The sequence below is a fragment of the Microvirga zambiensis WSM3693 genome (genome assembly GCF_016735695.1).
Lineage (GTDB): Bacteria > Pseudomonadota > Alphaproteobacteria > Rhizobiales > Beijerinckiaceae > Microvirga > Microvirga zambiensis.
This window is the reverse complement of record NZ_JAERQD010000052.1, coordinates 1-41,442: the sequence shown is the minus strand read 5'-3', so window position 1 is coordinate 41,442 and position 41,442 is coordinate 1. Positions and strand designations below refer to the sequence as shown.

41 protein-coding genes and 5 pseudogenes are annotated in these 41,442 nt (G+C 61.5%); 15 read left to right on the top strand and 31 right to left on the bottom strand.

The features are described 5' to 3' along the window. The 13 genes and pseudogenes from JKL46_RS35805 to JKL46_RS27000 all read right to left on the bottom strand — a co-directional run. Positions 1 to 110, bottom strand: a pseudogene (locus tag JKL46_RS35805) (BAX inhibitor (BI)-1/YccA family protein); the annotation flags it as partial. A gap of 758 nt (positions 111 to 868) precedes the next feature. Continuing rightward, on the bottom strand, positions 869 to 1,858 hold the full coding sequence (gene dhaK / locus JKL46_RS27055; RefSeq protein WP_201839033.1) for a dihydroxyacetone kinase subunit DhaK: 990 nt from the start codon (positions 1,856 to 1,858) through the stop codon (positions 869 to 871). Next, complete coding sequence (locus JKL46_RS27050) at positions 1,855 to 2,292, bottom strand: hypothetical protein (RefSeq protein WP_201839032.1); 438 nt, start codon at positions 2,290 to 2,292, stop codon at positions 1,855 to 1,857. Before JKL46_RS27050 ends, dhaK begins: the two co-directional genes overlap by 4 nt. Beyond that, positions 2,289 to 3,896: a phosphoenolpyruvate--protein phosphotransferase gene (gene ptsP / locus JKL46_RS27045; protein ID WP_201839030.1), complete on the bottom strand. Its 1,608-nt coding sequence runs from the start codon at positions 3,894 to 3,896 to the stop codon at positions 2,289 to 2,291. Before ptsP ends, JKL46_RS27050 begins: the two co-directional genes overlap by 4 nt. A 5-nt stretch (positions 3,897 to 3,901) precedes the next feature. Further along, complete coding sequence (locus JKL46_RS27040) at positions 3,902 to 4,180, bottom strand: HPr family phosphocarrier protein (protein ID WP_201839028.1); 279 nt, start codon at positions 4,178 to 4,180, stop codon at positions 3,902 to 3,904. A gap of 16 nt (positions 4,181 to 4,196) precedes the next feature. After that, positions 4,197 to 4,583 carry a dihydroxyacetone kinase phosphoryl donor subunit DhaM gene (dhaM, locus tag JKL46_RS27035; protein WP_201839026.1) on the bottom strand — a complete coding sequence of 129 codons (387 nt, stop codon included), beginning with the start codon at positions 4,581 to 4,583 and terminating at the stop codon, positions 4,197 to 4,199. Positions 4,584 to 4,586: 3 nt separating this feature from the next. Beyond that, a complete protein-coding gene (gene dhaL / locus JKL46_RS27030; RefSeq protein ID WP_201839024.1) occupies positions 4,587 to 5,213 on the bottom strand; it encodes a dihydroxyacetone kinase subunit DhaL in 627 nt (208 codons plus the stop codon). An 8-nt stretch (positions 5,214 to 5,221) separates the two neighbouring features. Next, positions 5,222 to 6,250 (bottom strand): ABC transporter ATP-binding protein, encoded by a 1,029-nt coding sequence (locus tag JKL46_RS27025; protein ID WP_201839022.1) that lies wholly within the window; start codon positions 6,248 to 6,250, stop codon positions 5,222 to 5,224. Beyond that, the gene (locus tag JKL46_RS27020) at positions 6,243 to 7,343 is read right to left on the bottom strand and encodes an ABC transporter ATP-binding protein (protein WP_201839020.1); all 1,101 of its coding nucleotides are present in this window, start codon (positions 7,341 to 7,343) and stop codon (positions 6,243 to 6,245) included. The genes JKL46_RS27025 and JKL46_RS27020 overlap by 8 nt, the downstream gene beginning before the upstream one ends. A gap of 4 nt (positions 7,344 to 7,347) precedes the next feature. After that, positions 7,348 to 7,548: a hypothetical protein gene (locus JKL46_RS27015; protein WP_201839036.1), complete on the bottom strand. Its 201-nt coding sequence runs from the start codon at positions 7,546 to 7,548 to the stop codon at positions 7,348 to 7,350. After that, complete coding sequence (locus JKL46_RS27010) at positions 7,545 to 8,498, bottom strand: carbohydrate ABC transporter permease (RefSeq protein WP_201839019.1); 954 nt, start codon at positions 8,496 to 8,498, stop codon at positions 7,545 to 7,547. The genes JKL46_RS27015 and JKL46_RS27010 overlap by 4 nt, the downstream gene beginning before the upstream one ends. Beyond that, positions 8,495 to 9,457 carry a carbohydrate ABC transporter permease gene (locus tag JKL46_RS27005; protein ID WP_201839017.1) on the bottom strand — a complete coding sequence of 321 codons (963 nt, stop codon included), beginning with the start codon at positions 9,455 to 9,457 and terminating at the stop codon, positions 8,495 to 8,497. Before JKL46_RS27005 ends, JKL46_RS27010 begins: the two co-directional genes overlap by 4 nt. 81 nt (positions 9,458 to 9,538) lie before the next feature. Continuing rightward, positions 9,539 to 10,861, bottom strand: a complete 1,323-nt coding sequence (locus tag JKL46_RS27000) for an ABC transporter substrate-binding protein (RefSeq protein WP_201839015.1) — start codon at positions 10,859 to 10,861, stop codon at positions 9,539 to 9,541. 832 nt (positions 10,862 to 11,693) lie between these two features. On the opposite strand from JKL46_RS27000, the gene JKL46_RS26995 reads away from it, so the two are divergent. Then, positions 11,694 to 12,995, top strand: coding sequence for a glycosyl hydrolase (locus JKL46_RS26995; protein WP_201839014.1), 1,302 nt, complete (start codon positions 11,694 to 11,696; stop codon positions 12,993 to 12,995). A 51-nt stretch (positions 12,996 to 13,046) separates the two neighbouring features. Here JKL46_RS26995 and JKL46_RS26990 read toward each other — a convergent pair whose 3' ends face one another. The 8 genes from JKL46_RS26990 to JKL46_RS26955 form a co-directional block, all read right to left on the bottom strand. Beyond that, positions 13,047 to 14,123: an acyltransferase family protein gene (locus JKL46_RS26990; RefSeq protein ID WP_201839013.1), complete on the bottom strand. Its 1,077-nt coding sequence runs from the start codon at positions 14,121 to 14,123 to the stop codon at positions 13,047 to 13,049. Beyond that, positions 14,120 to 15,130, bottom strand: a complete 1,011-nt coding sequence (locus JKL46_RS26985) for a glycoside hydrolase family 26 protein (protein WP_201839012.1) — start codon at positions 15,128 to 15,130, stop codon at positions 14,120 to 14,122. Before JKL46_RS26985 ends, JKL46_RS26990 begins: the two co-directional genes overlap by 4 nt. Next, complete coding sequence (locus tag JKL46_RS26980; protein ID WP_201839011.1) at positions 15,127 to 16,557, bottom strand: UDP-glucose dehydrogenase family protein; 1,431 nt, start codon at positions 16,555 to 16,557, stop codon at positions 15,127 to 15,129. Before JKL46_RS26980 ends, JKL46_RS26985 begins: the two co-directional genes overlap by 4 nt. A gap of 53 nt (positions 16,558 to 16,610) precedes the next feature. Continuing rightward, on the bottom strand, positions 16,611 to 17,135 hold the full coding sequence (locus JKL46_RS26975) for a DUF995 domain-containing protein (RefSeq protein WP_201839010.1): 525 nt from the start codon (positions 17,133 to 17,135) through the stop codon (positions 16,611 to 16,613). A 43-nt stretch (positions 17,136 to 17,178) separates the two neighbouring features. After that, positions 17,179 to 18,024 carry a DUF995 domain-containing protein gene (locus JKL46_RS36965; RefSeq protein ID WP_201839008.1) on the bottom strand — a complete coding sequence of 282 codons (846 nt, stop codon included), beginning with the start codon at positions 18,022 to 18,024 and terminating at the stop codon, positions 17,179 to 17,181. Continuing rightward, the gene (locus JKL46_RS26965; RefSeq protein WP_246529557.1) at positions 18,021 to 19,769 is read right to left on the bottom strand and encodes a glycosyltransferase family 2 protein; all 1,749 of its coding nucleotides are present in this window, start codon (positions 19,767 to 19,769) and stop codon (positions 18,021 to 18,023) included. The genes JKL46_RS36965 and JKL46_RS26965 overlap by 4 nt, the downstream gene beginning before the upstream one ends. A gap of 122 nt (positions 19,770 to 19,891) precedes the next feature. Further along, the gene (gene galE, locus JKL46_RS26960) at positions 19,892 to 20,878 is read right to left on the bottom strand and encodes a UDP-glucose 4-epimerase GalE (RefSeq protein WP_201839006.1); all 987 of its coding nucleotides are present in this window, start codon (positions 20,876 to 20,878) and stop codon (positions 19,892 to 19,894) included. Beyond that, positions 20,875 to 21,933 (bottom strand): UDP-glucuronic acid decarboxylase family protein, encoded by a 1,059-nt coding sequence (locus JKL46_RS26955; protein WP_246529554.1) that lies wholly within the window; start codon positions 21,931 to 21,933, stop codon positions 20,875 to 20,877. Before JKL46_RS26955 ends, galE begins: the two co-directional genes overlap by 4 nt. A gap of 945 nt (positions 21,934 to 22,878) precedes the next feature. Between JKL46_RS26955 and JKL46_RS26950 the strand changes: the two genes are divergently transcribed. Continuing rightward, entirely contained in the window at positions 22,879 to 23,634 is a 756-nt protein-coding gene (locus tag JKL46_RS26950; RefSeq protein ID WP_201839005.1) for a GDSL-type esterase/lipase family protein, read from the top strand. 135 nt (positions 23,635 to 23,769) lie between these two features. Here JKL46_RS26950 and JKL46_RS36960 read toward each other — a convergent pair. Beyond that, positions 23,770 to 23,874, bottom strand: a pseudogene (locus JKL46_RS36960) (IS6 family transposase); the annotation flags it as partial. Between the two features lie 17 nt (positions 23,875 to 23,891). Between JKL46_RS36960 and JKL46_RS26945 the strand changes: the two are divergent. The 4 genes from JKL46_RS26945 (at position 23,892) to JKL46_RS26930 (ending at position 27,946) form a co-directional block, all read left to right on the top strand. After that, positions 23,892 to 24,161: a putative quinol monooxygenase gene (locus tag JKL46_RS26945; protein ID WP_201839004.1), complete on the top strand. Its 270-nt coding sequence runs from the start codon at positions 23,892 to 23,894 to the stop codon at positions 24,159 to 24,161. Positions 24,162 to 24,222: 61 nt separating this feature from the next. Beyond that, entirely contained in the window at positions 24,223 to 24,495 is a 273-nt protein-coding gene (locus JKL46_RS35800; protein ID WP_425493311.1) for a transcriptional repressor, read from the top strand. 370 nt (positions 24,496 to 24,865) lie between these two features. Continuing rightward, complete coding sequence (locus JKL46_RS26935; RefSeq protein WP_201839003.1) at positions 24,866 to 27,214, top strand: DNA/RNA non-specific endonuclease; 2,349 nt, start codon at positions 24,866 to 24,868, stop codon at positions 27,212 to 27,214. A 381-nt stretch (positions 27,215 to 27,595) separates the two neighbouring features. After that, positions 27,596 to 27,946, top strand: a complete 351-nt coding sequence (locus JKL46_RS26930) for a hypothetical protein (protein ID WP_201839002.1) — start codon at positions 27,596 to 27,598, stop codon at positions 27,944 to 27,946. 291 nt (positions 27,947 to 28,237) lie between these two features. Here JKL46_RS26930 and JKL46_RS26925 read toward each other — a convergent pair whose 3' ends face one another. Then, the gene (locus JKL46_RS26925; RefSeq protein ID WP_201839000.1) at positions 28,238 to 28,807 is read right to left on the bottom strand and encodes a TetR/AcrR family transcriptional regulator; all 570 of its coding nucleotides are present in this window, start codon (positions 28,805 to 28,807) and stop codon (positions 28,238 to 28,240) included. Positions 28,808 to 28,930: 123 nt separating this feature from the next. On the opposite strand from JKL46_RS26925, the gene JKL46_RS26920 reads away from it, so the two are divergent. The 6 genes from JKL46_RS26920 (at position 28,931) to ugpC (ending at position 34,885) form a co-directional block, all read left to right on the top strand. Next, on the top strand, positions 28,931 to 29,689 hold the full coding sequence (locus tag JKL46_RS26920) for a metallophosphoesterase (protein ID WP_246529553.1): 759 nt from the start codon (positions 28,931 to 28,933) through the stop codon (positions 29,687 to 29,689). A gap of 151 nt (positions 29,690 to 29,840) precedes the next feature. Then, entirely contained in the window at positions 29,841 to 31,145 is a 1,305-nt protein-coding gene (locus tag JKL46_RS26915) for an ABC transporter substrate-binding protein (RefSeq protein WP_201838999.1), read from the top strand. 79 nt (positions 31,146 to 31,224) lie between these two features. Continuing rightward, positions 31,225 to 32,169, top strand: a complete 945-nt coding sequence (locus JKL46_RS26910) for a carbohydrate ABC transporter permease (RefSeq protein ID WP_201838998.1) — start codon at positions 31,225 to 31,227, stop codon at positions 32,167 to 32,169. Beyond that, positions 32,159 to 33,040 carry a carbohydrate ABC transporter permease gene (locus JKL46_RS26905; RefSeq protein ID WP_201838997.1) on the top strand — a complete coding sequence of 294 codons (882 nt, stop codon included), beginning with the start codon at positions 32,159 to 32,161 and terminating at the stop codon, positions 33,038 to 33,040. The genes JKL46_RS26910 and JKL46_RS26905 overlap by 11 nt, the downstream gene beginning before the upstream one ends. Continuing rightward, positions 33,040 to 33,777 carry a tyrosine-protein phosphatase gene (locus tag JKL46_RS26900; protein WP_201838996.1) on the top strand — a complete coding sequence of 246 codons (738 nt, stop codon included), beginning with the start codon at positions 33,040 to 33,042 and terminating at the stop codon, positions 33,775 to 33,777. Before JKL46_RS26905 ends, JKL46_RS26900 begins: the two co-directional genes overlap by 1 nt. Before the next feature lies 1 nt (position 33,778). Further along, positions 33,779 to 34,885 (top strand): sn-glycerol-3-phosphate ABC transporter ATP-binding protein UgpC, encoded by a 1,107-nt coding sequence (gene ugpC / locus JKL46_RS26895; RefSeq protein ID WP_201838995.1) that lies wholly within the window; start codon positions 33,779 to 33,781, stop codon positions 34,883 to 34,885. A 25-nt stretch (positions 34,886 to 34,910) separates the two neighbouring features. On the opposite strand, the pseudogene JKL46_RS26890 reads toward ugpC, so the two are convergent. After that, positions 34,911 to 35,159: pseudogene (locus JKL46_RS26890) on the bottom strand (tyrosine-type recombinase/integrase); the annotation flags it as partial. 318 nt (positions 35,160 to 35,477) lie between these two features. Between JKL46_RS26890 and JKL46_RS26885 the strand changes: the two are divergent. Beyond that, a complete protein-coding gene (locus JKL46_RS26885; protein ID WP_201838994.1) occupies positions 35,478 to 37,043 on the top strand; it encodes a peptidoglycan-binding protein in 1,566 nt (521 codons plus the stop codon). A gap of 462 nt (positions 37,044 to 37,505) precedes the next feature. Here JKL46_RS26885 and JKL46_RS35795 read toward each other — a convergent pair. The 3 genes and pseudogenes from JKL46_RS35795 to JKL46_RS26870 all read right to left on the bottom strand — a co-directional run. Next, positions 37,506 to 37,652: pseudogene (locus JKL46_RS35795) on the bottom strand (IS5/IS1182 family transposase); the annotation flags it as partial. A gap of 161 nt (positions 37,653 to 37,813) precedes the next feature. Next, positions 37,814 to 38,625: pseudogene (locus tag JKL46_RS26875) on the bottom strand (transglutaminase-like domain-containing protein). A 44-nt stretch (positions 38,626 to 38,669) separates the two neighbouring features. Next, complete coding sequence (locus JKL46_RS26870; protein ID WP_343074128.1) at positions 38,670 to 38,906, bottom strand: hypothetical protein; 237 nt, start codon at positions 38,904 to 38,906, stop codon at positions 38,670 to 38,672. Positions 38,907 to 38,955: 49 nt separating this feature from the next. Between JKL46_RS26870 and JKL46_RS26865 the strand changes: the two genes are divergently transcribed. After that, positions 38,956 to 39,288: a hypothetical protein gene (locus JKL46_RS26865; protein ID WP_201838990.1), complete on the top strand. Its 333-nt coding sequence runs from the start codon at positions 38,956 to 38,958 to the stop codon at positions 39,286 to 39,288. Positions 39,289 to 39,402: 114 nt separating this feature from the next. Here the strand turns inward: JKL46_RS26865 and JKL46_RS26860 are convergent, their stop codons facing one another. The 4 genes from JKL46_RS26860 to JKL46_RS26845 form a co-directional block, all read right to left on the bottom strand. Continuing rightward, a complete protein-coding gene (locus JKL46_RS26860; protein ID WP_201839034.1) occupies positions 39,403 to 39,612 on the bottom strand; it encodes a cold-shock protein in 210 nt (69 codons plus the stop codon). Positions 39,613 to 39,730: 118 nt separating this feature from the next. After that, the gene (locus tag JKL46_RS26855) at positions 39,731 to 39,925 is read right to left on the bottom strand and encodes a hypothetical protein (RefSeq protein WP_201838989.1); all 195 of its coding nucleotides are present in this window, start codon (positions 39,923 to 39,925) and stop codon (positions 39,731 to 39,733) included. A gap of 108 nt (positions 39,926 to 40,033) precedes the next feature. Then, positions 40,034 to 40,300 (bottom strand): hypothetical protein, encoded by a 267-nt coding sequence (locus tag JKL46_RS26850; protein ID WP_201838988.1) that lies wholly within the window; start codon positions 40,298 to 40,300, stop codon positions 40,034 to 40,036. 66 nt (positions 40,301 to 40,366) lie between these two features. After that, positions 40,367 to 40,861 (bottom strand): c-type cytochrome, encoded by a 495-nt coding sequence (locus tag JKL46_RS26845; protein ID WP_201838987.1) that lies wholly within the window; start codon positions 40,859 to 40,861, stop codon positions 40,367 to 40,369. A 333-nt stretch (positions 40,862 to 41,194) separates the two neighbouring features. On the opposite strand from JKL46_RS26845, the gene JKL46_RS35225 reads away from it, so the two are divergent. Then, on the top strand, positions 41,195 to 41,442 hold a 248-nt coding region (locus JKL46_RS35225), incomplete at its 3' end, for a hypothetical protein (protein ID WP_210381481.1).

Here is a 41,442-nt window from a genome sequence, read left to right as displayed (position 1 = left end):
AAGGCGAAGAAGGTGCCGCGGGCCGCAGCCGCCGACATCCGGTCCATCCGGAACGAGAAGAAGAAGATGAAAGCCAGCGGCGCCAAGGCCACGACCCACATCCGAGGTGTCACGTCAACCGACCCGATGGTGTGAGCATCAAATGAGGCGGTTCACGTCAGCCGGGCATGTGCAATAGTTCCTCTCCACCCACACCGCGATCCACAATCATTTCCGACTCCGCCGACACTGCCTTTCCGCCAGTGAGTACCGCATTGCCCGCGATTGCGCCTTCGCCACGTGGCGCGATGCGACAGGAGCGACCCTTTTGGGTTGACCTGACGGCCTTGCCAGCGTCAGCTTTGTCATTCGGAATCAACTTGATGGAGTGGACGCTCCCTGCTCACCGGCATCAAAGTGCCAAAGGGTGGTCGTCATGAAGAGGGCCACAAGGAGAGGGAGCGTCCGCCGGGATCAGGCAAACCCGGGCTCCTGTCAGAGCTTCGAGCTCGCCAAGTTGTAAGGGAGCTGATCTGCGGACTTACATCAGGGCCCGCGGCCACACGAGCCGCACTCACAGGCCGTAGATATGACTGCCGCGACCACTTGCACCCACGTTCAACAAAGCCCTTGCCGGCAGGGAGCGTCCAGATATGACAGTACCGTGTGGCGGATGGTCATGGATCTCAATTTGCCGGTGCAGATCATTGCTGGGCCAATCGTGCGGGCGCCCTCAAAGTCGGGCAGAGCGACATGGAACTCTCCAGGTCTGGACACAAGCCCCCCACAGCCTGAACGCTGACCCCGCCTCAACCGCTCCAACCCACTCTCCAGCAGTATCTAATCCGAAGCAAGTCCAGACGATGCACTCGGCACCGATGCGGCGTGGTCACGCGCCCCATCGCAGCGCGGCCGTGTGCACTGGCTGATCCCAAAGCCGAATCAATGTATCATCCAGCACTGTCACGGTGAGGGAACAACCGGCCATGTCGAGCGAGGTCACATAGGGGCCGACGAGCGAGCGAGCGAGGATTGCGCCGGCGTCGTCGAGGAGGCGCTTCGCGCTGTTGAACATCAGGTAAAGCTCCATCGCGGGCGTGCCGCCGAAGCCGTTCACGAAGAGGAGGATCGGGGTGCCCGGTCTGATCGTAAGATCCGCCAGGATCGGCGCCATCAAGTCCTCAGCGATCTGATCCGCCTTTTCGAGGCGAATACGGCGCCGACCCGGCTCACCGTGGATCCCGACGCCAAATTCCATCTCGTCGTCTGAAATCTCGAAAGTCGGCTTTCCGGCCGCCGGTACAGTGCAGGATGTCAGTGCAACGCCCATCGAGCGGGTTTGGCTATTGACCTGCTGTCCAAGATTCTGGAGCTCCGCGAGACCTGCCTTCGACTCGGCGGCTGCGCCGATCATTTTCTCGACGACGAGGGTGCCGGCGACGCCGCGCCGGCCAGTCGTGTAGAGGGAGTTCTCGACCGCGACGTCATCATCTGTGACGACGGTCAGAACCTCGCGGCCCGCCATCTCGACGGCCATCTCGAAGTTCATCACGTCGCCTTCGTAGTTTTTGACGATGAAGAGGCATCCAGCGCCGGCGTCGACAGCCTCGGCGGCTTCCAGCATCTGGTCCGGCGTCGGCGAGGTGAATACCTGGCCGGGGCACGCCGCGTCGAGCATACCAAGTCCGACGAAGCCAGAATGAAGCGGTTCGTGGCCCGACCCGCCGCCCGAGATCAGCGCAACCTTGCCGGGCGTGAGGGAGCGGCGCCTGACGAACTTCCGCTCAGGCCCGAGGACAACGATGTCCGCATGAGCGGCAGCGAACCCATCGAGGCTTTCGGACAGGACCGTATGGACATCGTTGACGAACTTCTTCATGACTCCCTCCGCTCTGAGGTGTGAATGATGTGGGCGATGCGCCGGGCCATCTCTTCCATCAGGTCTTCGAGGGCGCGATTGCGTTTCGCATTGCCGAGGTCCGGAACATCGATAGCGATACGCCGGGTGGCCGGCCCGTGCCCGACCGTCACCAGGCGGCGCGGATGGGCGGCGTGATAGGCGTCCAGGAAGGCCTGCCGCTCCGCGGGCGAGAAGTGGCAGACCTCGAAGATAACCGAGAGGTGCTGCACCGGCACCGGCACCGGATAGACCGGGTTCGTGATTTGCGAGACGAAGCTGCGGTTCTTATTGAGCGCGATGGCAAGGCGTTGCCGCGTCCCGGACGGTCGGCGATCGAGCAGGTCCGCCAGAATTTGCTTGTAGACGCCGACTGCATCGGTCTTCGTCGCCTTGTCGGCCGAGCGAGACGTCATCGCTCGCCTTCCCGGAGGTCGATGGCAGCGATCGCGGCCTTCGTCGTCGCCAAGAGGGTCGGCGCGACGGAGACGGTACGCAGCCCGCACCGCAGGAACAGCGGCAGCATGCGGGGATCGGCCCCGGCATCCCCGCAGAGGGACACCTTGCGGCCGCTCCTCGCCCCGTGAGCGGCGACCTCTTCAATGAGGCGCAGCACCGCCGGATGGGCGGGATCGGCGAGGGACACAACTGAGGCGAGGTCGCGGCTCGCAGCCGTGACATATTGGGTCAGATCGTTCGAGCCGATGGAAAAGAAATCGGCGTCGAAGAGATCAATCGCGATGGCGGCCGCGGGCACCTCAACCATCATGCCGAGCGGCGGCCGTCGATGGGGCAGGCCTTCTGCAGACAACGAGGCCACCGCCTCGTCGAGAAGCGCGCGGGACGCGGACAGTTCCTCCCTGACTGTCACCATCGGTACCATGATCTCGATGCCTCCATAGGCGGCCGCGCGGGCGAGCGCTCGAAGTTGTGTTCTGAACAGATCCCGGTGTTTGAGAGTGAGGCGAACGCCGCGAAGGCCGAGGAACGGGTTCGTTTCGCCGTTCTCGGTCAGACCCGGGATCGGCTTGTCGCCGCCCGCGTCCAGTGTGCGGATGATGACGGGCTTGCCGGACGCCCATTCGGCGATGCGCCGGTAGATTGCGACCTGACTTTCCTCGTCGGGCAGCCCGCGGCCGCCGAACAGGAGTTCCGTCCGCACCAGCCCGATGCCGTCGCAGGATGCGAGGTCAAGCGCGTCGAGTTCCGCCAGATCGGCGATATTGACCTGTACGGCGATCGGCGTGCCGTCTGCAGTCACGGCGGGCTTCAGACGGTACACAGCATGACGGGCCACGGTGTCGGCCGTCGCCATCTCAAGCGATCGGAACGCGTCTAGGTCTGCCGCATCGGGGCCAACCAAAACAAGCCCCGTCGCGCCGTCCACGATCGCCTCGGATGGGGTTGATCCGAGCGTATCGGCGGAGATCCTCACGCCGACCACCATCGGCACGCCGCGCCCTCGCGCCAGGGTGGCCACATGGCTCATCGGACTCCCGCCGGCGAGGACGATGGCGCCTCCAGTCCAGTCGGTGGCGAGGAAGCGGGAGGGCGTTACGTTGTCGGCGAAGACAACGGACCCGGGCGGGATCGTGCAGGCACCAGCCCCCGTCAGCGCGTCAAGGACCCGATCCCGCATATCCTCGAGATCGGTCGCCCGGGCGCGGAAATACTCGTCGTCGGCGGCCGCGTAGCCCGCGATCTCTCGGTCGAGGGCGCTGCGCCAGGCGTGATCCGCCGGGATGCCGGCCGCAATCTCCGCGAAGGCATCGGCCGAGAGAGCGTCATCCTCCAGCATGGCGATCTGGAAACCCAGGATCTCGGCGCCCGCGTCGCCGGCCTCTGCGGCGAGAAGGTTCAGCGCCTCGATCGCGGTCCGGATCGCCGTGCGCAAGGCACCGGCCTCGAATGCCGGGTCGCCGGTGACCCGAGGTTCGCCGCCGGCCCGATCAAGGAGCGCGACTGGCCCGCGCGCCAGTCCCGGCGCGGCGGGGCGACCGACGAGGCGGGTGGCAGGCATGGTCGTCACTCCTCGTCGAACTTGCGCTCGACGAGATTGACGACGGCCGCGACCGCGGCCTGCGCATCCTCGCCCTCGGCGCGTACATGGACGACCGAGCCCTTCCCGGCCTTGACCCGCATCACCTGAACAGGGCTCTTCGCATCGGACCACGGACCATCCGGAGCGAGCGCGAGCTCGACATTCGCCCGGAAGCTCTTGGCGACCTGGGTGAGCTTCACCGATGGGCGCGCATGGAGCCCGACAGCGTTCGTGAGCATCATATTGGCCGAGGCCCTGTTCATCTCGTCACTCCGACCCTCACGGGCTCAACTCCTCGGCGGTGCGCTTGACGGTCTCGAGAGATGAGCCTCCCGACGATTCCGCGGCGGCGATCACAGCCCCTTCCACGATGGGCGCGTTGCAGACCACAACTTTGCCGCGCCGATTCTCCGGCAGCATCTCGACCGCCATTTCGCTGTTCGTCTCGGCGCCACCAAGATCAACCAGAATGGCGACGCCCGCCGGCGACCAGGCGCGTTCGATTGCAGCCATAATCCCCTCGACCGAGGTGCCCAGGCCTCCATCGAGATTGCCGCCCGTATGGGCGACCGGAACGGTATCGCCCACCATCTGGCGGACCATCTCGGACGCGCCCTCCGCCACCTTCGGCGAATGGGAGACGATCACGATGCCCACATTCGCCATGCCTCACCCCTCCAGCGTGTCGCAGATCGCCGCGACGAAGAGAGCCGCCGAACGCGCGCCCGGATCCACATGGCCGATCGAGCGCTCGCCGAGGAACGAGGCGCGGCCGCGGAGCGCCTGTATCGGCCTTGTCGCTTCGGCGGCGCGCAGCGCCTCGGCTTTGATGGCGCACAGGTCCGCGCCCTCGGCGAGCTTCGCCTGAACGGGCGCGAGAACGTCAAGCATGGTCTTCTGGGCCAGATCGGACTTGCCTCGCGCCTTGACGGCCTCAATGGCGGCAGCGAACGCTGCCGCCAAGTCGCCGCGCGAGGGAGACGCAGGCATGTGCTTCCCGAGTTCGAGCGCCAGCGTGCCGTAGAGCGGGCCAGAGGCCCCGCCGACCTTCATGACCAGTTTCATGCCGATAGCCTTCAGCATCTCGCCGAGAGGCTTGCCTCGCAGTTGCGGGAGATCGGCTAGCACAGCCTCAAGGCCGCGCTTCATGTTGATCCCGTGATCGCCGTCGCCGATCGCCTGGTCGAGGGCGGTCAATTCGTCAGTATGCCCGATCACCGCCTCAGCGGCTGCGCGGACGATCCGAAGGGTGAGGTCGGACTCGGCTCGTTCGCTCGTGTGCAAGGCGGGTTCCATGGTGTGCCTCATACCGTGATTCGCTGGCCAGCATCATCGAAGAACAGAGGGCGTGCGAGTGCCACGGAGACGCGGTCCCCGACGCTCAGCCCGCTCTCCGGGTCGGCGAGGGTCACGAGCTCCATGTCCCCGACCTTCAGGTGCAGATGGTTCTGGTCGCCCAGATGCTCGATCCACGACAGCGAGCCGACAAGGTTTGATGCCTGCGCGGACCCGCCCGCCTTGCTGAGGCGCAGATGCTCGGTCCGCGCGCCGATCAGCACAGCTCGAGGCGGCGCGGGCAGGTCCGGAATGAGACCGCGCGGGATGAGGTTCACGACCGGATGACCGAGCCGTGTCGCCACATGGATCGTCGACGGGTTCTCGTAGATGTCGCGGGGCGTCCCGACCTGGACGAGCCGTCCCGCCTCCATCACGCCGATGCGGTCGGCCATGGTCATGGCCTCGATCTGATCGTGAGTGACATAGAGGATCGTCGCGCCCAGCTCCTGCTGGATCCGGACGAGTTCGAGGCGCAGATCGGCCCGGAGCTTCGCGTCAAGGGATGAGAGAGGCTCGTCCATGAGGTAGGCCGATGGCCGGCGCACGAGCGCGCGACCGATGGCGACGCGCTGCATCTGGCCACCCGAGAGACGTGTCGCCGGGCTCTGCAGTTTGTCATCGATATGCAGAAGGCGGGCGATCTCCGTCACGCGCGCCCGGATCGCATCCTCAGCCATGCGACATAAGGGCGAGCGCAGCGGGAAAGCGAGATTGTCGTAAACGGACAGGTGCGGATAGAGCGAGTATTGCTGGAACACGAAGGCGACATCACGCAGCGCCGGATCGGCGCTCGTTCGATCCACTCCGCCAATCCGGATCGATCCGACATCGGCCCGTTCAAGGCCGGCAGCGAGGCGCAGGGTTGTCGTTTTGCCGGCGCCGGTCGGACCGAGGAGGACGACGAACTCTCCGTCCGCAATGGTGAGCGACAGGTCGGCGACGGCCTCCACGTCCTTGAAGCGCTTCGAGATCCGGACGAATTCGACGCTAGCCATGAAGCAGCCCTCCCTCGTGCAGGGCCGTGCGGATCGCCCGGCCCGTGGCCCCGTCGAAGATCGAGAGCTTGTCGGGCTTCAGCGTGAGGCCGACCTGCCGGCCCCGCGGCACGACCGAGTCCGCGGGCAACCTGGCGCGGATCCGTCCGCGGGCCGTCCGGATGGTCACGATCTGCGTCGTGCCGAGATATTCCGACCCGTAGACCTCACCGCGCAGCCATCCTTCGTCCGAGATGCGGACATGCTCCGGCCGGACGCCGAGGACATGCTCGCCGTCGGCCCGGTCTTCCAGAAGTTTCGGCACCGGCTGGCTGCGGTCGCCGACGCGGATCTCCCGTTGGCCGCGGGCCAGCGCTCCCACGAAGTTGATGAAGTTCATCGGCGGAGAGCCGATGAAGCCAGCGACGAACAGCGTCGCCGGCCGGTCATAGATCTCCTGCGGTGATCCGAACTGCTCGATCACACCCTGGTTCATCACCACGATGCGATCCGCCATCGACATGGCCTCGAGCTGGTCGTGGGTGACATAGACCGTCGTCGCCTTGAGCCGGTCATGGAGTGTGCGAAGCTCGCCGCACATGAGATGCCGGAACTCCGCGTCGAGCGCGCCGAGCGGCTCGTCCATCATGAACGCCGCGGGCTCTCGCACAATCGCGCGGCCGAGCGCCACCCGCTGGCGGTCGCCCGAGGAAAGGCCGGATACGGAGCGATCCAGCAGGTGGCCGATGCGCAGGATCCGGGCCGCTTCGGCGACCCGCTTGGCGATGTCGGCCTTCGGCATTCCGATGTTGCGCAAGGGATACTCGATGTTCCGGCGCACGTTCATGTGCGGATAGAGCGCGAAGAGCTGGAATACGAAGGCGATGTCGCGCTCCGAGGCTCGTTTGTACGTCACATCCTCACCGGCAAGGTTGATCGAGCCCGAAGTCGGGAGTTCGAGTCCAGCGATCATCCGCAGGGTCGTCGTCTTGCCGCAACCTGACGGCCCGAGAAGGCAGACGAATTGACCATCATCCACAGTGAACGAAGAGTCTCGAACCGCGATGAACTCGCCGAAGGTCTTGTTGAGGTCCCGGACGTCGATCGTGGCCATCACCTTACTCCGGAAGCTTCGAACCGATGAGAAACATCACCGTGCCGACGAGCGTCGTTGGGAAGGACCAGCCGTATAGAGTGAGCGAGAGGGGCTGCATCAGCATGACGACCCCGAGTGCGATGACGACGGTCGCGGCAGCCTCGGCGATGCCGCGCGGGGAGAGGCGCTTGCGCCGCGAGGTCCTGGCGGGTTCCCGCATCATTTGCGCACCGCTCCGAAGGTGATGCCACGCAGGAGATGCTTGCGGAGCAGCACGGTGAAGATCACGATCGGCACGAGAAAGAGCGTGGTTCCGGCCGCCACCGCTGGCCAGTCCTGCCCGCCTTCGCCGATGATGATCGGGATGAAGGGCGGCGCGGTCTGCGCCTCGCCCGAGGTGAGCAGCACCGCGAACGCATACTCGTTCCACGCGAAGATCAGGCAAAAGATCGCGGTCGCGGCAATCCCGGTCACAGCCTGCGGCAGGACCACCTTGCGGAAGGCCTGCAGACGCGAGTAGCCGTCGATCATCGCGGCCTCCTCGTACTCGCGCGGGATCTCGTCGATGAAGCCTTTAAGCAGCCAGACGGCCAACGATACATTGACAGCCGTATAGAGCAGGATCATGCCGAGCTTCGTATCCTGCAGGCCGAGTTCCCGGTACATGAGATAGATCGGGATCGCGACCGCGATCGGCGGCATCATACGGGTCGAGAGGATGAAGAACAGCAGGTCGTCCTTGAGCGGCACCCGGAAGCGCGAGAACCCGTAGGCCGAGAGGGTGCCGAGGAACACTGCGAGGGCGGTCGACCCGAAGGCAATGACGACGGAGTTCCAGAAGCGCGGGACGAACTTTGATTCGGACACCACCACCAAATTCCGGGCGCGCGCGATCGACTCGCATGTCCCCGACGGCGGCGGGAGGCTTGCCAGATACTCGGCGGTCTGGCGCGAGCGGGTGGTGAAGAGATTGCAATAGCCCTCGAGGGTGGGATCGAACACGATCTTCGGCGGGTACGAAATCGAGTCCGGGGGCGACTTGAAGCCCGTCAGCACGATCCAGCCGAGCGGCACCATGGTGATGATCGCGTACAGGACGACCAGGATGCCCGCGATGCGCTTCGTCAGCGACGACGGCTCGACGACTGAATGGGCTGTGACGTTGTCGCTCATCTCTGCTTCAACCGGTTGAGCGCTTTCACGTAGATGTTGGCAAGGCCGAAGACCGTGACGAACAGAATGATCGCGAAGGCGGAGGAGTAGCCGGTGCGCCATTTCTCAAACGCCTCGCGCTTCAGCGTAATCGAGGCGACCTCCGTCGTCGAGCCCGGCCCGCCGCCGGTGAGAAGGTTGACCATGTCGAACATCTTGAAGTTCTCGATGGCGCGAAACAGCACCGCCAGCATGATGAAGGGCGCCGCCATCGGCAACGTGATCGTCCAGAACTGGCGCCATTTCGACGCTCGGTCGACCTCGGCGGCCTCATAGATATAATCTGGGATGGAGCGCAGCCCCGCGAGGCAGATGAGCATCACGTACGGCGTCCACATCCAGGTGTCGACGAGCACGATGGCCCACGGCGAAAGCGTCAGGTCGCCCAGCATCTGGAATGAGGAGGGCGGGATGCCGGTGAAGAACGACACGACGTAATTGAACAGGCCGATCTGCGGCTGATACAGGAAGGTCCAGAAATTCCCGACAACCGCCGGCGAAAGCATCATTGGCAGGAGGATGACCGTCGTCCATAGCCCGTGGCCGCGGAACTTCTTGTCGACGAGCCAGGCAAGGGCGAAGCCGAGTACTGTCTGAATCAGGATCGTGGCGATTACGAACCGTGCGGTGACCTGCATGGCCGCCCACACATCCGGGCTCGTCAGAATGTCGTTGTAATGCTGCAGCCCGACATCGCGCAGCGGCACGTTCATCCGGTTGGCGCGGTAGTTCGTGAATGAGAGGCGGACCGTCCAGATCAACGGGAAGACGTTGATGGCCAGAAGCAGGACGATCGTCGGCGCGATGAAGAGCCAAGCGATCGTCCGGTCCGAGAGACTGCGCACGCGCCGGGCGGGTGCCGCCGGCGTGACGGTGGCGACCTTCTCGGCAAATCGCATCGGGGACGCCTCGACGTTCATGGCAGTGCCAATCCGGTTGCGGTCGAAACTCTTGGCGACACGAGGCGGGCGGGCCCTCTCGTGTCGCCTGATCGAGTGGCGTTAGATCTTGCCTTCCTCAGTGAAGGTCTTTTGCCAGTCCTTCACGAGGAGATCGAGCGCCTCCTTCGCGGTGCCCTTGTCGGCGACCACATAGTCATGCACGCGCTTCTGCATGTCGAGGAGGAGCTGCGCGTAGGCTGGCTCCTGCCAGAAGTCTTTGACGCCGCCCATGGCCTTCAGGAAGTCGGCCGCGAAGGGGGCGGACTTGGTGAAGTTCGGATCCTCGACGACGGCCTTGTGGACCGCATAGCCGCCGAGCGACCACCACTTCTTCTGAACGTCGGGTTGCGCGAACCACTTGATGTAAGCAAGCGCCTCCGCCTGGTTCGGCGAGTAGGAGACGACGGAGATGCCCTGACCCCCGAGCGTCGAGGCCTCGACCTTCTGGGCCGGATTGACGAAGAAGCCGATCTTGTCGCCGCCCACCTTTTCGTCTTTCGAAAGCCCGGGGAAGAAGGCGAACCAGTTCATCTGCATCGCCACCTGTCCCGACTTGAAGGCGTCGAGGCCCTCCTGCATGTAGGCGTTGGTGTAGCCTGGCGGCGTGCAGCATTTGTAGAGCGACTTGTAGAACTCGAGGGCCTCGACCGCGTCCTTGGAGTTGGTGAACCCGGCCATGGCGTAGGGCTTCTTCGGATCGTCGTACTGCAGACCCCAGGCATACAGTGCCGCCGTAGCGCCCATGGTGATGCCCTCCGAGCCGCGCTCGGTGAAGATCGCGGCCCCATACACGGTCTTGCCGTCGATCTGGCGGTTCTGGAAGAACTCGGCGACTTGCTTTAGTTCAGTCCAGGTCTTCGGCGGGGCGAGGTCGCGATTGTATTTCTGCTTGAACTCGGCCTGCAGCTCGGGGCGGGAGAACCAGTCCTTCCGGTAGGTCCAGCCGAGGGCGTCGCCCATCGCGGGCAGCGCATAATAGTTCGGCGAGCCCTTCGGCCACGTCGAGTAGGCGTAGACCGTCGCCGGGAGGAAGTCATCCATCTTGATGCCTTCCTTGGCGAAGAAGTCGTTGAGCTTCACGTAGTGCTTGTTCTCGGCCGAGCCGCCGATCCACTGCGAATCGCCGATGATGAGATCACACAGCTTGCCCTTGGAGTTCAGCTCGTTGAGCATGCGGTCGGCGAAGTTCGGCCAAGGCACGAACTCGAATTTCATGTTCACGCCAGCCTTCGCCGTAAAGTCCTTCGAGAGCTCGACGAGGGCGTTCGCCGGGTCCCAGGCGGCCCAGCACAGGGTGATGGTCTTCCCCTGTGCGTGCGCAGCGCCGGCCCCGCAAACGAGCGAGGTCGCCAACGCACCCGCAGCAATGGTGAGCGTCTTCATACGTCCCTCCGTGATCGGTTCAGAGAAACCGCTCCGGCCGATGGGCCGATAACGGCATCGGGCCGCCGCAGAAAGACCGGCGGGGGGGAAGTCTCGATCGTGCGATTCCTCACCGACCCCGAGGGGCCTCGCCGGTGGACCGGCTTGTTTAGTGATTTGTTCAGTAACGCATATTTTTACTAAACTTACAAGTGGGTATCACTGCTGTCCAGTCGAGGCCGGAAGATGTTTGCGCAAGACGGCATCCGGGAGGCTCGAGCAAGATTTGCTCCCAAACATACGGTAACGCAGTACGTAGCAAGAACGTGGGTTGGTGAGCTGACCGAATGGCCTTCGCAAGTGTGGAATTTAGCTTGGATCTTGATGATCAACGACAACGACAGGGGTCGCAGACAGGCTGCCGATTAACTGCCCCACACTTCCTCCTGCTCTCCTTCCTTCGCGAGGGGTCAGTCGTCAGTGCTGCTTCACAGTCTGCCCAAATAATCTCATGCCCTCCTTCACGGCAGAGGGGCAGGGAGTGAAGTGCAGACCTTCTCACGGCCGCGCTTAAAGCCTGAGGTTGACTTGCCATATACCTTTGGGGTTGGCGCGGGCATGAACTGTGCGATCTTGCGTTGCCTGCCCATGCTGCGTCTGACTTCGGGCGGTCACGCAAAGCAGTTGTCATGGGCACTCTCTATGGCCCTTCTGAGGCCACATGACAAAGCGTCTTGGTGTTTGACGAAGTAAACTCCAAAGCGTATCACAATGCGGCTGCGATTCAGGTAAGTACATTTTCATAATTGCTCGAACTGCAGCGGACTGACGAATTGATAAAGTAGGTATTGCGGTGGCAGATAACAAAATAGACAATCCTGATAAAATCGGCATTGGAACTTGGGACAAGGACAACCTTGGGACGGCCCTGAACAACGTTGATCAACTCAGCTTCAACTGGTACTATACTTGGCGGGGTGCGCCGCTCTGGGACAATGATTCGACACCAGAAAACGCAATGTTCGTGCCGATGATCTGGGACGAGACCCACATGGCGGCCCTGAAATCCCTTCCAATCGGAGCGGGCCCTTTGCTGGGCTTCAATGAGCCGGACCATCCGGATCAGGCCAATATGACCGTCGAGCAGGCGCTTGCGCTCTGGCCGGAGCTCATCGCCACGGGCAAGCGGCTTGGATCGCCCGCGCCGACCACGACGGGCGCGCTCGGCGAGAACTCCTGGCTCGGCCGCTTCATGAGCCAGGCGGAGGCCAAGAACTACAAGGTCGACTTCATTACGATCCACTACTACTCCGACACCAAGGACGTTGGGGCCTTCCAGACCTACCTTGAGGCGGTCTACAAACAATACGGCAAGCCGATCTGGGTGACGGAATGGGCCTTGGCCGACTGGAATAACCCAGGGCGGTTCACGGCACAGGAGCAGGCCGACTTCGCCAAAGCCGCCACGCTGATGCTGGACGACCTGCCTTTTGTGGAGCGGCACTCTTGGTTCGCATCCTATGCCGGCGGCGACGGCTGGTATCTCAACAATGAAGTCTGGGGCCGGGATGGAATGCTCACCCCGGTTGGCCAGATGTTCGCGGAACTGACATCACCGGATGCACCTTCAGCCTCCGAGCCGCCCCAAACTGGCTCGGCCGGCGCTCTGACCGGGACGAGCGGGAGCGACGTCCTGACGGGAACCGCGGGCAACGACACAATCAATGGCCTGGACGGCAACGACTGGATCCATGGCAGGGCGGGAGACGATGCCATCAGCGGCGGGTCGGGGCAGGACACCCTGATCGGCGCCGAGGGCCGCGATGTGCTGACGGGCGGACTTGGAAAGGACGCCTTCTTGTTCGGATCTCCCCTTGGAGATGCGAACGTCGATCGCATAACCGACTTCAACGTGGCCGATGACACGATCCATATGGACAACATCGTTTTCACGGCTCTGAAGGACGGGCGCCTCGCCAAAGGGGTGCTCTGGATGGGATCGGTGGCTCACGATGCCGATGATCGCGTGATCTATGATCGCGCAACAGGCAATCTCTGGTACGACACGGACGGCACGGGCATGGCGGTAGCCGTCAAGTTCGCTATCCTGTCACCGGGTCTAAAGCTGACAGCCTCTGATTTCCTCGTCGTCTGATGCCAAGGCCTGGTGCGGTTCCAATCCTCTCAGGATAGCATCAGGACTGGGTCACACCGGCGAACCATCCGGAACGGAAAGCCGCTCGTCCATCGACGCATGAGGGACGAGCGGTTTCCTCCCGGATCTCGGCGCGAACAGCCTCAGCGCGGGCTTCTCGACAAGATGCCACGACACGAATCCGAGTGCGAGTGCCGCGGGGAGTGAGACGGCGAAGATCTCCCACCACTGCGCCCCCTCGCCGAGCCACGCCCGCACCAGTTGCTGGACAGGCCAGCCATACAGGTAGGTTCCATATGAGAGGTCGCCGAACCGGGCCGCGTTGCCGAGATTGATCGGCGCGGTGGTGCCGAGGTAGGCGATCAGATAGGCGGCCAGAAGCGGAAATGCGTAGTCCAGGATGCAGAGGTACGTGGCCCCGGCCAGCAGCACGAGGCAGATGAGCGCCAAACTGCCGGCCGGACGGTGGTACCGCAATACGAAGTACATTATCATGCCAGCGAAGAAGCATGGCGCCACCAGGATGAAGTTCCCCATGAACTTGTTGAAGCCCCAGAAGCCGAAGTACTGCATGCACAGGACCGCGTAGAACAGAAGGGCGGCCATGGTGAGGTTCAATCCGCCGATGCAGAACAGGAGCGCAATGAGACCGTAGGAGAGTACCTCCTGTTGGATTGTCCAGAGAGATCCATTGAGAATGGTCCCGAGATAGATCGGTGAGGGATACAGCTCGAGTCCGTTGAAGTAAGGGCCATCACTGATGAGACTGAGGGAGGCGAGCACCATCCGGCCATGCTCCGCCAGGAACTGCAGCCACGTGCCCTCGTAGAACCACTCAACGGCAACCAGAATGGTGAGCACGTTGCACACGAGAAGGCCCGGGACGATGCGGCCGAGACGCTTCAGAGAAAAGGCCGAAAGCGACCGAGCGTCCATCATGCTCTGTGTGACGAGGAGGCCACTGAGAATGAAGAAGATGAAGACGCCGTAGATGGCCAAGATGTGCCCAAAGGGTCCGGCAAAGGGTTCGTTGCGCTCATGGCCCTCGGCAATGAAGAACGAGTGGGAGAAGATGACGCTGGAGGCCGCGATCAGCCTCAGGGTGTCGAAGTTCCGGTAGCGGGTCATGAGGGATTTCCGTTCAGGTCGCGGGGGGAGATGCGCCAGTCGGGGGAGCCGAAGGGCGGAGGCCAGTGGTGTGGTTCGGGTGCGTTGAAGTAGACGACAGCATCCACGTCCGGAAACCTGGCATCCCTCCTGGTGAGGCTATCGAGCCATTGACGACGGTAGGTAGTGTTGCCGGAGACGCCAACCTCCGCCACGATGATCGGCTTGCCAAAGCGCTCAATCCGCCCATGGAGCGTCTCCAACGCTTGCTGATAAGTCTGGGCGGCACCGTATTGATGGATGTCCCACGCACGGTAGCCGTAAAGGCCAAGCCCGACGTAGTCGACAAAGGAATCTCCGGGATAGTATCGGGCGAGATGTGGCATGCCCTTCGGCGACCAGATGAAACGCGCGGTTGGTGCCGAGGCACGACATCGATCAACGAAGTAGCGATATGCTGAGATATACTCCTCGGGCCGCCGGTTGGCCCAGGGATACCGCCCGCTCTGGTCGTCCATCTCATGGCCCCAACGGACCAGCACGGGCGCCTCTGCGTCCACGAACTCCTGACAGATCGTCGTGATCTCGTGGTCGAACTTGCCGGCGATGATCTCGTAGGCAAGGGCGTTGCCACCGTCCGTCCAGTTCTCCGCCCTCGTCCACGGCTCGACCGTTACCATCAGCTGCCGGCGCTGCTCACGAGCATAGCGTGCGAGGGAGCGGAACTCGTCCGGCTTGAAGACCTGCCAGTGCACGAAGACGTGCTCGATAGAGATGTTGCCCGCGTTCGCGAACGCCCGACCCGGGTCATAAACACCGAACCGGATTGGCGCTGGTGCGTGCAGCAGCCAGGCTCCGCCGACCCCGACCAATCCCACTCCAGCAACCGCCAGTACAGGGCCGCGGATAGGACTGCGGCGGTCGCTGACCTGCCCGAGCATCCGCCAGACCCATTGCCGCACCGCATCGAAAATGCGGCGCGGCCGCCCCATGGGGGCAGGGTTGCGAATGCCGACCAGCTTGCTCATGCGACGATCGGGGACGGATAGAGTTCGCCTTGCCCACGTGGGACAGGGCTATGGAAGACTGGAAGCATCGAGGGCTCCTCCACTGCCGTAGGCAGGGCATGACCATCCAGCGTGACCTGCTCCGCTCCAAGCCCAATGCCCGTGAAGCGGAAGCCGAACCTCTCCACCGTGTCCGATCGGTAAGCGTTGCGCAGGTCGACGAAGACTGGCTGGCGGACAAGGCCGCGGACCCGCCTGAGGTCGAGCTGGCGCAGACTGTCCCACTCGGTCATCAGCACGACGGCATCGGCACTTGCCACGCAGGCGTAGGGATCGTCGAAGAACTCGACGTCATCGAGATAGCGCCGCGCCTGCTCGGTCCCTACCGGATCGTGGGCACGGACAGTCGCCCCGCCTCGCTGGAGCGCCTCGATGAGCGACAGCGATGGCGACTCGCGCATGTCATCGGTGTCGGGCTTGAACGTGAGGCCGAGCACGGCGACGGTCATGCCCTCGACTGATCCGCCCACGGCATCGATGACCTTGCGCGCCATGGCCCGCTTGCGCGCGTCGTTGACGGCGACTGTGTCCTCGACAAGACGAAGCGTGATCCCATGATCCTGCGCCGTGCGGAGCAGCGCGAGCGTGTCCTTCGGGAAGCACGAGCCCCCATATCCCGGTCCAGGCTGGAGGAATTTGCCGCCGATGCGGTTGTCGAGGCCGATGCCGTTCGCCACCTCGCGCACGTCGGCCCCGACGGCCTCGCAGAGATTCGCGATCTCGTTGATGAAGGTAATCTTTGTCGCGAGGAAGGCATTCGCCGTATACTTGATGAGCTCCGCCGTGCGCCGTCCGGCAAACAGGATCGGGGACGCATTTCCCGTCAGGGGGCGATAGAGTTCCGCCATCACGGCCCGAGCCTGTTGGCTGTTGCTGCCGACCACGACCCGGTCGGGCTTCATGAAGTCGTCGACGGCTGCCCCCTCGCGCAAGAACTCGGGGTTCGACACTACGGAGACCGTAGCCCCGGAATTCTCGCGGCGGATGATCCGCTCGATGGCATCTCCCGTTCCAACCGGCACGGTCGACTTGGTGACGATGACCGTGTAACCCTGCACCGCTCGGGCGATCTCGCCGGTAGCGGCGAACACATACGACAGGTCTGCCTGGCCGTCTGCAGCGCGGGCCGGCGTGCCGACCGCAATGAAGACGACCTCGGCGGTGGACACCGCAGCCTTGAGATCGGTGGTGAAGGAGAGGCGCCCAGCCTCGGCGTTGGTCCGAACCATTTCCTCAAGACCGGGTTCGTAGATCGGCAGCTTGCCCTTGAGCAGGCCCGCGATCTTGCCTTCATCCTTGTCGACGCAGGTAACGCTGTGGCCGATCTCGGCAAAGCACGTGCCCGAGACAAGCCCCACGTAGCCGGTTCCGATGATTGCGACTCTCATGATATCAATCTCCTGTATGGATGTCCGTTGGCTGGGATTGGTCGATGCGAGGACTAGCGATCGAAAACCGCCTTCAGCCGTTTGGCCTGTGACGTAACCATGTCGCTGGGGCTGAACTTGGCGTACTCGTTCTGGGGAAGGGGCACTTTGGCAGTCCTGAAGGTGTACCAGTCACCGTCCGGCAGAACGCGCTGGAAGATCGCCTCGCCAAGCACCTTGTGCTGGAAGCACTTGCCATCCGACTTGGTCTTCTTGCCGACGTGCCACGTGGCGTCAAAGCACATGACGCCGTTGTCGTTGACGGACCATTGCCCTTCGGCGTAGGTGGAGTTGGCGACGGACTTTGCCGGGACGAAAGCGGTGAACCGGCCGTCCCTGTGCAGGTATCCTCCGCCTTCATCCCAACGCCAAGTCTTGTCGCCGTAGAGTTCGAGCAATTCGCGCGAGTTCATCATCCGCGGCAATTCGTATGTTTGTGCCACACTAAGCGATGGGACGGCTATGGCCGCAGCCGCGAATATTGCAGCGGTGAGCACTCTGCCGATGACCGTCTGCCGTCTCGATTCCTTGTGTGTCATAGGTCTCTCCTCTGTAGGTTTGTTCAAACGTCCTTGAATGGGGTCACTGCGATGGCTCTGCCTCGGTCGGCGGCTGGGCGGGCTTATGGACTGGCAGAGCGGTCGCCTCCCGAGCGACCGCCCCTGAGGCTGGGGCCTCCGCTGTCGGATGTCCTTCCGCGGACGAATACGGCCGCGGGGGCAGTCTTCCGTCCGTCGGGGCCGACCTATCCTCGCCCGTACCTGTAGCGGGAGATCCCAAGGTCGGTGCTGCGGATGGAAGAATGGGTGGCTCCTTCGGACCCGCGGGGACTGGGCCAGTCTCCCCTGGCCCAGTCGGCGTGGCCGCCGGATCCGTGACCGTCACCGGCGCGGCATCCGAGGGCATGCTCAGGGGCTGGGACGGCGCCAGCCTTGCAAAGGCTGCCTCGAGTCTCGCAATCTTGGCGGTGACCCTGTCGCCGCGCACCAGCTTCCTGAATTCATCTTTGGCGGCGACAGGAGTATGCCTGAACTCGTACCATGGTCCGGAGGGATTCTTCCTCTGGTAGATGGTTCGCCCGAGGCTTCGGTGCATGAAACACGTGGTGGATCCCTTGGCTCCGCTAAGGACGTGCCAAGTGGCCTCGAAGCACATGCTTCCATCGCCCGTGGCATACCACCGGCCCTTCGCGTAGCTGGACTTGGCGGTGCTGGATCCGCTCCACGCGAGGAAGCTCCCATCTGCCGCGAAGTGTCCGGCGCCGTTCGTCCACAGCCATGTGCGGTCCCCGTACAGGGTCTGCACCTGCTTCGCCGACATAGCCTTCCCGGGTGGACGCGTCGGCGTGGCTGCCTCGGCGGTGGCAGCAAGGGCAAAGATCGTGCACAGGGTTGCCGTTGCCAATGGCACGATAACAGGGTTTGTCATGATCGGATCTCCTTGCGTGCCGAATGTCGGATGAGGGGAGTATCGGTTCTCAGCCAGGCCCGGCCAGGGATCTGCTCGAGCGCCTGCCCGAAGCCGAAGGCGATACCGGTCAGGCCCTGCGGGATACGACGCGGCATCGCGAGGCATGGGACCAGGATCATCGCCGCTATCACCACGGCTGGGACGCAATTGGCCCGTCCAATCGCGATGGAGTCACCCGGCCGCAGGATGCCGTTCTCGGTGCAGTGCCGGACGAGGATCGTGACCGTCAGGATCGCGTAGAGGACGCAGTTGATGATGGTAAAGACGTAGAAGCCGGCCGAGCTTTCACGATGGTCGAGCAGGAGCGCAGGCAACCCCGACGCGAGCGATAAGAACGCGTAGGGCAGGACCGCCCGGGCCGGCAGAGGAGGTGTTTCGGCCGTGCCCTTTGGGGTGACGCGAAAGTCGACGATCGTGCCGGTCCACCAGTCGCGCATAGCGGCTGCCGTGCCAAGCAGCGACCAAGGCCAGCGCGCGAACAGGAAGAGTGTGCCCTCCCAACTGATGACCTTGCCATCAACTGGGCGTCCCCATCCGCTGCGGGCAAGGCAGGCTACGATGAGCACCAGCGCGAGCGTTCCGATCCCGAAGTGAAGCATAAATTCGGGATAGGTGACTCCCACGATGTTCGCATCGAGGACCAGCGCGACGATCGGAACGACAAACATCAGCGGCATGATGAGCGAGAACAGCGGATACCAGAGCTGGCAGAACAGGAACTGGAGCTTCAGCCGCCAGGGCAGGTGGTGCAGCAGTCCGGGCGTGAATTCGAGCAGGATCATCATCAGACTACGCGACCACTGGAACTCCTGCGTCACCATGTCGGCGAAGGTCTGCGGGCCATCGCCATGGGCGATCGCGTTGACCGCGTGGACGCCACGCCAGCCGCGAGCATTCATGAACAGCGTCGTCGAGTGGTCCTCGGCAAGTTCGGGACCAAGACCGCCCATCTCCTTCAGAGCCTTGGTTCGCACCGCATAGTGTGAGCCGATGCACAATGGCGCGAGGCCGCCATTGTAGCCGGCCTGGAGCGCTCCGTGCAGCATCGCCTCCGCATACAGGCGGCCACGCGCTGACCAGCTTCCTAAGGCGTTCCGATCGCAAATGCTTGGCGCCGAGACATAGCCGATGCGTGGATCCCCGAACGGCCTGAGCATCTCCTCCAAGTAAGTCTCGTCTGGCACATGATCGGCATCGAGCTGCGCGACGAAGTCGTAGTTCTCGTAGCCAAAGTGGTCGTAGAAGTAGGCAAGGTTGCCTTCCTTGCAGCGCGTGCGGCGTGGCCAGGTCTTGCGGTGGTAATCCTCGCGCCCCTTGCGGGTCGAGATCCGGACCCCATGCGCCTCGCACCAGGCGATTGTTTCGGGCACGGGATCCTCGTCAGCGAGCCATGCGTCGTGCGGATAGGTCTGACGGAGCATGGCCTCCAAGGTCTCCCGTACGACCGGGAAGGGCTCGGACGGAGCCTTGGTCACCACCATTGCGACGCGGTAACCCCGGGGCACCGGCCGCGCTGGATTTGGCATGCGGCCGTTGAGAAAGATGAAAACGAAGTACAGAGGCAGGAGCGTCAGCCACGCGAGGATCAGGGTGGTGACGGCGTAGCGGATTGCGCCGATGTTGTGCTCAGGCCGCAGCCACCACTCCCAGAAGTAGACCAGCGTAGCGAACCAGACCGCAGCGAGCATCCAATACCCGACCATCCGGTACCCGGTGAACAGTGGCACGAGCAGGGGCTGCTCCTCGGGTGCCGCTGCGTTGATGGGCCTGACCGGAGGGAGGGAGGAAAGCCCCTCCCTCAGGGGTTCGTGTTCGAGGACCAGGGTCATGAGCGGGCCTCAAGGTTGAAGAACCGGGCTGCCGTTCGGATGATGGTATCCACATCCGAGAGGTCAGCCTTGAACCCGAGGTTTTCCCGGGCAAGTGACGGGTTCGCAAAGAGGATCGGAGGATCGCCGGCCCGGCGTGGCTCGAACCGCACGGGAACCTGCCGACCTGTGACCTGCTCGATGGCGGTCAGGATCTCTTTGATCGAGATTCCACGCCCCGTACCGAGATTGGCGGCAAGGTTCTCGCCCCCCTTGAGGAGATGGAGCACCGCGGCCACGTGCGCCTTGGCGAGGTCTGATACATGGATGTAGTCGCGGATGCAGGTTCCGTCCGGAGTCGGATAGTCATCTCCGAACACGGACAGATGGGACAACCTCCCTGCCGCTGCCATCAGGGCCCGCGGGATAAGGTGCGTCTCAGGATCATGCCGCTCCCCAATCTCGCCACCTGGGTCTGCACCGCAGGCGTTGAAATAGCGCAATGCGACGTAGCGCATCCCGTAGGCCGCTGCGTAGTCGGCGAGCATCTGCTCGCCGATGAGCTTGCTGCGCCCGTAGGGATTGATCGGATCCTGCGGTGAGTCCTCGCGGATCGGTAGGCTTTCCGGAATGCCATACGTGGCGCACGAACTGGAGAAGATGACATTCAGCAAGCCGGCGCCACGGCAGGCATCGAGGAGCGTCTGCGTACCGAGAACGTTGTTGCGATAATACTTGGCGGGCTCGGTGACCGACTCGCCGACATAGGCATGGGCCGCGAAATGGATGACGGCGGCGGGATCATACCGTCTCAAGGTTTCGACAAGAGCTTCTCGGTCGAGGATGTCACCGGCGGCCAGGGGTCCCCAACGCACCGCATCTCGGTGTCCTGCAATGAGATTGTCATAGGCGACCGGGTCAAACCCGTTCTGTGCAAGGGCCTTGCAGGTATGGCTTCCGATGTAGCCGGCCCCGCCGGTGACAAGAATACGGGTCCTGCTCATGCGACCACCTCGCGGTACTCGCGCTGGTAGGCGCCCGTGGCCGAGGATGCACGCAGCAACTCGTCGAAGTAGCTAATGGTCAGGCGCAGTCCGTCCACGAGCTTGATCCGAGGTGCCCATCCGAGTTCGCGCTTGGCTACGTCGATGTCTGGGCGTCTCTGGCGCGGGTCATCGACGGGCAGTGGCCGGTGGACAACGCGTGACCGAGAATTGACGAGGTCTATGACGATCTCGGCGAGTTCGAGCATCGTGAACTCACCGGGATTCCCGATGTTGACCGGCCCCGTCACCTCATCTGGCGCGTTCATGAGGCGTACAAATCCATCGATCAGATCATCGACGTAGCAGAAGGATCGCGTCTGGGTTCCGTCACCATAGACGGTGATGTCCTCACCCTTCAGAGCTTGGACAATGAAGTTGGAAACAACACGCCCGTCCTCTGGGTGCATGCAGGGGCCGTAGGTGTTGAAGATGCGGACCACCTTGATGCGGACGTCATGGTTGCGCGCATAATCGAAGAACAACGTCTCAGCGCAGCGCTTGCCCTCATCATAGCAGGAGCGCGGACCGATCGGATTGACGTTGCCCCAGTACGCTTCAGGCTGCGGGTGAACATCGGGATCGCCGTAAATCTCAGATGTCGAGGCTTGAAACACCTTGATGCCCCGGCTTCGAGCCAGTTCGAGGACGTTCAGCGCGCCGAGCACGCTCGTGCGCATCGTCTTGACAGGGTCTGCCTGATAGTGCGGCGGTGACGCAGGGCAAGCCAGATTATAAATCTCGTCCACGTCGGCGGCGAAGGGGGCTGCGACGTCCTGCGTAACGACGTGAAAACGACTACTGTCGCGCAGTCTCCGGATGTTGCGTTCCTGACCCGTGGAGAAGTCGTCGAGGCACGTTACCTCGTGTCCCTCATTGAGCAAGCGCTCGCACAGGTGAGAACCGAGAAATCCCGCACCTCCAGTGACAAGGATCCTCCGGTGGGAGGTGATCGAGGGAATCGCAATTCCCGGCAGGATCCTCAACACGTTCGTCGCTTCAGTTTTTGCGGTCATTGTGGTCTCCAGGTTTGTTGTAGGCATGAGTGATCGTTCCCTGCCGACGTGCTCGTCGGCGGGCATTGCAAAGTCTGCGTTCGAATGCAGTGACGTGATCGGAGGTCTTATTGCGACCGATGACCCAGGGAAGACGAGGCGGTACCTAAAACAGTAGCGAGGGCACGCTAGGTGTCATCGAAAGGATCCCATCGGACCGATTGGTGTCGGACACCCGCAGGGATCGCTCTGACGTAGCCATTGTGGACCGGCGCTGCCTGGCGGAATAACGCAACAGTGCGGACAAAAATCGGCCTTGCAACGATCGTGCAAACAAGCAGAGAAGAAAGATAATCTTCTTCGAAAAATTGAGCATGCATAACCATACCTCCTCGCTCGAGACACGAAGTTGGAAGAAGGTCCTGGCGTTGATTTTTTGGAATGTTTCCCCTGCCCGTTGTCGCGATGGCGATTTCGTGTACGGGCAATTTTTCTATGATTGATCCTGCCTCGACATCGCGCCGAAGATCAATACGAGATCCTTGAACGCGATCGATTACGGGATTCCTTCGTAGGGTGTATTGGGGCTCCCCACGCTGAAGCAAACACCAATTCCATCAGGTGGTTTTGAACGGTCCTTGTGCAGGAGGGGCATTGTGGAGGCAGGCATTGCCTCATCGGCAATCACAGGATGCTTATCTCACAGCCAACGGACAACCATATTACTAACACTTTTTTTCTCTTCGGCGTTGTAGAAAGGCGAAGGCAAAGACAAAAGCAGACGGGTTAGAGTTCGTGCATTCTCTGGCCGAGCAATGCTCGGCTCAGTCTGGGAGCAATGTGAAGGCGCTCCCGTAGCATCTCTCTGTCAGCTCGATAGCATGAACTTCCGCTCGAGTTCGGACTTAAGGCTCAGACCCATATTGGAAGGCACGCTCTATGGCTTTGCATTTAGTGAGAATTCTAATGCTTGCTTGGATCTCGGCCGCTCTCGTCGGCACATCTTTCTCAGCTGAGCGTCATCAGGAAACCAGGATTCTGGCTATGGGGGATTCGATAACCGATGGAGACGGGAAGCATGATTCCTATCGTCGACATCTCTGGCACCTGCTTAAAGACGCAGGATACAAAGTGGAATTTCTCGGCTCGCGGCACCTGAACGGCTATTATAATGCGCAGCCACCGAACCCCGACTTCGATATGGATCATGAAGGGCACAGCGGGTGGACGACCCGAAACTTCCTGTCCGAACTATCGGGTTCGAATGAAGGACGGGGCCGGCTTGGCGACTGGCTGTCCACGCACACTCCCGACATCGTGCTGCTTCACATTGGCACAAATGACATCCTTACGTGCGAGGATACCGCCGGCATTGTTGCAAGAATAAAGAAGATGGCCGATGTCACTCACACCATGATACCATCGTCAACGATTTTGATTTCAACTTTGATACCACTGGGGAATGCCCGTTCTCTTGGCTTTGATGACAAGTATTGCGGTGGCAGAGAAGGGCTCAATACAGCCGTTAATGAACTCAATGATGGGTTGGAAGCTGTCCTAGCGAAAGTTGAGCAAGTTAGAATAGTCGGAGCCAACCGCAGAATTGATCCGACAAGCGACCTGTATGATGGCATTCATCCCAATGCATCTGGCGAGCGGAAAATTGCCGAGGCATGGTTTGTTGCGCTGAACGCTCTACTGACGCACGCGTCCACTCGCTGAAGCGGTTTTAGAATAACAGCAGGGCATCGCCGGGGTGAATGATCTAACCTTAAGGAACCCTGAGGAGCATGAGTTATTGTGGGTTCCGTTGCAACTCCTAACGGCGATCAACTGAAGGTCCGACAAGGAAGCAGGTTACGCGGCTGCGCCGAACAGGGTAGCAATGAAGTCGCGCTGAGCACCCATATCATTCGCTGGGGCTCTTGCAATCTGTCCCTTGCGGATCATTGCCATTGCCTGTGCCACTGGAAGCCAAAATGGGGAAAGAGGAAGAGGCGGCCGAGTTCCTCCGTTCCGCATTGCCCCTCGTTGAAGAGGAGGCAGGCACGACAACATGGTACGCTGTGCGGTTTGATCATAATTCGTTCGCGATCTTCGATGCGTTCCCCGATGAGGCCGCTCGAGATGCTCATCTGACAGGGAAGGTCGCTGTGGCTCTGATCCAACGCGCTCCTGAGCTCTTTGTCGATCCCCCCGAGATTCAACGCCTGGAGATTCTTGCATACAAGCCCCATCGGGCAACTTAGGGATTTCGATAGGGCGCTTAGTCAGCAAAGAGGAGGGGTTGCTGCGCTCGGAGGGAACCATTTGGCGACCGCCTACAGCACCCTGGACCGGTTCACGGAGGCCGGCCTCCGTCACCGGTTCGCAGTAGATCGGGCCAAGGCCTACTTCGACATCAACCCGACCGAGCATCACCAGTTCTTCCTCGAGAAAGAGGGTGAGATCGTCGACATGCCCTCCTTGGGCCCGAGCGTCGCCGACCTGCCCGAGGTATGGAAGTGGATGGCGTCGAGGTCATCGTCCGCCTGCTCAATGCGCCGCCTGTTTGATGCTGTATCATCGAGGCGAGCTGGCTAAAAAGCCGAATTCGCGGCGCTGCTTCAAAGGCTCGGGACGCCGGCTGTTCGCGCGCAGGCGTGGGCGCAAGCTTCTGTCCGTCCTCTGCGAGCAATTGTCGGGCATCGGATATGTCGATGACACAGCGGCGACCGGCTTCCTGGTCGATGGGCATGAACTATTTGCCTCAGGCTTGCATTTCCCCCGCCGCTGATTGCGTCAGCACCTAAATTATCTAGAAGTCCAATTGCCACAAGATAGTATTGTTCGAAGTCGGTTGTGGTCGACAGACCTGTTTTCGTAATTCCCGTCCACCTTTCCTCTTCACTCTAGTTGTTGAGTTTTATTATATTGCGTATAATCTATGGGAGTTCCGCAATGGAGCAAACCTGTGGTCGATCTACGTGTCTTCGCACAAGTTGAGAATATTGCCCGTGATCGCCTCAGGCGGACAAGACCGGAGATTGAGGCTTCGCTCGCCCACATTGCCGAAGGCAACCCACTCGCTTCCGAAACTCAGATCTCCCGACGGCTCGACAGGTTGCAGACCAAAGCCTCGCTCAGCCGTGAAGAGGCTGTCATGATTTCGGCCGCGATCGACATGGCCTCGGAAAGCTCAGAATCGCGAGCAAAGGCCGCGAAAGCGTCTGGAGCTGAGGCAATCCGCGGCTCGACTCTCGACTTTGTTGGTGTGGCTTTTCTAGAACGCGGGCGTCAGGCGGCCAACGCGGTCGGACGCGTCTCATTCCTCAACGAGGGCCCGCAGGGCACCGGCTTTCTGGTTGCGCCAGGACTCTTTCTCACCAATCACCATGTCATTGAGTCCGCGACTGCGGCACGCCGCCTCCAGGTGCAATTCGATTATGAGTACGATTTACTCGACCGCGCCCGAAATCCAACGGCTTTCTTCCTAGATCCCGATCTCTGCTTCGTCACTGATGACATTGACGGGCTCGACTTCACTTTGATTGGCATTGGCGAGCGCCGATCCGGCAGTCGAGAACTCGTGGACTTCGGCTTCATTCCCCTTTCAGACGCCAGCGATAAGCACATGCTTGGCGAGATTGCCAACGTCATTCAGCATCCTGATGGCCGATTCAAGGAATTGGTGCTCCGTGAGAACCACTTGGTCGCTCGAGATGAGACTCTGCAGGTACTCCACTATGTCGCCGACACTGAGCAAGGCTCGTCGGGTTCTCCCGTGTTTAACAACGAGTGGGAGCCGATCGCACTGCACCACTGGGGCGGACCGTGGCGTGAGGTGATGAGCACTGCGGGGCGCCCACTTGCCCGCGAGATCAACGAGGGCATTCGTATCAGCGCGATCGTCGCGGAGTTGCGCAAACGGAGCCTGAGTGGAGCAAATGCGGCGGCAGTCCGCCAAGCCCTGGCGGTTTGGGACGCCACAGGCCGTCGACTCGGAAATGCAATTTCGCCTTTGGCGAGCGAAGTCAACGCTGGACTGCATGAGGCGGCAACAGAAACGGGAGGCCAGCCAGGTGCGCGGCATAATCCCGATGGCTCGGTCACATGGATCTTTCCAATCGAGATTAACGTGCGTGCACCGCTCGTTGCTGGCCCGGCGCCCGGCCAGGGTTTGCAGCGTGACGCTAAAATAGGAAAACCAGGTGACGCCAGCCGCGCCGAGGCGCCAAGTTGGCAGACCGAAAATTTCGACGACCGCGGTGGTTATGAACCGGGCTTCATCCCCGGTTTCGTGCTGCCGTTGCCTGGGGTCCCCGCTGTTCCGTGGCGCGTGGCGAAGAATCAACTGGCAGCGGCCGACGACGATCCACACGAACTCCGCTACCACCATTTCTCGATCATCATGAATGCTGACCGGCGGCTTGCTGGCTTCACCGCCGTCAACATCGACGGCGCGCGGATCAAGGCGGTCAATCGCGAAGATAAGACCGTCATCGAAAACCCAACCCTCCAGGATCTCGGGGTTGAGAGCGCGGAAGCGAGCGACGCCTTTCGGCCTGACCGCCGGATCCTTCCCGATGAGCAGATGAACAGGCCTTTCTACGACAAGCAGATGGTTCCAGGCTTTCCCGATCCCAATTCCTCGGAACGCAAGGCACGGATGTTCCAGAAGGGGCATATCATTCTGCGCGGTGATCCGGCCTGGGGCACAGAGGCGCAAGCGCTTGTGGCCGAACGCGATACTTTCTTCTACACCAACGCTGCACCGCAAGTCGGCTTTTTCAACCAGGGCAGTGAACTCCACCGGCCTGGGTCGAAGGGCAAGCTTCGTTGGCGGGCGGTTGAGACCTTTGTACTGCGCAATGCCGTAACGATGAGACGTCGCGTTAGCGTCTTCGCTGGCCCGGTTTTCGACAACGATAGCGATCCACCCTACCGTTTCGATAGCCAGGTGCCGATGCGATTCTGGAAGATCGCGACCTGGAGCGATGGAACGTCGCTGCGGGCGATCGCGCTGCTCGCCGACCAGAAACCGGTGCTTGAAGTCATGCCAGAGGCAATCGGCGCAGAAGCCTTCGGTGACGAGGAAGAGCTGGCGCGCGTTTCCGAGTTCCTGTCGACAGTGGGAGAAATCGAAGCATTGACTGGCCTAGACTTTGGCAATGCGCTGCGCAAAGCCGACATCCGTCTGGGCAAGAAGTCAGTCGCGACACCGGCGCTGATGCTTGATCCCGATGAACTAGGAGGTCCGAAATCAAAATCAGCAGGCAGGGGCCGCAAACCGGCTCGCCGTCGCGGCTCCGTCGCGCGGTAGCGCTGGAATGGGCCATAGCACGCTCCTCCTGGCAGCCCCGTATCGTGTCGACTGTTGACTGACATCCCGATGCCGTATCAAAGCGCCCTGGCCGAGGGTGCTGTCTGAAAGCCCTCGGCCAAGGCGTCAGCGGAGACGAAGCCCTCCAATCACACTGATAACATCTACCAATAGCACCAGAGTTCTTGTTCGGGCTGATACGCCACGCGCCCAGTGTACGTATCCTGTCGCGGCCATGGCAGCCAATCCGTATCTGTCTCATGGGCCGTTCTGCAAGAATACACGTAAGGTATTGAGCCGGCTGGCGATGCCTGTCACGCGATCGTTCGGGGAGTTGAAATGACAGTTGTTTCAGCAACCCTTGTCTAATGATGTAGCGCTGTGCGGAAATATACGCCAAATCGTATTGAATTCATCGGATCTGTCGTTTTCCCGACAGACACCGCACTTGTTTTCCCACATAAGTGGCTGGAGCGCTGTGTTCCCTGGGAGCAGACAGTGATTTGTCAAACTGCAGAAACGACAGTTGTCGAGGATCATCCTCTCGCGAAGTCCCTCCAATCCATCTTGAAGGAAATGGATGATCAATACGAGCGGCAACGTCAGGACCTCATCGCGACATTGCCAGATACGCACGTCAAGGATCGCGCGCTTGCAATGCTTGAATCGCGACATCACCAACGGCGGGAGACCTATAGCCGGGAGCTGACTGCGCTTCTTGAAGGTGCGTAAGGCAAAACAAGCACCAAGCCCGGATTCAGGGCGAAGGGCATGCATGTGGCAGCGGTCTGCTCCGCTGAGTGTGTCGAAATCCATAGCCGTGATGATGGCGGTAGCTCACCGGAAGTGTTCGACCTCTAACCAGATGCGGTGCGGAGCTGACCTTAGGAGACCAGAAGGCGCGATCGATCCCAAGCGGGTCTGCATCCCCAGATAGAGTGGATGAGCCAGGCATAGGATAGACATCCATAAAGAGCGCATGAGCGCATGGTGCAGTTTCAACTGGTCCTGAACCGATCCCACTTAGGCAGCGATCGCGCTCCAGCACATCTCTGCAATTGCCGCGCGCTCGGCCGGCAACAGCGTTGATCCATCGACGCGCCGCCATTTCAGCGTGTTGCGGATGCCGCCGCCAATGAAACCGCCCATGTCCGACATCGGCAGGTCGCGCAGTATTCCCGCCGCGCGAGCTTCTGTCACGAGGCGGGCGGTGAAGGCGGTGACAGGCGCGAACAGCTTGCGCAGATCCTCGGCCGGAATCAGCGGCACGTTGGAGAGGTATTCGAACAGGATGGCGCGGTCCTGGTCAGCCCAGATGAAGGTGATGTAGTCGTCGATATAGCGGCGGATGCGCGCCTCGTGCGAGACCTCCGGGCCGTGTTCGACCACGAGTGCCGCCAGCGCCTGCTCCGTCAGCCGGCTATAGACACCACGGATCAGATCCTCCTTCGACTTGAAGTAAAGATACACCGTGCCGGTCGCGACACCGGCGACCTGGGCAATCTCCACCATCGAACATTGCAGCCCGTTCTTCACGATCAGGTTGGACGCGGCTGCCAGGATGCGCTCGCGCTTGTCGACGACGTGATCCAAAAGTCTCTCCCACACGACTGAATGAACGTTCATTCAGTTGTCATGAACCTGGATTACCTCCTCCCTTGTTCTCACGCAAGTCCCGCCCCTTACGGCGGGCGCGCCTCACAGGATCCGATGCTCATGTCCGCAACCCCGCTCACTTTCGTGCACATCACCGATCTTCATATCGGCAACCCGAATGTTCAGGACGATCATCTCTATTCCGATACGGAAGCAACGCTGCGGGCGATCCTTTCCGACATCAAGTCACTGCAGCCAGCTCCGCGTTTCATCGTCGCCAGCAGCGACCTGACCAATCATGGCGAGCCGGAAGCCTATCACCGCCTGAAGAGCATCATGGACGAGGCCGGCCTCGCGATGCCGGTGCTCTATACGCTCGGCAACCACGACAAGCGCGAAGGCTTCTATCCGGTGATGCTCGGCCGAACCGAGGAGACGAGCGCGCCCTACGATCATTCTGCCGTCATCGATGGCATCCATGTCGTCATGATCGACTCGAGCAAGCCGTTTAAGATTGGGGGCCACTTCGAAGAGGGTCAGATCGACTGGCTCGCCGCCGAGCTGGACCGCCATCCGGATCTTCCAAAGCTCCTTGTCATGCACCATGCACCGGCGCTGGATGAGGACGCTGCGCTTGAATGGGAAGCGCTGTCGATTGCCGACACACAGGCTTTGCGCGACCTGCTCAAGGGGCGCGAGAACATCCTGGGCATCCTGTCCGGCCATATCCACTATGACCGGGTCAGCAACTGGTACGGCATCCCGGTGGTCGTCGGCATCGGCCAGCACGCAGCAACCGACGTGCGCTACCTGCATGAAGGTCTGCGGATGGTTTCCGGCGCGTCCTTCGCCATCGGCACCGTCCGGCCTTCGGGCTGACAATTTCCTTCGTGCCACAACCGGCCGAGCGCCGCGAGCTCAAGGTCCATACCTTCGCCGGCATGGCCGAGGTCATCCGCTTCTACGAGACGCAGGCGCAAGAAGCCGCTCTCGTCGCAGCCGAATGAATTCACGCGATCGGAGCTCACCCATGAACCGCAAGACATTCCTCACCGGCTCGCTCGCTCTGCTTGCCGCCAGCGGCGCTCTTCCCGCCTTTGCCGGGGAGTTCCCGGCCACCGTGCAACAGCCGGTGACTATCAGCTACTATAACTACAATCTCGCCTCTGCCGGCAACGGTGCGGAAGCGACCAAGCGGATGATCGCCGCGTTCGAGAAGGCCAATCCGAACATCAAGGTCGAGGGTGTCGGGGCAAGTTCGGCTGATATCACCAGCCGCATCCAGGCTGACGTCGCGGCCGGCCGCATCCCGGACGTCGTGCAGATGGTCTTTTCCGACCTGAATTTTACGGTCGACAATCTCGGCGCGGTGGCACTCGAGGGCACCGTTCCGGAAGCCGAGCTCAAGCAGCATTTCGAGGGGATCACGCCGAACGGCCTCCGGCTCGGTGTCATCAACGGCAAGACCTATGGCCTGGCCTATACCTTCTCCACGCCGGTGCTGTTCTACAATGCTAACCTGTTCAAGCAGGCCGGCCTTGACCCGGACAAGCCGCCTAAGACTTGGGCTGAGGTCAAGCAGGCTGCCCTTGCCATCGTCGACAAGACCAAAGCCGAAGGCATCGCGACCGGCATCTTCGGCCCCTCGGCCGGCGATTGGCTGTTCCAGGGCGTGCTGCGCTCCAACGGCGGCGGGTTAATGTCCGAGGATCGCAGACAGCTGGCCTTCGCCCAGCCAGCCTCGGTTGAAGCGGTGACGATGCTGCGCGATCTCTATGACAGCGGCGCCTACACCAATCTCGAATTGCAGGCGGCCATGGAAGGCATGGCATCGGGCAATGTCGGCATGTACCTTCAGACCTCCGCGATCCAGGGCTTTCTGGTGAAGGGCGCAGAAGGCAAATTCGACCTGCGCGCGACCACCATGCCGCGCTTCGGCGACAAGCCGCAGCGGCCGAACAATTCGGGCAGCGCTCTGGTGATCCTGAGCCGCGATCCGCTGAAGCAGCGCGCCGCTTGGGAGCTGATGAAGTTCATGACCTCGAAGGAGGCCTATACGGTCATCACCTCCGAGATCGGCTATCTGCCGCTGCGGACCGACATCGTCGACGATCCGAAGTATCTCGGCGACTGGGTCAAGAAGCATCCGCTGATCAAGCCGAACCTCGAGCAACTCGCGATCCTGGAGCGGTGGGAGGCCTTCCCCGGCTCGAACTACCGGCAGATCCAGAAGATCATGATGGAAGGCACCGAAATGGCCGTCTTCGGCGGCATGGATCCGGCGAAGGCCATGGGGGCGGCGCAGGACAATGCCCAGCCGCTGATGCCGAAGTAACACGACGAAGCGCCAGCATCGGGCTCCTTGCAGAGAGAGTCCGATGCCAGGCCTCGGCCTTCAGATCCGGAGAAAGTCCATGACAGACGCAGCGCTCAGCCAGCCGCTGCCGGCCCGCGCCGTCGCGGTGCCATCCCGGCGCACCAACCTGCGTCACCTCGCGCCCTGGCTCTATCTCGCGCCGGCAGCGATCACGCTGATCATCTGGATCTACTGGCCGCTGATCGACGCGTTTCGCCTGAGCTTTTACGAATGGAACATGCTGCCGACCTCCCCGATGCGGTTCGTCGGCTGGCAGAATTATGCCAATATCTTCGCCTTGCCGAAATTCTGGCAGGCGCTGTCCAATACGCTGGTCTACGTCATCGGCCTGCTGCCGTTGGCGGTTCTGATCCCGCTGGGCATCGCCATCTACACCCATGACCTGCCGGCGCGCTCGCGCAATGTCTATCGGGCGATCATCTTCATGCCGATGATCATTGCTCCCGTGGTGGCTGCCGCCATCTGGCGCTGGCTGCTGGATCCCGGTCACGGCATGGTCAACGAGGCGATCTCTCTGTTCGGCTACCGGCCGGTCCGCTTCCTGCAGGATCCCAAGGTGGCGATCTGGACGATCATCGGGCTCACCGGCTGGAAGCTGATCGGCTTCTCGACGCTGATATTCTCGGCTGCGAACGCCAACATCAACCCGTCGCTGATCGAGGCCGCCCGCATGGACGGCGCGTCACGCTGGCAGATCATCCGCGACATCCGCCTGCCGCTGTTGCGCTCGACGATTCTGTTCCTGACGCTGATGACGATCCTGCTCGGCGCGCAATGGAGCTTCTCCTACGTCCATGTGCTGACCGGCGGCGGACCGCTCGGGGCAACCACCAATATCTTCTACATCCTCTGGGATTTCGGCTTCTCGACGATGTCGGTGGGGTGGAGCTCGGCCGCCGCCGTGATCCTCTTCCTCGGCTTCGGCGCCGTCGCCTTCATTCTCTTCCGGCTGATGGACAGGTACTCGTTCCATGACAACTGACGCGCTCTACGCTCCCGCCCGATCGCACGTCGCGCCGCGCAACCGCGCAAGGGGCAAAGCCGGGATCCGCTGGAACACCGCCGCCGGCCACGTCGTGATGGTCGTTCTGTCGATCATCTGCCTGTTTCCGGTCTACTGGATGATCGTCTCGTCGTTTCGCCCGGCAAACGCGATCTTCGAGACGACGCTTTGGCCCAGCGCCGCCTCGCTGGACAACTATGTCCACGCCTTGAAGGCGATCCCGATCGGGACAATGCTCCTCAATACCTTCCTGGTGTCGGCCATCGTCACCGTCGTGCAGCTCTTCACCGGCCTGCTCGCGGCCTATGCCTTCGCACGCTGGCGTTTCCCCTTCGACAAGGCCATCTACACGCTGATCGCGCTGACCTGGCTCGTGCCATTCCAGGTGGTGATGATTCCGAACTACCGCCTGGTCGCCGACCTCGGCCTGCTCGACAGCCTTGCCGCGCTGATCCTGCCGCACTTTGCCGGCGCGCTGGCGGTGCTCATGCTGGCCCAGGCCATGCGCTCCTTCCCGACCGAAGTCATCGAGGCCGCGCGTATGGATGGCGCGAAAAGCTGGCGCATCCTGTGGGAGGTCATGGCGCCGAACCTGCGCGGTACCATCGCGTCGCTCGCGATCCTGCTCTTCATCTCGACCTGGAACGAGTATTTCTGGCCGCTGCTCCTTTCGAGGACGCCGGAAAGCAGCGTCGTCCAGATCGGCATTCAGATGTTCATCACGTCCGAGGGGACGGCATGGGGACCGCTGATGGCCGCGTCCACGCTGGCGAGCCTGCCGATCCTCCTCATTTACGTCGTCCTGCAGCGACAGGTCATCCAGTCCTTCATGAAGTCGGGAATTCGCTGATGCAGCCTCGATTCGAACGACACGTCGCCGTTGCAGGCACCTTCAATATCCGCGACCTCGGCGGCTACGCCTCGGGGGAGGGGCAGACCCGCTGGCGGCGTCTGCTCCGCGCCGACGGTCTGCATCGGCTCGACACGGCCGGCATGGCCACGCTCACCGGCGAAGGCGTGCGGACCGTCATCGACCTGCGCCGCGACCATGAATTGGAAAGCCATCCGAACCCGTTCCGGGACAATCCGGACGTCGCCTACCACAACATCTCGCTCTTCGATGCGCTGGATCCGGCGACCATGACGGGCGGCGACCTGTTGCTCGATCTTTATCTCGCTGCGCTCACAACCCGTCACGGCGCGATTGCGCAGGTCTTGACGCTGATCGCCGATGCGCCCGAGGGCATCGTGCTGTTTCATTGCACGGCGGGCAAGGACCGCACCGGCCTGATCGCGGCGCTGATGCTCGCCTTGGCTGGGGTCGAGGCGGCCGTCATCGTCGAAGACTACGCATTGACCGGTCCGATGATCGCGCCGTTGCTGGAGACCTTCGTCGCCGACGCGGCCGCGCGTGGCACGGACATCGAATCCTTCCGGCCGTTGCTGGCCTGCGAACGGCAGACCATGGTCGCCATGCTCGCTTTCCTGATCGACAATCATGGCTCCGTCGAAGCCTATTTGATCTCGATTGGACTTGAGCCCGACACCATCGACCGCCTCAGGGCGCGCCTGACGCGGGAGGCCTAAGATGGCGCGGCTGACCCTATCCGGCCTCAAGAAGGTCTATAACGGCAAGCAGGTTCTGCACGGGATCGATGCCGAAATCTCCGACGGCCAGTTCGTTGTCATCGTCGGCCCGTCCGGTTGCGGCAAGTCGACCTTGTTGCGGATGATCGCCGGGCTTGAGAACATCACCGAGGGTGAGATTGCGCTCGATGGACGCCGCCTCAATGGCCTCGACCCAGCAGATCGCGGTTGTGCCATGGTGTTTCAGAACTATGCACTCTGTCCGCATATGACGGTCCGCCAAAATATCGCCTATCCGTTGAAGATCTCCGGTGTGGCAAAGGAGGAGCAGAACCGCCGCGTCGCGGACGTGGCAGCTATCCTTGATCTGTCCCAATATCTCGATCGCCGGCCGGCCCAACTGTCGGGCGGCCAGCGCCAGCGTGTTGCCATGGGCCGCGCGATCATACGCGAGCCGGGCGTCTTCCTCTTTGACGAGCCCCTGTCCAACCTCGATGCCAAACTGCGGGTCAGCATGCGCATTGAGATCAAACGCTTGCACAAGCGCCTCGGCGCAACCTCCATCTTCGTGACGCATGACCAGGTCGAGGCGATGACGATGGCCGATGTGCTGATCGTCATGAACGGCGGCGTGGTCGAGCAGATCGGCAGCCCGGTCGAGATTTATGATGAGCCGTCCTCGACCTTCGTCGCTGGGTTTATGGGGGCACCGGCCATGAACCTGATGCCGTCGACCGTGAGGCGGGGTCGCACCGTTCTGGACGCCGCCCCGGAGGCGGCGCTCCAACTGCCCTTCGCCCAACTGGTTGATGGGCAGGCCCTGACACTTGGCATCCGGCCAGAGGACATCGTAGCCTCGCATGATCCCGGTTCGGACGGGCTTCTGGCGATCGTCGAACTGGTCGAGGAACTCGGCGGCAACCGCGTCGCCTACTGTTCCCTGGCAGAGCAGCAGCTTGCTGTGGTTCTGCCGAAGAGTTTCAACGTCGCCAATGGCGGTGTACTCTATCTGACCTTCCCGGAGAACGCCCTGCATGGCTTCGATGCCACGTCGGGCAAGCGCCTTGCCAAGGCCGCCATCGAACAGCTTAGGCTCGTTCCAGCCTGAGCCGATCTTGGGCGATCAAGTCTATTCATACAATCAGAACTCGATCGCTCGACTGGCCGTCCTCATTGAGCGGGTGGAGGTCGCGGACCATCTGGTGCAGGCGGGAGGTGTCGAGATGGGTGTAGATCTGGGTGGTTTCGATGCCGGCATGGCCAAACAGCTCCTTTAGCACGCGCAGGTCCGTGCCGCCGGAATGCATGTGGGTGGCAAAGGCATGGCGCAGCAGGTGCGGTGAGACCCGCTCGGGGCTGGCAAGGCCTGCCGCCACCTTGGCGGGCTGACCTGATCGGACGGATCATCCTCGACGGCGACTGGGTCGAACAGGATCTTATTTCTCCTTCCCCCCGCGGAAAGAGAGGTCGCTTCCCCCCATGACAACGCTTGGTAACCTTCTTCAGGTAGCCCGCAGGCGAGGGCGCCCAGAGCAAAGGACCGCTGGCAGCAAATGGCGCGTGCCCGCCAGCCGACTTTTACGTGTGGTTGAAGCTGTCGGATCAGTCTCGGAGCATAAGTCGGAGCTCCAAAAGGTTGAATAGCGCCTGAGCTCGACTGCCCTTACCCTTGCCAGGGGATTTGTTGTGGGGCGCCGGAGATGACGAAGTCTAGGGGATTTGCCGTTATCTCCATGCTTCTTGCCGTTTGGACAAGTGCAAAAGCAGCCGACATCAAGGTAACCGCAGGCAACGGGCTCACCGTTGTATCGGTTGAGGGTGAACTTACTTTCCGGGACGAGGACGTGTTCACAGACAAAGTGTTACGCCTGAAGGAGGCTGTCGTCATGTTCGACAGTATCGGCGGGAACCTCATCGCCGGGATTGAAATCGGCAAGGCCATTCGCCTCAAAGGTTTCAGCACGCTCGTCCCAGATGATACGCTCTGCGCCTCCGCTTGCGCTCTTGCCTGGCTCGGAGGGAAAACCAGATGGGCCGGACCGGATGCGCGGATTGCCTTCCATGCGGCCTGGAAGCTGGAAAATGGCCGGAAGGTTGAGACTGGACCAGGCAACGCACTGGTCGGGGCCTATCTCCAATCCCTTGGCCTGAGCGAAGACGCGATCGTTTTCATCACCAGCGCTCCGCCTGATGGCGCCGAGATGCTCAGCTTCCGAAAAGCTGAAGCACTCGGCCTGAACGTGAGGAAGTTTGAAATTCCAGCGGGCGCTCAGGCTGCCACCCGGCCTGAGCCACCGTCGTCTGCACCTCGTGATCCCGACGCAAGCTACTATGTTCCAAGCGCTCGAACACTCCAGCCCGAACCGACCGCCCCCACGCCGCCTACCGAGACCAAGACAGCAGTACTCCCTCCAGTTCAAGCGCCGGCCTATGCAACACGGCGTCCCGAGGAGCCCGTGCTCGAGCCGCAGGTCCTGGATTTGGCAATCCTTGAAACCGCGGCGCAGGTTCAGCGTCGGCTCCAGAAGCGAGGCTTCTTTCAGGGGCTGGTCGACGGGGTTTGGGGCCAAAGATCCCGAGTCGCCCTGCGGGATTTCAAGACCCGCAACGGTCTGGGATCGGATGATCGGTGGGACTTGAGAACGCAGCTTGCGGTCTTTGATGATCGGTATGCGGCTGCTCCGGCAAACTATGTGGCTTCTCTATCCGAGACGAACGTTGCCGGACTCTATGTTGCCTTTACGGCCCCTCAAGGCTCCTCATTACACCCCCTCAATCCGAGTGATGCCTTGCGGATCCAGCAGCGCTTGGCACACCTGAGCTACTATCGGAAGGTGGGCGATGGCGTCTGGGGAATGGCGTCACGATCGGCTCTCACGGATTTCAAGGTCGCCAATGGTCTGCCCGCCGACGACACCTGGGATGGTGCCGTCGAGGAGGCCATGAATCGGCCCGACGCCATCCCAGCCAGCGAGACGCCATTTGGAGAATGGATCCAACCCGGGACGAACTGCGGCGATCCGAACAACCCCAGGCGACTTCTCATCTCGTCAAAGAATGTAACGGCTGGTGTCAGCACCTGCCTGTTTGATCAGCCTCTACAACGATCGCGTGACGGATGGCGGACCATCGGAAGCTGTTCGCGGGGCAGTGCATCTGCGGCGGCGCGTGTCCATTTTCAGCTCATCAATGGCCGCCTCGTTGATCGCTCGACCGTCGGAAATGCTGTCGGCGAAAAGCCAGCGATGTTCAGCCGATGTATGTGACAAGGCCTTGTTTGCACTCGGCCGAAAAGGTGCAGCCGCCTTCGAAAGGGGTCGACCATGCCGAAGACCGTTCCGCTTACCGTCCAAGCTTCACTCGCCCCACGGAACCTCTGGCAGGACATCCTCCCTTGGACATTCAATCAGCAGGGAATGCAGTTTGGGCTTTTCAACATCAATCTTGGGCAGACGCCACGCCCAGACATCGAGCACAGGGTTCTCGACGAGGTTGGAAGTTACGGCCGGCAGCTCGGGCGGATTGGAGATGTGCTTGAGGTGCTGCTCAATCATGTAAAGCTGGAGGATCTGACCGCTCCTGAAAGGGACGCCATCGACATCTTGCGAGGCCAACTGGCACAAGTGCGGAAGATAAAGCGCAGTGCCGGAAACGGCGGCGATGATCGACAGCCAGGGCAGTAATGGCGCTGAGGGACCCGACCAGAGGCAGTAATCGCCGATATGTATCCGCAGATTATTTCCGGCGGCCATGCGCAACGCGTTCATCGCATCGCCCGCAGTTCCGAGCAAGTGATTGCGTCCCAGCCATCCGTCCACCTTCATGTGCCCGATCATCGGCTCAATCGCAGATCACTGTCTCAGCTCCCGTTTGATAGTAGACGTGGGGCGGCAATTGAACACACGCTCCTTCGTCGTGGAACGTGACGGAAGCTCGGCTTCAGGTTCCATATGGGGAGCATAAGGATCTTTGGGGCAGCGGTATCGCTCGACTGAACTGATCCAAGCGCCGAACATACTGTGCGAACACAAGGCGCTCAGAGGGCTGATCCCATCACTTCCTCGGTGGTTACGCGAAAGTCGACCTGGGGGCTAGGACCGAACGTGAGGGTCAGTGGCACGTCGGCAGCATCGCGGCCACGGGCGATCAGAATTCTGCCGATCCGCGGATCATTGTTGCGGGGGTCGAACGTGTGCCATCTGCCGCCCAGATAGACCTCAGTCCAGGCGGCAAAGTCCTGAGGTGCATGGGGCGGTGGAAGGCCGATGTCGCTGATGTACCCAGTACAATAGCGAGCGGGAATGTTGATGCACCGGCAGAACGTAAGCGCCAGATGAGCATAGTCGCGACATACGCCTTGCTTCGCTGCGGGGAAGGCCGGTGTGGCGTGCGCGAGTGCTCGTAGCCGAAGGTGATATGATCGTGCACGTAGTCGCAGATCGCTTGCACGCGGGCCCAGCCCAACGGAGCTGATCCAAAGAGGCTCCATGCGATGTCGGAGAGACGGTTCGTCTCGCAGTAGCGGCTGCCTAAAAGGTAGAGCAGAGTCTCTGAGGGGAGGTTCTGGATTTGGGTCTGCTCAGCACCCGGATCTGCTGAATCCTACCAGCCTGTGTCGCGAACTACCGTTTCCGTCTTAAGGGTGATCGTACCAGCCGGTGCAACGAGGCGGTTGCACCAGTTGCCGAAGCTGTCCCGGTATCCCTCCACGGGCACTGATGGGGTCGTGATCAGGTAGTCTGGCCGCTCCAGGTCGGACACTCGCGACGAGTGCACATTGAGGATCGCGATCATGGGCGTGATTTGCCCGAGCTCGTACGTCATCTGGCAGTCGACACGGATCCGCATGGTTTCTCATCCACGGAGCAGAGCGAGATTTGGGCTACTCCCGATCATGGTTGATCCTCGCCCGAATGGTGCCGGCAGACGCCCCGGGTATGCTTCTCGATTGCCGCCAAGGCGGCGTCAAGGGAAGTATACGGTCTATGGTCGATGCCGACCATGGTCTCCAGAGCATGGCCATCCGGGTGAATTGTGAACTGCTTGGCGGACACTTCGGTGATCCGACCCATCGGACGGCCAAGCAGGTCCGTGAGGTTCCAAACTTTGCCGTCATCGGTTGGTATCACGGTTATATCCAAACGTGCCTCCGGTTCGCGCACTGCCCAGGAAACTGGATTGGCTGTCGGTCTGACTAATAAGGCTTGCGAATACGGTGTGTTCCCATGTGCTCTCAGCTTCGCTGATATCGGGTGGATCGGCGACACCCCAGCCGCTTGCGGCTACGGAGTCGTCCTGGGCATGGAAGACGGCCTGATCAGCCGCCAGCTTTTCGCCAGTCCGGAGGTCGACGCCATGCTCGACGACGATTACTCAGGCTTTCCGTTCCACTACTTCCTGGCCTCGGCTTTCCTGGTACGCCTGGATCAGGATGAGGATTTCGCGCCGACCTGGCCGAGTGGTACGATGAAAAGCCTTATGGGGGCAGGCGGGGCAGCCGCGGGAAAATGAGGTCGTGCCTATAGCTTTCCCGGCACTCCTTTGTTTGGCCTGTCCAAAGAATAAGCCGCCCCGTCAGGAGCGGCTTGAAGAGCCAGCATTCAGCTGACGACATGACAGGCTCAATCAAGCCTTTTGCAGGTTGGTTGCAGACTCTTTGCCGGTACGGCGGTCCGCTTCCACTTCATAAGAGATCTTCTGGCCTTCCACGAGGCCGCGCATGCCAGCCCGCTCAAGCGCTGAGGCATGGACGAAAACATCCTTGCCCCCACTATCCGGCTGAATGAAGCCATAGCCCTTCGTCTCGTTATACCACTTCACAGTGCCAGTCGCCATTGAATATTCCTCAAGTCCCGTCAGGTGCGCTTCCGCCAAGCTATCCTGCCGTGTCGGGCCGAGACGTCAAGCACTTGGTTACTGTTGGATCATGCTGACACAGGCGGGGACAAGGTGACTATTGGATCACAGAAGGCCAAGCAGCAAAAAGGCAGGGCCGCTTCCAGACGATAAAATGATCCCGTGCTGCAAGACCGAGGTCTGAATCGCTTTCCAGACGGGCGATCTGTGCTTCAACCGCTCTGAGTTTCTGTTCAAGCCGCGCTACCTCACGTCGCGCAGAGGAGAGAAATTTTTGCTTGTTCGCTGGCATGTCGCACCCCCACCCGTTGTGGTAAGTGCTCGTTAACCCATTGCGTCGAAGGCTGCTGTGTCGCAAGTGCTCATCCTGTGAGATCCGAGAGTCGATCATGCGATGATGCTACCCTGAGGCTTCAATCTTCTCGGCGTGCGGAGAGAAGTCGGCCGCGAGCGTCTGCTGCAGGATCCTGTCGCGGATCACCCGCTTCATGTTTCCCACCCTGCGCGCCATGGCATAGACCCGATCCTGCAGGACCGTCACATCCGACATGACCGGAAATGGCGGCTCCGGTGGAAGCGGCAGCGCGAGGCTGCTCTCCAGCGCTTGCAGCATCGTTGCAATCGCCGTGTCGTCGTCGCGCAGCAGCTGCAGTTCTGCCTCGAGCATGTCTGATGTCTCCTGCGCCACTCCGAGGCTTCCAAATTCTGGATGAGGGTGCTCTGCTCCAGATGGCTACTGGGGCATGACCACCGAAAGGTAAGGGGCAGAGGGCTTCTCGTTCGCTCCAACCGGACCGGGCACCCGGTTCCTGACCGGCTTCAGGCCCTTGAGATAGCCGGCGAGAGCTTTGGCATCGGCATCTGTGAGCTTGCCATACGAATGATACGGCATGATCGGCACCAGCTGACGACCGTCCGGCCTGACACCGGTCCGCACCGCCTTGATGATGTCGGCCTCACTCCACCGGCCGAGGCCCGTCTCGGGATCAGGGGTCAGGTTGGGCGGATAAAAGATGCCGAGGCCGGGGATCTGAAAGCCGACCTCTGATCCAGCTAGAGGACGCTGCATGTCGGGCTTGCCGAGAAAGGTGCCGGGGGTGTGGCAGCCGGTGCAATCCATGATGGTCACGAGGTACTCGCCGCGCTGGGTCTGACTCTGCGCGAAGGACGAAGGGACTGACAGGAGGAGGCTACAAGCTGCCAAAGCGGCTGAGATGATGGATTTCATAGTGCTTCTCTGCCTGAGGGTGAACTCAACCAAAGTGCCAGATGCCAAACGGGAGTGAAGTGCCCAGAAGGCGTAGATCGGCCTGGACAGTTCCTCCAATTTCTTGTCAAAACTCTTGCCGATGAGCGACTGAGGCAGTGCTAGCCCGGAATCGCCGCTCGAGACCGTTTTGACCGCACTCGCTGGCGGCATCAGGTTCCATAATCTTTGCTCAGCCTAATTCGCTCTCACAATTCTTCATTCGCCGGCTAGGGTGTCCGTTGCGCGATGCCTGCGGACGCCGAGTTGTGCTGCCTTCCTTTGGCGCCATTGGGTTGCGACTGTTCGTGCCGCATGGCTCGGACCTTACTCTCCCCCTGCCTCTGGGCGCTCGGCATTGCGCTCCTCGGCTCCGGTCTGGATGGCGGGCCCCAGGCCGGACCCGGCAGCGGATCGCGGGCATCTCCGGAGGTTTCTGCCAATCCGTTTAACGGACCGGGCGGCGTTTACGCGAAGATCCCCGCAAGGGATGAGTTCGGGCGGGATCAACTCGCGATGTTCCGCGCGTGGAACCCGGACCCGCTCGGAAACCACGAGGCCAA

Bases quoted from the DNA above. Each gene is read 5' to 3' on its own strand.
- dhaK (WP_201839033.1), bottom strand. From the start codon at position 1,858: ATGAAGAAGTTCGTCAACGATGTCCATACGGTCCTGTCCGAAAGCCTC.
- JKL46_RS27050 (WP_201839032.1), bottom strand. From the start codon at position 2,292: ATGACGTCTCGCTCGGCCGACAAGGCGACGAAGACCGATGCAGTCGGC.
- ptsP (WP_201839030.1), bottom strand. From the start codon at position 3,896: ATGCCTGCCACCCGCCTCGTCGGTCGCCCCGCCGCGCCGGGACTGGCG.
- JKL46_RS27040 (WP_201839028.1), bottom strand. From the start codon at position 4,180: ATGAACAGGGCCTCGGCCAATATGATGCTCACGAACGCTGTCGGGCTC.
- dhaM (WP_201839026.1), bottom strand. From the start codon at position 4,583: ATGGCGAATGTGGGCATCGTGATCGTCTCCCATTCGCCGAAGGTGGCG.
- dhaL (WP_201839024.1), bottom strand. From the start codon at position 5,213: ATGGAACCCGCCTTGCACACGAGCGAACGAGCCGAGTCCGACCTCACC.
- JKL46_RS27025 (WP_201839022.1), bottom strand. From the start codon at position 6,250: ATGGCTAGCGTCGAATTCGTCCGGATCTCGAAGCGCTTCAAGGACGTG.
- JKL46_RS27020 (WP_201839020.1), bottom strand. From the start codon at position 7,343: ATGGCCACGATCGACGTCCGGGACCTCAACAAGACCTTCGGCGAGTTC.
- JKL46_RS27015 (WP_201839036.1), bottom strand. From the start codon at position 7,548: ATGATGCGGGAACCCGCCAGGACCTCGCGGCGCAAGCGCCTCTCCCCG.
- JKL46_RS27010 (WP_201839019.1), bottom strand. From the start codon at position 8,498: ATGAGCGACAACGTCACAGCCCATTCAGTCGTCGAGCCGTCGTCGCTG.
- JKL46_RS27005 (WP_201839017.1), bottom strand. From the start codon at position 9,457: ATGAACGTCGAGGCGTCCCCGATGCGATTTGCCGAGAAGGTCGCCACC.
- JKL46_RS27000 (WP_201839015.1), bottom strand. From the start codon at position 10,861: ATGAAGACGCTCACCATTGCTGCGGGTGCGTTGGCGACCTCGCTCGTT.
- JKL46_RS26990 (WP_201839013.1), bottom strand. From the start codon at position 14,123: ATGACCCGCTACCGGAACTTCGACACCCTGAGGCTGATCGCGGCCTCC.
- JKL46_RS26985 (WP_201839012.1), bottom strand. From the start codon at position 15,130: ATGAGCAAGCTGGTCGGCATTCGCAACCCTGCCCCCATGGGGCGGCCG.
- JKL46_RS26980 (WP_201839011.1), bottom strand. From the start codon at position 16,557: ATGAGAGTCGCAATCATCGGAACCGGCTACGTGGGGCTTGTCTCGGGC.
- JKL46_RS26975 (WP_201839010.1), bottom strand. From the start codon at position 17,135: ATGACACACAAGGAATCGAGACGGCAGACGGTCATCGGCAGAGTGCTC.
- JKL46_RS36965 (WP_201839008.1), bottom strand. From the start codon at position 18,024: ATGACAAACCCTGTTATCGTGCCATTGGCAACGGCAACCCTGTGCACG.
- JKL46_RS26965 (WP_246529557.1), bottom strand. From the start codon at position 19,769: ATGGTCGGGTATTGGATGCTCGCTGCGGTCTGGTTCGCTACGCTGGTC.
- galE (WP_201839006.1), bottom strand. From the start codon at position 20,878: ATGAGCAGGACCCGTATTCTTGTCACCGGCGGGGCCGGCTACATCGGA.
- JKL46_RS26955 (WP_246529554.1), bottom strand. From the start codon at position 21,933: ATGACCGCAAAAACTGAAGCGACGAACGTGTTGAGGATCCTGCCGGGA.
- JKL46_RS26950 (WP_201839005.1), top strand. From the start codon at position 22,879: ATGCTTGCTTGGATCTCGGCCGCTCTCGTCGGCACATCTTTCTCAGCT.
- JKL46_RS26945 (WP_201839004.1), top strand. From the start codon at position 23,892: ATGGGGAAAGAGGAAGAGGCGGCCGAGTTCCTCCGTTCCGCATTGCCC.
- JKL46_RS26920 (WP_246529553.1), top strand. From the start codon at position 28,931: ATGTCCGCAACCCCGCTCACTTTCGTGCACATCACCGATCTTCATATC.
- JKL46_RS26915 (WP_201838999.1), top strand. From the start codon at position 29,841: ATGAACCGCAAGACATTCCTCACCGGCTCGCTCGCTCTGCTTGCCGCC.
- JKL46_RS26910 (WP_201838998.1), top strand. From the start codon at position 31,225: ATGACAGACGCAGCGCTCAGCCAGCCGCTGCCGGCCCGCGCCGTCGCG.
- JKL46_RS26905 (WP_201838997.1), top strand. From the start codon at position 32,159: ATGACAACTGACGCGCTCTACGCTCCCGCCCGATCGCACGTCGCGCCG.
- JKL46_RS26900 (WP_201838996.1), top strand. From the start codon at position 33,040: ATGCAGCCTCGATTCGAACGACACGTCGCCGTTGCAGGCACCTTCAAT.
- ugpC (WP_201838995.1), top strand. From the start codon at position 33,779: ATGGCGCGGCTGACCCTATCCGGCCTCAAGAAGGTCTATAACGGCAAG.
- JKL46_RS26885 (WP_201838994.1), top strand. From the start codon at position 35,478: ATGACGAAGTCTAGGGGATTTGCCGTTATCTCCATGCTTCTTGCCGTT.
- JKL46_RS26860 (WP_201839034.1), bottom strand. From the start codon at position 39,612: ATGGCGACTGGCACTGTGAAGTGGTATAACGAGACGAAGGGCTATGGC.
- JKL46_RS26855 (WP_201838989.1), bottom strand. From the start codon at position 39,925: ATGCCAGCGAACAAGCAAAAATTTCTCTCCTCTGCGCGACGTGAGGTA.
- JKL46_RS26850 (WP_201838988.1), bottom strand. From the start codon at position 40,300: ATGCTCGAGGCAGAACTGCAGCTGCTGCGCGACGACGACACGGCGATT.
- JKL46_RS26845 (WP_201838987.1), bottom strand. From the start codon at position 40,861: ATGAAATCCATCATCTCAGCCGCTTTGGCAGCTTGTAGCCTCCTCCTG.